A 55,007-nucleotide genomic window follows, 5' to 3' on the forward strand; every position below is an offset into this window, starting at 1 on the left:
CGGCGGGCGGCCCGGGGAAACGGACCCCGAGCAATCCGGGCACCGCGCCCCGGGCCGACCCAACTGGCGGCACACCAGGCGTGGCGACAAGTACGTCACCGTGATCATCGACCTCACCCCGGTCCGCGATGGCGCCGGCCCAGCAAGGCTGCTGGACATGGTCGAGGGCCGGTCGAAGGCGGCGTTCAAGACCTGGCTCGCCGACCGCGACGACGTCTTCCGTGACGCGGTCGAGGTGGTCGCGATGGACGGCCTCACCGGGTTCAAGACCGCCGCTGCAGAGGAGATCCCGGACGCGGTCACGGTGGTGGATCCCTTCCACGTCGTGCGCGTGGCCGGTGACGCCCTCGACAGGTGCCGGCGCCGGGTCCAACTCGCGATCCACGGGCACCGTGGGTTCAGGGACGACCCGCTCTACAAGTCGCGGCGCACGCTGCACACCGGCGCGGACCTGCTCACCGACAAGCAGAGCGAGAGGCTACGCGCGCTGTTCGTTGATGACGCTCACGTCGAGGTCGAGGCGACCTGGGGTGTCTACCAGCGCATGATAGCCGCCTATCGCCACGAGGACCGGCAACGTGGCCGCGAGCTCATGGAGAAGCTGATCACCGACCTCAGCGCCGGCGTCCCCAAGGTGCTCACCGAGCTCACCACCCTGGGCCGGACCCTGAAGAAGCGAGCCGCTGACGTGCTCGCCTACTTCGAACGACCCGGCACCAGCAACGGGCCGACCGAGGCGCTCAACGGACGGCTCGAACACCTGCGCGGCTCCGCACTCGGGTTCCGCAACCTGACCAACTACATCGCCCGAAGCCTGCTCGAGACCGGCGGCTTCAGACCCCAACTCCTAAACCGCCGATTGGGATGAGCCACTATCCAGGCCGTCATATCTTCCTTTACAGCAGTTCGGCACCAGGCGGGCAAGCCGCCTGGTGCCGAAGGTGCGATCTGGAGCTGATTGTCAGCAGACCGACGAGGTGTACTGACCGCTCTGCGAGCCACCGATATACGACGGGGTACACAGGCCCGTCGAGCTGGAGTTGCAGAAACGGCCGTCCCAACAAAGCAATCAGCCGTTGGCGTTTCAGAAGCCCAGGCAACAACCGAGCGCGGGGCGACTTACTGTTCGTTGAACCACGCAATGGTGTCGCGGAGTCCGTCGTCCAGAGGGACCGGAGCCACTGCCGGGAAGAGCGCCCTCAGGACCGAGCCATCGGCCTGGGAGTGGGGCACATCGCCGACGCGTGGGGCCTTAAGCACCGTGGTCGCCCGCTGACCGGTAAGGGCCTCAAGCCGATGCACGAGTTCACGAACGGAGGTATTGGTCCCGAAGGCCAGATTGACGGGCTCCGGATGGCTGATCCGGCGCTCTGCCGCCTCGAGGAGCACCCGGCATACAGAGCCCACATAAGTGAAGTCGCGCGATTGTGTGCCGTCGCCGTTCACGGGCAAGTTCTCGCCGCGCAAGAGTGCGTCGATGAAGATCGGAATGACGGCGGCATAGGCGTGCCCCGCCCGCTGCAAGGGCCCGAAAACGTTGAACAGGCGGAACGCGAGGGTGTCCATGCCATATGACTGCTGGTAGGCCAGGGTGTACTGCTCGGCCGCGAGCTTGCTGACGGCATACGGACTCATGGGGCGCACCCACGCACGTTCGTCCTTGGGCAGCGCGGGATTCATGCCATAAACCGAGCTCGAGGAGGTGACGACGACATGCCCGACACCCTGCGCTCGGGCGGCTTCAAGGACCCGCAGGCTGCCTGTCGCGTTGACCTCATGGGTCGATTCCGGGGTCGCGATGCTGCGCGGGACGCTGCCGAGCGCACCCAAATGCAGAATTGAGTCGACGCCATGAGCGGCGCCGTGCATTGCGTCTCGGTCCATGACGCTCGAGTGCACGAACTGGACATCCAGACCCGCGAGGTTGTCCGCATACCCCGTGCTCAGGTCGTCAATGACGCGCACGGCATGTCCGGCGGCGAGGGCGTGGCGAACGAGATTCGCGCCGATGAAGCCGGCACCGCCGGTGATAAGGATCTTCATGCCTGCTCTTGCCTCGAAGCGTCCAGGGCCGGCCACGCGGCGAGCCGCAGACCAGAATGGAGCATGGGCAGGGAAGATCGCATCTAGTCGACCCAAAGTTGCCGAAAAGTACGACCGTCACGCGGTAGGAGCGCCGGCGCTAGGCCTCGATGACCGTCGGGATGATCATCGGGCGGCGGCGGATCTTGCGGCCCACCCAACTCCCGACCTGGCGACGGATGATCTGCTGCAGTTCGTAGACATCTCGCACGCCATTGGCGGTCGCGTCCGAGAGCGCTCGCTCCAGACCCGGGCGGATGTCCTCGAAGATTTCGGCGTCCTCGACGAAGCCGCGAGCGGAGATTTCGGGGCCGCCGATCACCTTGCCGCTGACCGAGTCGATGACCACAACGATGGAAATGAAGCCTTCGTCACGCAGAATCCGGCGGTCCTTGAGCAGCGCCTCGTCGGCCCCGCCCACGGAGGAGCCATCGACATACACATAGCCGCATTCGACGGCGCCAGCGATCTGGATCCGGCCGTCCACCAGGTCGACGGCGACGCCATCCTCGATGACCGCAACGCGGTCGCGGGCGACGCCGGTGGCGATGGCGAGTTCGGCATTCGCCACGAGATGGCGCCATTCGCCGTGCACGGGCAGCACATTGCTGGGCCGGACGATGTTGTAGGCGTAGAGCAACTCGCCCGCGGCGGCGTGCCCGGAGACGTGGACGCGCGCATTGCCCTTGTGCACGACATCGGCGCCGAGCCGCATCAGGCCATTGATGACGCGGTAGACGGCATTCTCGTTGCCGGGAATGAGCGAGGATGCCAGCAGAACGGTGTCGCCCTGGCCGATGTCAATGGCGTGATCGCGGTTGGCCATCCGGGACAGCGCCGCCATCGGCTCGCCCTGGCTGCCGGTGCAGATGAGCACGACCTTCTCGTCCGGCAGGTCACCGAGCTTCTTGAAGTCGACGAGGATGCCATCCGGCACGTGGAGGTAGCCGAGGTCAGCGGCGATCCCCATATTGCGGACCATGGACCGGCCGACCATCGCCACCTTGCGGCCCGCCTTGTGCGCGGCGTCGAGGACCTGCTGGACCCGGTGCACATGGGAGGAGAAGCAGGCGACGATGATCCGGCGCTGTGCGTGCCGAAAGACCTTGTCGATGGCCGGGGAAATCTCGCGCTCGGGCGTGACGAAACCGGGCACTTCGGCATTCGTGGAGTCGGTGATGAAGAGGTCGACGCCCTCCTCCCCCAGGCCCGCGAAGGCGCGCAGGTCGGTGAGGCGGCCGTCCAGCGGAAGTTGGTCCATCTTGAAGTCGCCGGTATGCAGCAGCGTCCCGCCGGCGGTGTGCACCGCCACGGCGAGGGCATCCGGGATGGAGTGGTTGACCGCGACGAACTCGCAGTCAAAGACGCCGAGCCGCTCGCGGGAGCCTTCACTGACGGCCAAGGTGTATGGCGTGATCCGGTGCTCTTTGAGCTTGGCTTCGATCAGGGCCAGGGTCAGGTTGGAGCCGATGAGCGGGATGTCGTGCTTGAGGCGCAGCAAATAGGGCACGCCGCCGATGTGGTCCTCGTGGCCGTGGGTGAGCACGATGGCCTGGATGTCGTCGAGGCGGTCGGCGATGGCCGTGAAGTCCGGCAGGATCAGGTCGATGCCGGGGTGGTGCTCGTCGGGGAAGAGGACACCGCAGTCGATGACGAGCAGCTGACCGGCATGCTCGATGACCGTCATATTGCGGCCGATTTCGCCGAGGCCCCCGAGGGGCAGGACGCGGACGGCGCCCTCGGCGAGCGGACCGGGCGGGGCGAGGTCGGGATGCGGGTGGATCATGCGAGATCGGTCTGCGCCAGCGCCGCCCGCAGTTTCTCCAGATCGGCCGGCGGGCCCTCGACATAGGGCAACCGGACCGTCGCGTGCTCGATGATGCCGAGCTCCTTCAGTGCGGCCTTGGCCATGATGCCGCCTTGGCTGGTGTTCATGAGGGCCTCGACGAGGGGGATCAGGGCCAGGTGGATGCGGCGGGCGGTGGGCAGGTCGCCCGCGTCCACGGCGGCGAGCATCTCGGCATACCGGCGGCCGGCGACATGCCCGACGACGGAGACGACGCCGGTGGCCCCCTGGGCGAGGTGGGCGAGGTTGACCTCGTCGGCGCCGGAGAACCACAGCAGATCGGTCGCGGCCATCACCTGCGAGGCGGCCCACAGGTCGCCCTTGGCGTCCTTGACACCGACGATCTGCGGGTGTTCGGCGAGCGCGATCAGGGTCTCGGTCGTGAAAGGTATGCCGGTGCGGCCGGGGATGTCATAGAGCAGTACCGGCAGGTCGGTCGCGTCCGCGACGGCGCGGCAGTGTGCGAGAACGCCGGCCTGCGTCGGCTTGTTGTAGTACGGCGAGACGAGCAGCAGCCCGTCCGCCCCGGCTGCGGCCGCGAGTTTGGCCATCTCCACCGCGTGGCGGGTGTCATTGCTGCCGACGCCGGCGACGACGGCGGCGCGGTCTGCGGCGGCCGCGCACACCCACTCGACCATCTCGATGGACTCCGAGGAGGTCAGCGTCGCCGACTCTCCCGTCGTGCCATTGACGACGATCCCGTCGTGCCCGGTGCCGATCAGGTGCTCGACGACCGCCTTTGCGCCCGCGGGATCGAGCTCACCGTCGGGTGTCATCGGGGTGACCATCGCCGTCATGAGACGGCCGAACGGAGAAGTCCTCATAGCTCCCAGGGTATCGAGGCTCTGCCCACCTCTACTCCGCGCGCCCCGGCGAGCCCTGACATGCCACGGCTTAGGCTCCGGGCATGCGGCAATACCTCGATCTGATGCAGCGCGTGCTCGATGAGGGTGTGGAGCGCTCCGATCGCACCGGGACGGGCACGCTCGGGATCTTTGGGCACCAGATGCGGTTCAACCTGGCCGAGGGCTTCCCCGTGGTGACGACGAAGAAGCTGCACTTGCGCTCGATTTTCGGTGAGCTGCTGTGGTTCCTGCGCGGCGACACCAATGTGCGGTGGCTGCAAGAGCGCGGCATCACGATCTGGGACGAATGGGCCGATGCCAATGGCGATCTGGGCCCGGTCTATGGCTATCAGTGGCGCAGCTGGCCCACCCCGGATGGGCGGACCGTCGATCAGATCGCCGGGGTCATCGAGTCGATCCGGAGCAACCCGAACAGCCGGCGACATATCGTCTCGGCATGGAATGTGGCCGATGTGGACGATATGGCCCTGCCGCCCTGCCACACGATTTTCCAATTTCACGTGGCAGAAGGACGATTGTCCTGTCAGCTTTATCAACGCAGCGCGGATATCTTCCTTGGGGTCCCCTTTAATATCGCGTCGTATGCCTTGTTGACCCACCTCGTTGCCCAGCAAACCGGCCTGGAGGTCGGCGACTTCGTGCACACGCTCGGCGACGCCCACCTGTATCTGAACCATCTTGATCAGGCCCGTGAGCAATTGTCGCGCCAGCCCTATCCCCTCCCGCAGATTGACATCGCGCCTCGAGACTCCATCGACGCCTATGAGTTGACGGATATCGAGCTCGTCGGTTATCAATCCCACCCGAGCATCAAAGCCCCGATCGCTATATGACCCGCATCACCCTGATCGCGGCCGTTGCCGAGAATGGCGTCATCGGCAACCAGGGCGAGATTCCCTGGCGCGTGCCGGGCGAGATGGCCCACTTCAAGGCAACCACGCTGGGCCACACCCTGATCATGGGGCGCAAGACCTTCGAGTCGATCGGGCGCGTTCTCCCAGGCCGGCGGACCATCGTGCTGACCAGGGATCCCGAGTGGCACCACCTCGAGGTCGCTACCGCCCGCACCCTCCACGACGCCCTGCAGCTCGCCGGCGCGGTGGACGAGGTCTTCATCGCCGGTGGCGCCGAGATCTATGCCCAAGCCTTGCCCCTGGCCGATCGCATGATTCTCAGCGAGATCCCCGGCTCCCCAGCGGGGGACGCGTACTTCCCGACGTGGCCTGCTGAGCGGTGGCGCGAAACAGAGCGCGTTTATCACACGGGGTTCACTGAAGTGCGCTTCGTGGCGTCGGATATTTTGGACTGAGCGATTTAACGCACAGATCTCACCCTTTAGAGGTTATCTCCAGATATCTAGACTCCACCCCCTTGGGGGTATTCATGGCGGGGAACAATGCGTTAGCGGAAATTTCTGTGCAGCTAAAGTGGCTCTTCGACTTTCCGCGGGGCGGTTCGTGGTCATGCTGCGTCTCGTCGGGCTCGGGTGAGCGCGATGGTTGAGAGTATCCGGCGCTGGTAGTTCTCGAGGTTGCGGAAGCCGCAGGCGACGCGTTTGGTGTTCTTGATGATCCTGTTGAAGCCTTCGGTGCGGGCGTTGGTGACGTCCATCGTGAGTGCGACGTGGATGGCGGGCCACCAGGTCTCGATGGTGCTGGCCAGGCGGGTGGTCTCGGGCATGGCCGCGTCGGCGGCGTCTCGATAGAACTCGTACAGCCGGTGCCGAATCCGGTGCTCGTCGGTTTCGGCCAGGAGCAGTCGGAGGCGTTCCTTGACGCCCCAGGCGGCGCCGATCTCGTTCGTGGGGTCCTCAGCCGCGAACGTCGCCGTGAGCCGGGCACGCTGCTTGATGCTCAGGTGCTCGTACCCGGTGAGCAGTAGCTGCCGGTTGACCCACACCTTCTCCTTCGTGGTACCGCGCCGACCGTACCGCTCGCGGGTGACTCGCTGCCGGATCTCGGTGACCATCGTGTTGGCGAGGGCGACCAGGTGCCACTTGTCGACCGCGATCCGCGCGTGCGGTAGCGCCGCCCGGATCCCGGAGGCGTAGGGCGCGCTGGTGTCGATCACCACGACCTCGATCGCTTCACGGAACTCAGCGCTCTGCTCAGCGAGCCAGTCCCGCACGCACGCCCCGGACCGGCCCGGCGCCAACCCCAGCATCCTCCCCGGGCCGGTGGTGTCGGCGTCGACGAACGAGGTCAGCCAGGGGTCGGTGCGGCGCCAGCCGGCGTCGGCCAGGACCCACCGCACCGACCGTGCCCTGGTCTCATCGATCCCCAACACCCGAGTCGGCTCCGGAGTGGGCAGCCACCGCGCGGCCGCGGCGACCAGGGCCCGGTGAGCCGTCGGCCAGGACACTCCATGCGTGCGGGCGACTTCATCGACCGCCCGGTTCCCGGTGGCGATCTCGGTCGCGATGGCCTCCCGCAGCCGTCCGGTCAGCCGCGCCCGTGCGGGGATCGCCTCGGACTGCTGCGTGAACGACCGCGTGCCGCATAACGGTTCGGGGCACACCAAGCGCCGCTTGTGCCACCACAGCTGGACCACCTGCCCGCACGCGTCCAAGTCCTTGACCCGCACCGTGGGGCGATCTTTCACCCTGGAGGACAGGACTCCGCAGGACGGACACGGCGCTTCCCGGTCCCGACACTCGATCACGACCCTCAAGTCGCTCTCGCTGAGCCGTTCAAGACCGGTGACGACGAACTCGTCTTCCAGCCCGAACAGCACTGACGTACTGTCGATCATGCTCGTGGCCTCGTTGCTGCTGACGGAGTAGAGACCAACAGCATGACCCGGGGCCACGAGCCCTCTCAGATCAGGGCACCCCGCTCAAGGTCGGAGAGCCGCTAAAGTTGCATGGCATCCCTGACGCGTGGTTATCTAATCCGCGCACTTTACGGGCTCTTCACAATCGAGGGTGTCGCAAGCGGTAGCGCGTCGCTGACGGGTTGAGGGTCGAGGTCTCCCGATGATGGAAGTTCTCACACTGTCCATCTGGAAGACCTCGACATGCTCGACGCTACCTTCACGACCCCGGACCTGACCACCTTCACCGGCCTGGACACCCTTGGCTTGCAGGTCACCGGTCAGTTCCTCCAGCCCGACCGTGCGGTGCTCGCCTGCCGAGTCCTCGACCCGGACGACTGGTGTCACCGGTGCGGTTGTCACGGGCCCACGCGACACCGTCAGCCGGCGGCTGGCGCACGAACCGTTCGGTTGGCGACCCACCGTCTTGTTGATCACGCTCCGCCGCTACCGGTGCACCGAGTGCGGGCACGTGTGGCGACCACCCGACGCTTCTTCACGTAGCCACGGATGCCCTCAAGCCGCATCACCCGCGCGACGCGCTTGTGGTTCACGCGCTCACCGGCCGGTGTGCTGTCGTTGAGCTCTGCGGTGATCCGCGGCGCCCCTTGAGTGTTGTCGTCCTCATGGACGGCTCTGATCCGTTCAGCCAGTGCCGCGTCGGCCGCAGCCCTGGCCTCCCGGGACGGAGCCGCCTGTAGCCAGGCGTAGAACGATGAGCGCGTCACCTCGACGAGCTCGCACAGTCGCTTCACCTCGAAGGTGGTGGAGTTGTCAGCGACGAACTGGAAGCGACTCACCAGCGCGTCTCCCCGGCGAAATACTTGGCCGCCCGCTGGAGGATCTCCCGTTCGGTGCTCAGCTTGGTGGTCTCGACCTCAAGCTCGTTGAAACGGGCCTCGAGCCGGACGATCTTCTGCTCCGGCGTCTCATCCGGCGGCACCGAGCCGACGCTCTTCCTGGTCGTCTTCGACTGCAATGGACTGGAGGTCAGCGTTCCGTCGGCGGCGGTCTTCTTGTAGGCGGCGAAATCGTCACCACGAACAATGCCACCGCGGCCACCGTCTCCGTCACGTGCGCCCCCTCCACATCCGCTAATGCTCCGACCTACCGGCTCGCCTCCGACTTCAGCGGCACCACCGCACCCACCTGCGCCTCGGCGCCGGCGGGCACGGCATACTTCACGAGCGCCTCCGGCACGACCCTGGCGGCTGGCCCCACGGCGACCTTCACGTTCTATCTCTGGATGGAGGGTGAGTTCCGAACGGGCAGCTTCGGGCAATATGACGTCAACGACAACCTCATCGGTGCCGTGGTCACGGGATCCACCTGCTGCGCATACTCCTGCTGAGTATCGCCGCCAGCGATCTAGGCGACGAACCTTCGACATTCCGGCGTCTTGCCATTCCTTGATTAGGGTGGATCGGTGCCCATCACCTCATCCTTTAGCGGGTCCGTCGCGACCATCGTGATCGATCGCCAGGAGCGACGTAACGCCCTGAACACCGAGAGCCTCGATGAACTCGACGCGGCAGTCGGTGCGGCCGTTGCCGACGGGGCGCGCGCGGTGATCATCACCGGTGCGGGCGGGCACTTCTGCGCGGGGGCCGATCTCGTGGAGCTCGAGGATGTCGCGTTCACCCGGCACCTCGGCGATGTCCTCGTCCGTCTCGCCGAGCAACCGATCCTCACGGTCGCGGCGATCTCCGGGTCCTGCATGGGTTTGGGTATGCAGTTGGCGCTCGCCTGCGATGTGCGCGTCGTCGCCGATGACGCGAAGTTCGCCGTGCCCGTCGCAAAGCTGGGGTTGATGGTCGATCACTGGACGATCGATCGCCTCCGACGTTTCTGGGGTGAGGGGGCGGCCAGGTTGATGACGATGACGGCTGCCGTCCTGGACGCCGAGGATGCCTGGCGACTCGGCTTCACCCAGAAGCGGGGCGATCTGGCCGCCGCCCAGGCAATGGCGCATTCGGCTGTCCCGCTGGCGCCCCTGTCGCAGGCCGGGTCGAAGACGGGTTTCGCCGTGCACGACGGGCCGACGCTGGCGATCTATGAGGCAGCCTTCGCCCGCGCGTGGGCCAGTGATGACCTCCGCGAGGGTCGGGCCGCGTTCACCGAACGGCGTGCGCCGATCTTCGAGGGCCACTGATGTCGCACGACCACGAGGGCCACGCCGACCACGACCACACCGGCCACGACCACCCCCACGAAGGGGCCCTCGGGCCGCAGGCCGACGCGAGCGTTCGGGCGGCGCGCCCCAGCGACGCCCCCGCCATCGGGCAGGTGCAGGCGCAGGTCTTCATCGACACCTATGCCGACCGACTGCCGCCCGAGGTCTCGGCTGCTTTCGATCCGAATGCCTTCGCCAAGGGCTGGCGGGAGGCGCTGAGCGCGCCGCCGGCGGACGGCATACACCGGCTCTTTGTTGCCTTGGCGGGGGCGCAGGTGGTGGGGCTGGCGGCTTTCGGGCCGAGCCAGGACCCGGACACCGGACAGGCGACGGGCGAGATCACGCTGCTCGCCGTGCACCCACTCGGGCGCCGGCAGGGGCATGGCTCGCGCCTGCTGAACGCCTGCGTTGATCAGCTTCGCGAACTCGGCGCCGAGGAGGTCAGCGCCTGGCTGCCGGCCGACGCCGACGACACCCGCGCCTTCTTGATGGGTGCCGGTTTGGGCCCCGATGGTGCGTTCCGCGACCGGGTCGTCTCACCGGACGGCGCCACGCTTCGGGAGGTGCGTGTTCGTGCGAGCCTCGCCCCGTCAGACCTCGAGGCATGAGGAAGAGCCCCCGAAATGACGGTTGAGGCGGAACTCAGCGAGGGCCGCCGCAAAGAGGTTGTGCGGCAGGGGATTTCGGTCGGCGTGGCGACGGGCCTGTATGGGGTCAGCTTCGGCGCCTTATCGGTCGCGTCGGGCCTCACGGTGCTACAGACCCAAGCGCTGTCCCTGCTGATGTTCACCGGCGGATCGCAATTCGCCCTCGTCGGCATCCTCGGCGCGGGTGGCTCGGGGACCTCAGCCATCGCGACCGCTTCGCTGCTCGGCATCCGCAACGGGCTCTATGCCCTCCAGGTCTCCCAATTTCTTGGGGCCCGCGGCCCCAAGCGACTGCTCGCTGCGCACATCACGATCGATGAGTCGACGGCCGTCGGTATCGGCCAGCAGGAGCCGCGAGCGCAGCGAATCGGCTTCTGGGTCACCGGATTAGCCGTCCTGATCGGGTGGAACTTGATGACCTTCGTGGGAGCCCTCGCGGGCAACGCGCTGGGCGATCCGAAGACGTGGGGACTCGATGCCGCCGCGGCTGGCGCCTTCTGCGCCCTGCTCTGGCCACGCCTATCCACGGGCGACGGACGGGCAGCGGCGGTGCTCGCCGCGTTCATCGCGCTGCTGACCATCCCCCTCGTGCCGGCGGGAATCCCGGTCATCCTCGCCGCTATCGCGGCCGTGATCATCGGGTGGATCGCCCACGGACGACACGAGCGGGGCGAGCCGGGGCTTCAGGGATCGGACCCGACGCCATGAATACGTGGACCACGGTTCTCCTAGCGTGCCTGTTCGCCTTTCTGCTGAAGTTCTCCGGGTATGTCGTCCCGGCCCGCCTCCTCGAAGGACCCCGCGTCTCCCGGATCAGTGCCCTGCTGCCGGCGGCTCTGTTGTCGGGATTGATCGTCACCCAGACGTTCGCCGGGGATGCGGGCCGCATCGTCCTCGACGCCCGGCTTGCCGCCGTCGCGGTCGCGGGAATCTTGTTGTGGCGCAAGGCAAACTTCTTGGTTGTTGTCGGTGCCGCCGCTGCGACCGCGGCCCTGCTGCGGCTAGCCGGCTGGTCCTAAGCGGTCGGCTCCTGAGGCGAGCTGGCCTCACGGGCATTCGCCGTCGTGCACCGCGTCAACCAGGGCCGGCAACGCCCTCGCCGCCGTTTCCCGCCAGGACAGATCCGCCATGTCAGAGATATCGGTCGTCTGCGGGTTGATTTCGACGACGACGGCACCCTCCGACCGCGCGATGGCGGGCAGGCCGGCGGCTGGGTAGACGATGCCGCTTGTTCCCACGACAAGCACCAGATCGGCTTCGGACACTTTGGCCACTGCGTCGACCCAAGCGCGGTCCGGCAAGGTCTCCCCGAACCACACGACTCCAGGCCGAATTAGGCCAGCACAAGTTGCGCACCGTGGCGGTGCGAGGCGTTCGACGGGCTCGTCCGGGAGGACCGGGGTTTCGGCATGCGGCCGCTCGCACGCGCTGCAGCGGAAGGCTGAGATCGACCCGTGCAGGTGCACGACCGATCTAGTCCCGGCACGTTCGTGGAGGTTGTCGACATTCTGCGTCACGACGGCGAGGTCGGTCCGCTCACTCCAGCGCGCGATCGCGTCATGGCCAGCATTGGGCTGCACTTCTCCGACGCACTCGAAACGCCACACGTACCACGCCCATACCAACGCGGGATCCTCATCCCAGGCGGCTGCGGAGGCGAGATGTTGTGCCGAAAAGCGTTGCCATAAGCCGTTTTCCGGGTCTCGGAAGGTGGATAGCCCGCTCTCAGCGGACATGCCCGCGCCGGTCAGGACGACGACGCGACGAGCGCGCTGGGCAACCTGGACCAGCGCCCGCGGCACCTCCACGGTCTCGGTCATCCTCAGGTGAGCCCGAGATAGTGTTCGAGGCCGACCGTGAGTCCGGGGTGCTGCCCGACGGCCCGCACCCCGGCGACGACGCCCGGCATGAAGGACGAGCGATCGAAGCTGTCGTGGCGGATGGTGAGCATCTCGCCGGTCCCGCCGAAGAGCACTTCCTGATGCGCGACGAGCCCGCGCAGACGCACCGAGTGCACGGGTATGCCGTGCTCCCGCCCCCCACGCGCCCCGCCGGGGTCTTGTGTTGTGGCGTCGGGGACCGGCCCGAGGCCCGCCTCTTCGCGCGCGGCGCCGATCAGATCAGCGGTGCGTGCCGCGGTTCCCGACGGCGCATCCACCTTGTTGGGGTGGTGCAATTCGATGACCTCAACCGACTCGTAGAAGCGGGCCGCCTGCTGGGCGAAGGACATCATCAAGATGGCGCCGATCGCGAAGTTCGGGGCGATCAGAACTCCGGTATCCGGCTGTGCCGCAAGGCTTTCCCGCAAGAGCTCCAACTTGTCGGGGGTCCAACCGGTCGTCCCGACGACGACATCGACACCCTGCGCGATGCAGTGCTGGACGTTGGCGAGCGAAGCGCTCGGCACGGAGAACTCGACCACGACATCGGCGCCACCCAAATCGCCGAGCGCGTCCCCCATATCGAAGCGGCCAACCAACTCAAGGTCGGCAGCGTCGGTGACGGCCTGGCATACGGTCGCCCCCATCCGGCCGGCCGCCCCGATGACGGCCACTTTTAGGACTGTGCTCATGCGTCTCAGCCTATGGCGATTGGGCACAATCTCTTGATCTTGAAAGGATGGCCGGGCAGGACCCAACAGCCGATCCACCGGAGAATTCACATGACTATTCCGCCCAACAATCCTGACCCGCAAGGCAACCCGTTCGGCGCTCCCCCGCCGCCACCAGCAACGAATCCGTACCCGGCGCCAGGCGCGAGCTTCCCCCCGCCCGCAGCTGGCGGATCTGCGATCAACTCGCCCAGTGGCTTCTTCAGCGCCCTATTCGACTTCTCGTTCACGCGCTTCATCACCCCGATGATCATCAAGTTCGTCTACATCCTGGCGACCGTGGCGCTCGGCCTGGTGTACCTGTTCTTGGTGATCGCGGCCTTCAGCGACAGTGCCGCGAGCGGATTGTTCATGCTGATCATCGGACCGGTGCTGCTCCTGATCTACCTGGCCTTCATCCGCATGACGCTGGAGATCTATCTCGCCGTCGTGCGCATGAGTGAGGACATCCACCAGCGGCTGCCGCGCTGAGTGCTCCGCCATCCTGGCGTACGCGGCGTGATCGCGTGCGCCAGGATGGCCCGGATCAGTCCGGGTCGGCCCCTCTGCGGCGCGGGGAAATCCGGCGGCGCCCCAGCCGCACGCTCCCCTAGCCTGGCGCGATGAACACGTGGGAGCTGTATGACGATCCGCGCGCCTTCGCCGAATGCGCGCGCGACTTCCTGCGGGAGCATGCGTTGACGTGCACCGTGATCGCCTCGATGGTCGACCGCTTGGTCGCGGGCGAAGATCAACCGGTGCGGCGGCACGGCACGCCGTATTGGTTCGCCACCTTGGACACCCCCGGCCGTTCGGTCGCCGCCGTGGCCATGCGTTCCGGCGACTGGCCACCGATCATGACTGGGGTAGATGCGGCCGCTGCCCGCGAGCTCGCGCAGCGAATCACTGAGCGCGGCGAGCGACCCCAGGGCGCCAATGGCTCCCCCGAGGCCGCACGGGCCTTCTGCGAGCGGTTAGTTCAGGAGTGGGGTGGCCAGATCGAGACCAAGGTCAGCACGCGGCTCTTTCGATTGGATTCCCTGCGTCCGCCGCAGAACGTGCCGGGCCTCGCCCGGCCTGCTGAGCTGGCGGACGTCGACAGGCTGGTCGATTTCTTGGATGCCTTTCACGACGAGGCGGCTCCAGGTTCACCCCATGCCGACCTGTCGCCCGCGGACCGGCGACGGGAGGGCCAGCGGTTCATCCTGGACCGGATCGGCACGGGCGGGCAGTGGGTGTGGGAGGTCGAGGGCGAGGTCGTCTCGTGCGCGGCAACCCGCCGCCCGGCATATGGCTTCGCCCGCATCGGTCCGGTCTACACCCCGCCTACGCAGCGCGGGCGCGGGTATGCCGCCGGCGTCACCGCCGCGGTCTCGCAGGCCATCCTCGACCAGGATGCGACGCCCTGCCTGTTCACCGACCTCTCCAATCCGACAAGCAATGGTGTCTATCAGCGCATCGGCTTCGTGCCCGTCGAAGACACGGTGAATCTCCTTGTCGTGGAACAGGACTGATCGTGCAGGACTGGGCAGCAGTCTGGTCGGGAGCGGAATGGCGAGCCGAGGCCACGGCGTGGATCGAGGAGGAGTTGGGGCGGGCGGCATACCGCATCACGGGCGCGATCGAGCAGCCCCGAGTGCGGTTCTGGTCGACCCAACTCACGATCCCGACGGACCACGGCCGGGTGTGGTTCAAGACCAACAACCCGGGGCAGGCCTTCGAGGCCCGGCTCGTCGAGACGCTAGCTCGACTCGTTCCGGACCGGGTGGTCACCCCCATCGCGATCGAGCCGGACCGCGGGTGGCTGCTCAGCCCGGATCAAGGGGGAACGCTGCGGGAGAAGGACGGCGGGAGCCCCGCAGATTGGGAGCGGGTGCTGGGCGAGTACGGCGCTCTGCAGCGTGGCCTCGTGCCGCACGAGAGCGCGGTTCGCGCGAGCGGAGTGACGCCGCTCCCGGCGAGTGAGACCGCGGCATACCTCGAGCAGCGGCTGGATGACCTGGCGCACCTCGCACCGGGCGACCCGCGTGGGCTGAGCATCGAACAGCTGACAGCCGCGCGGCGAGCACTGCCGAAGCTGCGCCGGGCGTGCGAGGATTTGGATGCCGTGGGAATCCCGAATTCCCTGCAACACAACGACCTTCACGATAACAACGCGTTCCTCGGCCAGATTGACCGGCCCTTGCGCTTCTTCGATTTTGGCGACGCCCTGTGGGCGCCACCTCTGTCCGTCCTGCGGGTTCCTCTCGACGGTATGGCGCACACCCTGAGCTGCCCCGCCGACGATCCGCGCGTGCTGCGCGCCACCGACGCTTACCTGGACAACTGGAGCGACCTCGCGTCACCCACTGCCCTACGCGCCGCCGTTCCCGTGGCGCGCGTCGTGGCCGGTGTCCACCGGGCCCTGTCGTGGCGCCGCTTGCTCGACGAGGTGCCGATCGAGGCGGTCGAGCCCGACTGGCGCGACGCCGAGTCGTGGTGGCTGACGGAGTATGCCGGACCCGACTCCTCGCCTTAGCCAGACCCGGACTCCCGAGCGGAGCGGGGCTTGTGAGTGGGAGCGGGGCTCTAGCCCCGCTCGCGTTCACGAACCCCGCTCCGCTGGCGGGCGAGCCAGCCTGACGACACTCGCAGGGACAGGGGGAAGGCGGCGAGGTTGCGACCCGTCGGGCTAGTCGCTGGTCAGCCGCAGGGCGCGGGCGGGGCAGAAGTCGACGGCCCGTTTGGCGGCTCGCGCGTCCACCCTGCCGGCGCCTTGGATGGGATAGCCCCATTCGTCGAGCCGGATTGTCTCGGGAAGCAGCTGCGCGCAGATGCCGTGGCCGGAACAGCGGATGCGATCGATGCGGACCTCGGTTGTCGGCTCAGGCGACATGACGCTCCTTTTGGCGTGTTGGGCATCGGCCGGCAGCGTGGGCGGCCAGGTGCCCGGCGAGAACAGTGCGAGCTGAGGCGGTGAAGCGAGCGATGCCGTCGGGGAAGCGGCAGGCCCCCCGCCCGGTCAACAGTTCCAGCCGGCTTTCCAGCCGGTGGTCGGCCGCCAGCGAATCCGCGCCGGTCGCCAGGGCGTGCCAGTCGGATGCGATTGCCGGCAGCCCGAACATGCAGGGGCCGCACTGGCCAGCGCTTTCGCCGGCGGCATAGGTCAGCAGCCGATCGACCGCCCGCACGATGCACTCGTCCGGATCGTGAACAGTGATCACGCCGGGCCCGACGGTCCCGCCGTATGGCGCGAGATCCCCTGCGCTCCAATGTATTTCGCGGGCAGCAGCGATGGGCATCAGCACCCCACCGAGTCCACCGATGCCGACATACTCGGCTCCCTCGAGGCTCCCGCCGGCGCTGTCGAGAAGGTGCCGCATCGGGACGCCCGCTTCGGTCTCCACCACTGCGGGCTGCCCGACAGAACCGCTGATGGTGACCAGACGCGGTCCCGGCTCAGCGGTTGTCCCGAAGCCACGGAACCATTCGGCGCCGTGCTCGGCGATCTGGGCCACGCGCCATACGGTCTCCGCGTTGAGGACTACCGTCGCGGGAATTGGCCGATCGCTTCCATCACGGCCGCCGCCGCGGACGAACGGAACGGACTTGGTCATGGGACGGGCGAGACCGCCACGGGCCAGCGAGATGAGCGCCGATTCCTCCGATGACACATAGCGATTCGGGACGCCAAGGACATCAAGGCCGGCCGCGCAGAGCAGATCGAAAGTCCGGGTGCCGCGCTTGGCCGCGAAGCGCGCCGGCCGGCCACCAGTCACGAGACGGGCACCCTCCAGCAGCTGCGGCAGATGGTTCGCCACCACCCAGCCGTCCTTGGCCGCGCCGATCTCGCCGTCACAGGCGTTGACGATCACGGCGGCAGCGGACTCCTGGGCGGCTCGCACCTTGATCCCGGTCGCGAAGGCCGCTCCGCCGCGGCCCGTGAGGCCGGCGTCCTCCAGCAGGTCGGCGAGGCTCATGACCACTCCCCTTGCAGGGCGGTGAGGCGGGCGTCGCGATCGGCATGGCGCGTGCTGACACGCCAGGCGAGAGCTGCCGCGCCGATGGCCCCGCAGGCGATGGTGATCGCCGCAAGAATTGGCTCGACCGAGGTCGCGAGCATCAGCCCGTGCACCAGGGCGAGCGGCCACATGGCATAGGCGCCCCAGTGCACGCGTCGCCACAGCCGCTCTGGAATCCGTTGCCGCAGAACAGAGGTCGCGGTGACGGCAAGGAGCAGGTCGAAGGCAAGAGTGCCCAGCCCGACCCAGGCGGTGGAGTATGCCGAGGTGAAGGGAACCAGCGCCGAGATCCAGTCGATCGAGACATAGGTCTCCGCGATGGCCGTCGTGATGTGGGTGACGAGGAAGGCCAGCATTCCCAGCGACAACCACCGATGCAGGCCCATGAGAACGGTTGCACGCTGGCCCGTTGGTCGCCGGCGACCGGAGGTGATGACGCCCAAAACCAGGACAGCCGTCAGCAGCGCGATCGAGGTGATGCCCGTTGCGCGGGAGAGATACCACAGCAGTTCGTTGCTCATTGGTCGGCCTCCGGCCATCCTGGGGTCGTCGTCACAGACCCGTCGAGTGCATCCAGCCGCGCTGGTATGCCGTTGCGGCGCAACCATTCCGGCGCTTGGTCACCGAGGATGATGGCCGCTGTTGAGGCCGCGTTGGCTTCAAGCCCGCTGGCTGCCGCGCAGGTGACCTGGGCCCATGGCGATGTGGCGGTGCGGCCGGCGCGGGGGTCGACGATGTGATGCCGCCGCTCGCCGCCAACCCCGGTCGCCCAGGTGCGCTTCTGCGTCGACGAGGTGGCAAACGCCTGTCCAGTCCCTGTGACGACCTGAAGAATCGAGCCATTCGCGGCCTCGATGCCGATCCGCCATCCGTTGTCGGGCAACTCGCCGCTGGTGGCGATATCTCCGCCGAGGTTGACCAAGAAGCCGCCAGGAAGTCGGTCCGCCAAGCGCTGCGCGATGCGGTCCGCCGCCTCGGCCTTGGCGCTGGCCCCGAGGTCGATCAAACACCCTTTCGGGACAGACAGACGACGCGTGGCCGGATCGAGGTCGATGTGCCGCCACCCGGGGACGACCGCATCAGCACCGGGGTCGGTCAGGGCCGGACGACGTTGCACGAGAAGCAGATCCGCGTCATACCCACTTGCCATGACGGCCGCGCCCACCGTCGGGTCGACGAGGCCGTCGGTCAGGCGGGCGGCACGCAGTGACTCCCCGAGATAGTGCGACAGAGTCGCGGAAGCGAAAATCCACGCGGGGCCATGGGCAGCGCGGGTGGCCAGCAGGCTGATCTCCGAATCGGGTCGGAAGCGGCTGACGGCCCCATCGAGGAGGTCCAATTCCTCGCGCGCTATGGCTGTGGCTTCGATGAGGCAGGAGGGGTTGGTGACGTGGATCCGGTGGGTGGTGCCGATCGCCGGAAACCGGGCCGAGGTTGGCCCGCCGATGGTGACTGGGCGAGGCAGCGCGATGGCGGTCATGTGCGACTCACGATCCCGAGGTCGAGCTCTGGTGCCCGCCGTTGTTTGAGTTGACGGACGCGACCGAACCGAAGGCCGAACCGCTATTGCTGCTCGAGGAGTTGCTATCTGAGGAGTTGGCGCTGGATGACCCCGCATTGGATGAGCCCGTGACACCAGTGGTCGTTCCGGTTGTGGTGGCCACGGTCGAGCTCGCCTGGGCATCGGCCAGGTGCACGACCACGCTGCCCGTCGCGAGGGTCGCTGCGGCGATGGTGGCCACGGTCAGTGCGCGGGCTTTGGCGATGGCGGCGGGGGTCTTCATGGCGTTCTCCTGATCTGAGGCAAGTCGTCCAACACCACGACTGTGCTCGCCGTCTCTATGGGGTTCCTGTGCGCCGTCGATGAGCTATCTGACGATTTGATGCTGAGGCTCGCCCGCTGGCTGGCGCATCACGCCGGACCTTTTCGCTCACCCCGGTACCCGCTACTTTGCGCGGCATGAGTTCCCCCGTCGGACGCTGCTGTCCGTGCTCGTCAGCGTCCTTGTGCTACTCCTCGCCGTGCCTGCCGGGGCCGCGCCGACGACCTGGGTCCGCTCTCCAAATTCGACGGCGGCTGGTCAGAGCGCGGCGCTGAAGGCGCAGTGCCCGGCTCCCGCCATGCGTGCCCGATTCGTCTTCGCCGGGAGCTGGGTCGCAGCCAAAACCGGTCCGATGGGCCGGGCGTATCCCGCTCTCCCGTCCCTGTCGGTGCGGCGGGTGAGCACCGGGCTGCCCGGCCCGTACCCCTGCGCCCGGGCAATGCGTCTGTGCTGAGCCGCCTCGCGCGCTCGCCCCTCCCGAGCGGAGCTCGCGTTCACAAACCCCGCTCGGCTCGCGGGGTGGCCGGCCACCCGGCATACCCCTGAACAATGGTGAAGGGTGGCACCGAAAATCGGTGCCACCCTTCACGATTCAACGCTGCACGATTCGACGCTCAGCGCCCACGGATCACTCCGCGTCGCGGCGCTCCTCACCGTGGCTGCGGCGACGGCGGTTGCGGCCACCATCACGACGCTCGCGGGGACGATCCGGAGCGGCCGGCGCAGCCGACTCGTCGGAGGCCTCATCAGCCGCAGCCGCGTCCGCACCTTCGGCGGGCGCCTCGGCACCCTCCGGGAGGACGGCGGCCAGCGAGAGCTTGCCGCGCGGGTCGATCTCCTTCAGCTCCACCTGGACCTTCTGGCCGATCGAGAGGACATCCTCGACCGCGTCAATCCGCTTGCCACCGACCAGCTTTCGGACCTCGCTGATGTGCAGCAAGCCGTCCTTGCCGGGCAGCAGGGAAACGAACGCACCGAAGGTGGTCGTCTTGACGACGGTGCCGAGGAAGCGCTCGCCGACCTCGGGCATCTGCGGATTGGCGATCGCATTGACCATCGCGCGCGCCGCCTCGGCCGACGGACCATCGGTCGCGCCGATGTAGACGGTGCCGTCGTCCTCGATGGAGATATCGGCGCCGGTCTCGTCCTGGATCTGTTTGATCATCTTGCCCTTCGGGCCGATGACCTCGCCGATCTTGTCGACCGGGACCTGGACGGAGATGACGCGCGGGGCATAGGGCGACATCTCATCGGGAGCGTCGATCGCCTCGTTCATCACATCGAGGATGTACAGACGAGCATCGCGGGCCTGGGTCAGCGCGCCAGCCAGCACGTCGGCGGGGATGCCGTCGAGCTTGGTGTCGAGCTGGATGGCCGTAACGAACTCGCGGGTCCCGGCGACCTTGAAGTCCATGTCACCGAAGGCGTCCTCGGCTCCGAGGATGTCGGTCAGGGCGGCATACGACATGGTCCCGTCGACCTCCGCGGAGATCAGACCCATCGCGATGCCGGCAACCGGAGCGCGCAGCGGGACACCGGCGTTGAGAAGCGAGAGGGTCGAGGCGCAGACCGAGCCCATCGACGTCGAGCCATTGGAGCCGAGAGCTTCGGACACCTGACGGATCGCGTAGGGGAACTCCTCGCGGGTCGGCAGCACCGGCATCAGGGCGCGCTCCGCGAGGGCGCCGTGGCCGATCTCGCGACGCTTCGGCGAACCGACGCGGCCGGTCTCACCGGTGCTATAGGGCGGGAAGTTGTAGTTGTGCATGTAACGCTTGCGCGTCACCGGCGAGAGGGTGTCGAGCTGCTGCTCCATGCGAAGCATGTTCAGCGTGGTGACGCCCATGATCTGGGTCTCGCCGCGCTCGAAGAGCGCTGAGCCGTGCACGCGCGGCAGCACCTCGACCTCGGCGGACAGGGCGCGAATGTCCGCGAGACCCCGACCGTCGATGCGGACCTTGTCACGCAGGATGCGCTCGCGCACGAGCTTCTTCTGCACGGAGCGATATGCCGCGGAAACTTCCTTTTGGCGGCCCGCGAACTCCTTCGCTGTGCCCTCGCCGGTGAAGACGTCGGCGTCGCCGACGAGCACGAGGTGGATCTCGCTCTTCAGCTCGTTGAGGGCGTCCTCGCGCTCCTGCTTGCCGGCGATGGACAGGATCTGGGCCAGGCGGCCGTCCTTGGTCGCAGCGGCCTCAACTGCGGCATACACATCGTCTTGGTAGTCGAGGAAGAGGGGGAACTCCTCGACCGGCTTGGCGGCCGCGGCCGCGAGCTGCGCCTGGGCCTCGCACAGGGTGCGGATGAAGGACTTGGAGGCGTCGAGACCCTGGGCCACGATCTCCTCGGTGGGGGCGGTCTTGCCCTCGTTCTTGACGAGGTTCCAGGTGGCGTCGGTGGCCTCGGCCTCGACCATCATGATCGCGACGTCATCGCCCACGACGCGGCCGGCGACGACCATGTCGAAGGTGCTGCGCTCGCTGTCGCTGAAGTTCGGGAAGGCAACCCACTGGCCGTCGATGAGCGAGACGCGCACGCCACCGATCGGGCCGGAGAAGGGCAGACCGGAGATCTGCGTGGCAGCCGAGGCGGCGTTGATCGCGACGACGTCGTACTGGTGGTCCGGGTTGAGGCTGAGCACCGTGATGACGACCTGGACCTCATTGCGCAGGCCCTTGACGAAGGACGGGCGCAGCGGGCGGTCGATCAGGCGGCAGGTCAGGATCGCCTCGGTGGACGGACGGCCTTCGCGGCGGAAGAAGCTGCCGGGGATCTTGCCGAGGGCGTACATCCGCTCCTCGACATCGACCGTCAGCGGGAAGAAGTCGAACTGGTCCTTCGGCGTGCCACTCGCGGTGGTCGTGGCCAGGAGCATGGTCTCGCCGTCGAGATAGGCGGCGACCGATCCGCCGGCCTGCTTGGCCAGACGGCCCGTCTCGAACCGGACGGTGCGGGTGCCGAAGCGGCCATTGTCGATGACGGCTTCAGCGAACTGGATTTCTGGACCCTCCATGGGCCCTCACTTTCTCTCTTCAGTTCCGGTGCATCGTCGTTGTGCACCGGTGTCTTTCGTTAGGTGCAGCGCCCACCGCGACAGGCGGCGGATGCTGCGGTATGCCGTGCGCTCACGGCATACGAGAAGGGGCGGCCCAGTCGGGCCGCCCCTTCTCACTTCTCAACGGCGCAGGCCGAGTCGCTTGATCAGCGAACGGTAGCGCTCGACGTCGACGCTCTCGAGGTAGCGCAGCAAGCGGCGGCGCTGACCGACGAGAAGCAACAGACCACGACGGGAGTGGTGGTCGTGCTTGTGCGCGCGAGCGTGTTCGGTGAGGTCCTTGATGCGCTGCGTGAGCATCGCGATCTGAACCTCGGGGGACCCGGTGTCGCCCTCGCTCGTGCCGTATTCGGCGATGATGCTCTTCTTGACGTCTGCACTCAGGGGCATGGACGACTCCTTTGGTATGTCGTTGCGCGGCGCGCCCGGGCTGGTTCACCGGGGCTCTCTGGATCCGCGGCCGATTGAACGGCAACCTCTCAAGGTTACCAGCGGGCCAACCGCCCACCTAATCGACGGTCAGCTCCGGCGGGCGCGCAACAGGTCCCGACACGGCCGCTCGACGGCGACGTGCAGCAGCCAGGCGGCGACGAACAGGCCGAATCCCGGAGCAAGCCAGTCCCCATCCGGCCGGTGACCAGGGACATCACGAGGTCGATATGCAAGGTCGCGATGTGGACCGGCCAGACACGGGCGATTCGGTTCTGCCAGAACGCCATTGCGCCGTGCCAAGACCAGCTGCTGAGGCGGTCCGCATAGTTGTAGGCGAGGACGAATCCGCTGAGGGGGAAAAACAAGTCGACGCCGAGATAGCCCGCCTGCCACACCGGATCGGCGATGGCCAACCACGGCGCGAGGGACTCGAAGCTGCCGCGGAAGTGGAAGAGCACGATCCAGATCGCCGCGAGCGCCCGCACGCCGGTCAGGGCGGGCAGGTCCGGGGTCGGGCGGCGGTGGTCGTGGACATCAGCGGCAGCCTAAGGGGCGGCATACCCATCGAGTTCGGTCGGAGATGGCATGGGTGGGATTACTCAATCTCGTGGTCGACGTATCACCGGCGGGTAGTCGCGCTCTAGTTCATCAGCGAACCGTTCGCCGCCGGGAGGAGCAGGGAGCCTCCTGGAACCCACACTGCACCAAGGAGATTCACCATGCCTGCACGTCGTCTTTTGGTCAGCACCGTGACCGCCACCGCTGCTCTGGCGAGCATCGCGGCGGGTGCCTCGACCGCCTCGGCGGGGTCCGCTGACCGCACCGGCCCGGTCACCCACAAGGTGTCCGCCGCCGAACACGCCGCCACCGCACGCCTCGACATCGCCTCGATCGTGAAGTCCGCCAAGCCGATGCCGATGCCGACCGCCAAGGGCGGCGCGCCCTCGCAGTCCAGTCTCGAGCGCGGTGCCGAGTTCAAGGTCGGGCCGGTCGCCCCTCAGAGTTCCGCCACCTCCAAGATCGTCAACGGCGTCGCCGACTCGTATGCGGGCAGCCTCTGGCCGCTCGGCCGCAATGCCAACCCGAACCGTCAGGTCGGAAAGTACTACTTCCAGACCCCCGGCGGCTGGAGCTGGTGCACCGCGACGGTCGTCACCGCCGCCAACAAGTCCACCCTCATCACGGCCGGCCACTGCGTGGTCAACCCGTCGACGAAGGGCTGGTACACCAACTCCTTCTTCCAACCGGGCTACCAATACGGCGCCTCGACCATGGGCACCTGGTACGGACGGCAGATGTGGACCACCTCGGGCTATTACTACAACGCTGCGTATGCCGATGACATGGCCGCTGTCGCGCTGTCGACCAACGCCAAGGGCGCGATCCAGAACACCACGGGATCGCAGGGCATCTGGTTCAACGGTCCCGCCGGCGGACTCATGCGGACCGCACTCGGCTATCCGAAGACGGACTCTCGCTGGCCCGGCTACACGGCCAATGGCGAGGACGCCCGCTACTGCCAGTGGACCAACACCTACTACAGCAGCGGCACATGGGCCGGCCAGGAATACCTGCCGTGCTACATGACCGGTGGCGCAAGCGGTGGCCCGCACCTGTCCTGGGTCAACTCGTCCTGGATGGGCTATGTCAACTCCGTCAACAGCAACAAGGGTGGCATCGGCTCCTCGTGGCGCCACGTGATGTTCGGTCCGTACTTCGGCAACGCGGAGGCGGCGGTCTACAACGCCGCCCAGGGCGCCTGAGACACCCCACGAGGTTTCCTCGCTCACAAGCGCCCACGCAGAGCGTGGGACCCAACTTCGGTACTTCGCGGGGAGGCGGTACGGACACCCACCCGGGACTTTCGCAACAAGTCATAGCAGCACCTGTCCCGCACCGGGCCGAGCCTGACCTCCCCGGGGGACGGAAGCCCTCACCCCCCGCAGCCATCCCAGTGGCCGCGGGGGGTGAGCCGCGTCCGGGGGCATCCCATTTCTCTCCGGATGCCGGAAAGTTGAGGTTCGGATGACTTTCTAGGGCACCCGAACCTCAAGCTTTCGGCATCCGGAGAGAAACAGGCGTCGGTGCCCCGCCCCCGTACCGCGTGGCGTTTCGGTCTGCGGGTCGTGGTGTCGCACAATCCCCTCTTGTGAGCACTGACATCTGGCCGCTGGTCCGGGTCGAGCGCGAGGCGCTGATCCGCGACCTGAAGACCTTGCCCGCCGCGGAAGCGTGGGACACCCCGTCCCTCTGCGCCGGCTGGACGGTGCGCGATGTCGTCGCCCACATGGCCTCGACGGCCGCGATGACGCCGCCGAAGTTTCTCGCCGGCTTCCTCGGCTCGGGCTTCAACTTCGACAAATTCGTCACGAAGGGCATCGCCGCCGAGCGTGGCGCGTCGGCGCAGGACACGCTCGACCGATTCGAGTCGCTGGTCTCCTCCACATCCTCCCCGCCCGGGCCGAAGGTGAGCTGGCTGGGTGAGACGGTGATCCACGCCGAGGACATCCGCTTCCCGCTGGGGCTTGAGCACGACTACGACCCGGCTGCCGTCCGTGCGGTCGCGGACTTCTACAAGGGGTCCAACACCCTGATCGGGGCCAAGAACCGGATTCGGGGGCTCCAGCTCAAAGCCACCGACACCGACTGGTCGACCGGCTCGGGCGAGCTTGTCGAGGGCACCTTGCTCGGGCTGCTGATGGCCATGACTGGCCGAAAGCCCTACGTGGACAAGCTCACTGGCCCTGGCGTCGAGGTGCTGCGATCGCGCTGAGGTCAGCTGGCGAGGGCGACCACGCGCAGGAAGGTGACCGCGTCGGGGCCGTCATTGCGGTAGGTGTATGCCCGATCGCTGAGCAATCGCGCTGCCTCCCCCGCGCGCACCTGCTGGGCCGCGCCCTCGGTTACGATCGTCAGCGTGCCCTTGAGCACCGTGAAAAGTTCCTGGGAACCGCTGGGATCCGGACGTCCGGCGTAGCTGTCCCCCGGGGCGAGCCGCCAGCGCCACAAATCCGCATCGCGTTGCCCGCTGGTCGCGACCAGGAGGTATGCCGTGCTCCCCGCCTCGCTGGACCACACCAGTTGGTGCCCCTCGGGAGCGATCACCTGCAGCGGGTCGACATCGCCGGCGGGTTCGAGAAGCACGGTGAAATCCGTGCCCAGCGCCCGGGCGAGACCGGTCACCGTGACCAGGCTGGGATTGGCTTGACCGTGTTCGATCTGGGTCAGCAGCCGACGGCTGATGCCAGCCCGGTCGGCGAGCTGCTGGACGGTCTTACCCGTGCTCTTGCGCCGGTCGCGAATGCGCCCGCCGACGAGAGCCAGGAAGTCGTGATCCAGGCGACCACCGGCTGGGGCGTCGCCCGGGGAGGGGGCGCTCGTCATACGGCGAAGAGCTGATCCATGTCGGCAAAAGCCTTGAACTCCATGGCATTTCCCGACGGGTCGAGGAAGAACATCGTCCACTGCTCCCCCGGCTCGCCCGGGAATCGGACATAGGGCTTGATGACGAAATCGGTGCCGCGCTCGGTCATCCGGTCGGCGAGTTGCCGGAAGCGCTCCACGCTGAGGACGAGACCGAAGTGTGGGACCGGAACCTGGTGTCCGTCGACGAAATTGTGGCCTGCGACGGGAGCTGTGTAGTCGTCGACCATGTGCGTGACGACCTGGTGACCCTCGACATTCCAGTCGGTCCAGCGCTCGTCGGACCGGCCGCGGCCGAAGCCCATGACCTCTCCATAAAACTCGCGCGCCGAGTCGATGTCGTCGACGGGGATGGCCAGGTGGAACGGGGGAAGCGTTGTCTGAGTGCTCATAGTGAGCATTATTCTGCGCATCTGGTGCCGACGTCAAGTTGCGTGGGTGGGCGCCGCTCAGGCGCGCCCCCTCCCGTTGCTGGCACGACGGCGCAGGGCGAGGACAGCGACGGCGGCGACAGCTGCCAGTCCGGTCAGGAGGAGGGCGGACTCGGCATACGACAGGGACGCCTTGTCACCGACCTCGGGCGCGGCCGCCGCATCGGCACCGGGCAGTGGTGCGCGGCCATCGGGGAGCAGACCGGAGGCCTCCGCCACATTGGCAACCTGATCGCACGCCGCGATCGTGAGCCCACCGTTCGCGTCGAGCCGGGCAAAGAGCGTCGGGGCACTGCCGACCGGCAGTGGATAGCCGCAGGAACCGCTCTCCGCCGCGGTCGTCACCTGGGTTGTGGCGTGCACCTCGCCCTTGTAGACCTTGCTCACGGCCAAAGTCAGGATGACTGGCCGATCGGAGCGAACGGTCTTCGCGTGGCCCTGCGGGTCCGTCGCCTCCGTCACCGTGCCCTCAAAGATCGCGTCGACCGAATCGATCAACTCCCCGGCCGATGGCGTGGCGCACGAGCAGGCGCAAGCCGTGGAGGCGGGCAGCCCCACGGTTGCGAGCAGCGTGAGTCCCAGGATCGCTAGAAGCCTGGCCAGGCCGGCGAAGAGCCGCGCGCGCATGAGGTTAGGACGCTGCGGGGCGCGGAGGCGTTCCGGGCTGCGCCTCACGCCATGCTGACCACCGGATCGGCACGCGGCGCAGGATGGCGAGTACGGCATAAAGCACTCCGGTCTCGTAGGTGACCGGATCGTGCAGGAGTGCCGTCGCTACGGCGAGGTCCATGCCCTCAGCCGGCGATAAAGCGGTTGATCATCGTGGCGAGGGCGACCGGGGTCTCGAACATCGGGTAGTGCCCGGCGTTTCCCATGACCTCGACATTCGCGTTGGGGAAGTTGGGTACGTAGGTCTGGCTCACGGTGGCCACCCCCAGCGCCGGGTCGTGTTCGCCGGGTATGACGAGCATCGGCGTCTCGTTGCCCGTGATCTCGTCGAGGAAGTCGGCATTGGCCCAAGCCTCGACCGCGCCGCGGAATCCGTCGACCGTGGAGTGGGCACGCGACCAGTCGACGATCGACTGGACGAACTGCGGCGCCAGCCGATTGCCGGTCGTGAAGTCCACTATGCCGAAGCGGCGCCCGTCGTCGTCCGGCGCCCCGAAGAAGAGATCCTTCCCTGCGTCGTCGAGCGGTGTCGGCGAGGCACCGACGGGCGTCACGGCGATGAGCCTGTCGACGCGATCAGGTGCCTTGGCGAGGACGCGCAGTACCTCCGCTCCGCCCATGGAGTGCCCGACGAGCGAAAAAGTCTGCGCCCCAAGCTCATCCGCGAGCGCGAGCAGGTCGTCGGCGACCTCATCGAGGGTGAAGTCCCCCGCTTCCGCCATGCGGGCGCCATAGCCGCGGTTGTCGGTGAAAACCCAGGTGGCGATGTCCGGGTCGAGATACTCCGGGAAGGTGCCCCAGCCGTCGGCGGAGCCGAACCAGCCGTGCAGGATGAAGACCGTCTTCGGGCCGTGGCCAACGGTGCGGTGGGGAATGGACATCTCGGGCTCCTTTGCCAGGGGTTTTCCGATTCGAGCCTAGTCACCAGACGACGAGGCTCAACGCACGGATCGGCCGCCGGGCACGAGTGGCTCGGTACGCCTTAGAAGGGGCTGTCGAGCGGTGACGGCCATTCGTGCCTGGGGATGAGGTCGGCGAGAACAGCGGCCTCCTGATCTCCGAGGATCACCCGGGTGCGGTGGAGGTTGTCGGCGTGCACCTGACTGATGAAGAGCCGGCATCGTCCGCACGGCGGCAGCACGTGCAGTCGTTCGGTGCTGGGGTCGCGCCACACCGCGACGATGCGGGCGATCCGCTGCTCGCCGGCGGTGACCATCGCTGCGATCGCCGCCGCCTCGGCGCAGAAGCCGGTGCCGCAGGGGGTGTCGATGCAGACCCCCGGAAAGTGCCGTCCGTCCGGCGTCTCGGCGATGGCCGCGCCATTGCCGAAGAGCCGGCCACTGATCTCGACGGGGTTGAGGTATGCCGCCGCCTCCCGAATCAGGTCGGCGTGCGTTGGCCCGGCCGCCGGGTCACTCGACATCGGCGCACCACTTCTCGGCAACGGTCGTCAGGACCGCCCGCGTGCGTGACGTGCCCACCCCGAGCGCGTTGAATTGCTTGGCGCGGAAGAGTTTTGCCGAGTGAATATCACCGTGGAGCAGGGCATGTGCGGCGCGTCCGTCCACAACGCACCGCTCACCCTCGACCTCGAGAGCGTGGACGGCGGTGGCCGCAGCGGCGCTCGGGGCATCCGCGTAGAGCGCGATGTAGTGATTCTTGACCGGGCCGTACTGATCAGCCAAAGCCGTCGCGCGAGCGACGATCTCGACGACTTCGGCTGGAGTGAAGACGACGGTCGGCACCTCGAAGCCGCGGTCTGCGGCATACGCCTGCTCCAGATCCCTGGCCACGGCGGCGACGGAGCGTCGTGCGGAGGTGAGGCGCACATTGCCGGTGTTGAGGTAGGTCTCGACGTCGGTCCCGCCCGCCGCCTCGGTGGCCTGCTTGACCGCATCCTTGGGGAACTTCCGCGTCGCGCCGAGATTGATCGCGCGCAAGAAGGCGATGTACGTGGGCACGTGGCGAAGGTTAGCCGACGGGCAAACCCGGCTCAGCTCGACAGCCCAGGACTCGACACATCCAAGCCGGCATCCATCGCAGTAGCGCACAGCTCGCGGTCATAAGCGATCAGCACCTCAGCGTTCACCCGCTGGGCCGTGACCAAGTCAATCGCGTCCGCGGATCGCAGCGATGAGGCGAGTCGAGCGGCCGTGTCGAGGTAGGCGATCATCGGTCGCCGCGGAGATCCTCGAGCAGTTCCTTGGTGGTCCACGGCTCGGAGTGAGCCAACCCCGAAAGGGATCGTGTGGGCGCCTTGGCCGGCACGGCCCCCCCGTCCGCAATCAGTTGCTGGAGGGCATCACGTCGAACAGGGGACAGAACCGCGACCACTTTGCCGGGTTCGTGATCGTGAAGCTCTCCCCCGCCTCGACGCGACGGAGTATCTCGCTGCTGCTATTGCGTAGCTCTCGATGCGCGATGGTGGTCACGGGCGACACCTCCGTAGCAAATGGAGCAGCGAGTCGGTCGAGCGCTCAGATCGAGAAGCGACCCAAGAAGCCGTCGAGGCGGGCGCGCAGGAGGGCGGCGGAAGCGGCGTCATACTCCAGGGGCAGACCCTCGTCGAAGAACAGGTGACCGTTGCCGGGGTAGGTGTAGTCCGAGACGTCCGCGCCGGCGCGAGCCGCCACCTGGATCATGCCGGCGACATCGCCGTCCATCCACGGATCGTCGATCGTATGGTGCAGCGCGAGCGGCACCCCGGTGCGCCAGATGGGCTCAGTCCAGCCCTCATACAGGCCGCCCCCGCCGACGAGGATCGCGCCGACTACCTCAGGCTTTTGCTGGGCATACTCCTGCGCCACGCCGGCGCCCATGGAGAAGCCGAGGACGATCCGGGGTCCGGTGATGCTGGCGTAGGCCGTGTCCGCCGCGGCCTGGATCTCCCCTCGGCGACCACGGGTGAAGGCGACCGCCTCGGCATACCCCTCCTCGCCGCCCTCGAAGGTGCGCCCCTCGAAGAGGTCCGGCGCGCTCACCTCATGACCGCTCGCCCGCAGGTCGTCGGCCAGTGACCGCACCGCCGGGCGCAGGCCGAGGGCGGAGTGCAGGATCAGAACATGTGCCATGGCGTCGAGTCTGCCAGCCGAGCAGCGGCTGAGCCGGTTAGCTCCCGTAGCTCGCGAAGAGCGCGAGGAAGCCGCAGGAAAGGCAGCGCTGACCGTTGATGTCCATCCGCTCCCGGCCGAAGCGCGCGGCGCCGCCGAAGATGCCTTTGTTCATCTCGCCCGGGATCCAGCGGGCGAAACCCTTGGCGGCCTGGCCGGTGTCCTCGATGAAGCCCGGCTCGAAGCCCGTCTCACCGCACCACGGGCATTGCGGCGTCCCGCGTCGGGCCGGCTGGGCACCGTCGGATCGCTCGGGCACGGGGATCTGCTGATAGCCGCTCATGCGGCACACGCTATGCCTCGTGCTCGGTCCGTCGCACCCCACCCACGGATCGTGAGTCCCCCATATAGTCGTGACTCGCGCGATTGGTCGTGACTCCCCCATCCGGTGGGGGGACCCACGACGAAACGGTCGACTCACGACCGTTTGTGCGAGTCAGGGCGTATGCCGCCCCAAACGCGCGCGCGGCCCGCCACCTGCGAGAGGTGGCGGGCCGCGGCATACGCGGGCGGGGTCGGGTCAGGAGACCAGCGAGCGCAGGACGTACTGCAGGATGCCGCCATTGCGGTAGTAGTCGGCCTCGCCGGGGGTGTCGATGCGCACGACCGCGTCGAACTCCGAGGTCGAGCCATCCTCCCGGGTCGCGACCACCTTGACGGTCTTGGGCGTGGCGCCCTCGTTGAGCGCTTCCACGCCGGTGACCGAGAAGGTCTCGGTGCCCGACAGGCCGAGCGACTCGGCGTTCTGGCCCTTGGGGTACTGCAGCGGCAGCACGCCCATACCGATGAGGTTGGAGCGGTGGATGCGCTCGTACGACTCCGCGATCACCGCGCGGACGCCGAGCAGCGCGGTGCCCTTGGCCGCCCAGTCCCGCGAGGATCCCGAGCCGTACTCCTTGCCCGCCAGGACCACGAGCGGGACGCCCGCCGCCTGGTATGCCGCCGACGCGTCATAGATCGTCGTCTGCGGCGCGCCGTCGGCGAGGAAGTTGCGGGTGAAGCCGCCCTCGACATCGGTCAGGAGTTGGTTGCGCAGGCGGATGTTCGCGAAGGTGCCGCGGATCATGACCTCGTGGTTGCCCCGGCGCGAGCCGTAGGAGTTGAAGTCGCGCTTGTCGATGCCGTGCTCGGTGAGGTAGACCCCCGCCGGCGAGTCGGCCTTGATGGACCCGGCCGGACTGATGTGGTCGGTGGTCACCGAGTCACCCAACTTCGCCAGCACACGGGCGCCGGCGATGTCGGCGACGGGAGCGGGCGTCATACCCATGCCCTCGAAATAGGGGGGCTTGCGGACGTAGGTCGAGTCGGACTCCCAGGCGAAGGTATCGCCCTCGGGCGTCTCCAGGCCCTGCCAGCGCTCGTCGCCGGCGAAGACGTCGGCATAGTCCTTCTCGAAGAGCTCGCGCGAGAGGGAGGCACCGATGGTGGCCTCGACGTCCTCGGGCGAGGGCCAGATGTCCTTGAGGAAGACGTCATTGCCCGCCTCGTCCTGGCCGAGCGGCTCGAGGTCGAAGTCGAAGTTCATCGTGCCGGCGAGCGCGTAGGCGATGACCAGCGGCGGGGACGCGAGGTAGTTCATCTTCACGTCGGGGTTGATGCGGCCCTCGAAGTTGCGGTTGCCCGAGAGCACCGCCGTGACGGCGAGGTCGCCCTTGTTGACGGCGGCCGAGACCTCCTCGGGCAGCGGGCCGGAATTGCCGATGCAGGTGGCGCAGCCATAGCCGACGAGGTTGAAGCCGAGCTTGTCGAGATAGGGCCACAAACCGGCGGCCTCGTAGTAGCCGGTGACGACCTTGGAGCCGGGCGCCATGGAGGTCTTGACCCACGGCTTGACGGTCAGGCCCTTCTCGGCGGCATTCTTGGCGAGCATGCCCGCGGCCATCATCACGCTCGGGTTGGAGGTGTTGGTGCACGAGGTGATCGAGGCGATCACGACGGCGCCATCCTTCAGGCCGTAAGCCCCGGTCGGTCCGGTGACCGCTTCCTCGCGCAGGTCGCCGTCGACGCCATAGTTCTTGACATCGAGCGCGAACTGAGACTTGGCGTCGGACAACACGATTCGGTCCTGCGGGCGCTTCGGGCCGGCGATGGACGGGACGACAGTGCCGAGGTCGAGTTCGAGCTTCTCGGAGAAGCGCGGCTCGGCCTGCGGGTCGAGCCACATGCCCTGTTCCTTGGCATAGGCCTCGACGAGGGCGATGGAGTCTTCGGAGCGGCCGGTGAGGCGCAGGTAGTCGAGGGTGATCTGGTCGATCGGGAAGATCGCGCAGGTCGAGCCGAACTCCGGGCTCATATTGCCGATGGTGGCGCGGTTGGCGAGCGGGAGGGCCGCGACGCCTTGGCCATAGAACTCGACGAACTTGCCGACGACGCCATGCTTGCGCAGCAGGTCGGTGATCGTCAGGACGACATCGGTGGCGGTGACGCCGGGGTTCATCTCGCCGGTCAGCTTGAAGCCGACGACGCGCGGGATGAGCATCGAGACGGGCTGTCCGAGCATGGCCGCCTCGGCCTCGATGCCGCCGACGCCCCAGCCGAGGACACCCAGACCGTTGACCATCGTGGTGTGACTGTCGGTGCCGACGCAGGTGTCGGGATAGGCGACGCCATCGCGGACCATCGTCACGCGGGCGAGCCGCTCGATGTTGACCTGGTGGACGATGCCGGTGCCCGGCGGGACGACCTTGAAGTCGTCGAAGGCGGTCTGGCCCCAGCGCAGGAACTTGTAGCGCTCGCCATTGCGCTGGTACTCGAATTCGACATTGCGGGCGAAGGCATCGGCGCGCCCGAAGACGTCGATCTGGACGGAGTGGTCGATGACCAGTTCGGCGGGGGCCAGCGGGTTGATCTTGGCCGGGTCGCCGCCGAGGTCGGCGACGGCCTCGCGCATCGTGGCGAGGTCGACGATGCAGGGTACGCCGGTGAAGTCTTGCATGATCACGCGCGCCGGCGTGAACTGGATCTCGGTGTCGGGCTCGGCGTTCTCGTCCCAGCCGCCGAGGGCGCGGATGTGGTCGGCGGTGATATTCGCGCCGTCCTCGGTGCGCAGGAGGTTCTCGAGCAGGACCTTCAGGCTGTAGGGCAGGCTCTCGTGTCCCTCGACGGTGTTGACGCGGAAGATCTGATAGCTCTGCTCACCGACCTTCAGCTCGCCCTGGGCTCCGAAGCTATTCGTGCTGGCCACCATTGGCTCCTTCCGACGCCACGCGTCTATCTGCCTAAAGTATCTTGACGTCAAGATATCTCAGATCGGGTCCTGCTGTCGATCTTCTCGCATCCCGCCAGCGGCTGGGGGCGGGGGGCAACTTCGAGTGGAAAAGTTGAGGTTCGAGTGCCCTAGAAAGTCGGTCGAACCTCAACTTTTCGGCATCCGGAGAGAAATGGGAGCCAGCAGCGCGACGCACTCGACGTGGTGGGTCATGGGGAAGGCGTCGAAGGCGCGCAGGGTGCGGACGGCATACCCCTCCTGCGCGAAGGTGGCCAGGTCGCGGGCGAGGGCGGCGGGGTCGCACGCGACATACGCGATGGCCCGGGGACGCAGCGCGGCGATGGCGCGCACGACGCCCGCGCCGGCGCCGGTGCGCGGCGGGTCGAGCAGCACGAGGTCGGCGCTCGTGGGTATGAGGGGGTGCCGCGTGGCGCCGCGCGGCCGGGAGCCGCGTCGCCGCGGGCCCTTTTGAGCTCGGGGAATCCCGAAGGCGTCGTCGACCCGCGCGGGGACGATCACGGCGTTGCCGTATGCCGCCAGGTTGGCTTCCGCGTGCCGGGTCGCCGTCTCGTCGGACTCGACCGCGATCACCTGGCCCGTCGGGCCGACGGCGGCCGCCAGGGCCCCGGCGAAGACCCCCACGCCGCTGTAAAGATCGAGTGCTCGCTCCCCCGGCTCCGGCGCCAGCCCCTCGAGAGCCGCGGCCACGAAAGTCGAGGCGGCCCCGGGGTGCACCTGCCAGAAGCCGCGCGCCGACACGGTGAACGCTCCGTCGATCCCGTCGACCGTCTCCACCACATCCGGCACTGGATTGGGCGCCGCGCCGCGCGGGATGGGCACGACCAACGGCTCGCCAACGCTCGGCGCGACGACATCAAAGGCCGCCAGGTCATCCGGGATGGTGTTCGGATCCCGTTGCAGGACACCGGTTCCCACCACTGCCTCGGACGCGATGAGGCAATCGTCGATCGGCACGATGTCGTGGGACCGGTGTTTGCGCATCCCGACCTCGCCGTCGTCGGAGACCGCGAACTCCGCGCGCGTCCGCCACCGCAAGCCCTCGATGTCCCCCGGCACCGGCTCCACCACGACCGGCCACTCCAACCCGGACAGGCGCTGCAATTGCTCGCGCACCACGGCTGCCTTGAGCTCGCGCTGGTGAGCCAGGTCGACGTGCTGGAAGTCGCAGCCGCCGCAGCGGGCGGCATACACACACGGTGCGGGCACCCGGCCCGGCGCGGCCGCCAGCACCTCGACCGCATCCGCGCGAACGAAACGCGCCCCGGACCCGACCTCGGTCACCTCCGCGACGACCCGCTCCCCCGGCAGGCTGTGACGCACGAAGAGCACCTGCCCGTCATGACGCGCCACGCAGAAGCCACCGTGCGCCACCGGGCCGATCTCGACCTCGACGCGGTCGCCGACGATCAGACTCATTCGCCCCTCCGCACATCACCGGGCGCCGGCCCGGACAACACCGGTTCCTGCCCGGCCGAAGACCGCAACTGCCACGGCACACTCGCGACCATGACCCCCGGCATGAAACGCAGCCGGGTCTTTAAGCGCAGAGCGCTTTGGTTGTGCAGGATCTGTTCCCACCACCGGCCGACGACATACTCCGGGACATAGACCACGACGACATCGCGCGGATTGTCGGAGCGCAGCGATTTGATGTGCTCGACGATGGGCCGAATGATCTCGCGATAAGGACTGTCCAACGCCGTCAGCGGGACGGGTATGCCGCGCGCATCCCAATCTCGTTGCAGGGCTGCGGTTTCGGCCGGGTCGACGTCGACCGTGATGGCTTCGAGGCGGTTGGGGCGGGTGGCGCGGGCATACGACAGCGCGCGCAGCGCCGGCTTGTGCAGCTTGGAGATGAGCACGATCGCGTGCACGCGCGAGGGCAGCCGGTTGTGGTCGGCCTCCGCCTCGCTGACTGCGAGTTCGGCACTGACCCGCTCATAGTGGTTGTGGATCTTCGTCATCACCCAATAGAGGAAGGCCATGGCGGCCACGGCATAGCCGGCGCCGTGGATGAACTTCGTGATCAGCACCACGACCAGGACCATCCCGCAGATGACGCCGCCGATGGCATTGATGATGCGCGAGCGGCGCATGCGCGCCCGAGCCGAGGCGTTCCGCTCGGTGCGCAGGTGGCGATTCCAGTGGCGCACCATCCCGATCTGGCTCAGAGTGAAGGAGACGAAGACGCCGACGATATAGAGCTGGATGAGACGGGTGACCTCGGCGTCATACGCGATGATCAGGACGCAGGCGGCGCCGGCGAGGATCAGGATGCCATTGGAGAAGGCGAGCCGGTCCCCGCGCGTATGCAGTTGCCGCGGCAGGTAGCCATCGCGGGCCAGGATCGAGCCGAGCACGGGGAAGCCGTTGAAGGCGGTGTTCGCGGCAAGGAAGAGAATCAGACCGGTCACCGCCGAAACGATGACGACGCCGGGGGTGAAACCGTCGAAAACGGCCTTGGAGACCTGTCCCATGACGGTGTCCTGGACGTAGTCCTCGCCCACGGGGACGCCATCGCGCAGCAATTGGGTGCTCGGATCTTCGGCGAAGTGCACGCCGGTCATCCGGGACAGAGCCACCATCGACAAGAGCATGGTGACCGCGATCGTGCCCATCATCAGCAGCGTCGTGGCGGCATTGCGGCTCTTCGGTTTCCGGAAGGCCGGCACCCCATTGCTGATCGCCTCGACACCGGTCAGCGCGGCACATCCTGAGGAGAAGGCCCGCAACAGCAGAAACGCGAGCGCCAGCGAGCCGAGGGACTCATAGCCCTCCTCGGGCACGACCGTCAGGCCGGCGCTCTCGGCATCCGGCAGCGTCCCCGTCGCCTGACGCACGAAGCCGGTGATCGCCATTCCGATGACCGCGAACATGAATAGATAGGTCGGGAGCGCGAAGGCCGCTCCGGACTCGCGGACGCCGCGCAGGTTCATGGCGGTCAGCAAGACCACGATGCCGACCGCGACCGCGGCCTCATGCCCGCGCACGAAGCTGAATGAACTCGCGGCATTCTGCACGCCCGAACTCACCGAGACGGCGACGGTCAAGACATAGTCGACAAGCAGGGCGCTCGCGACGGTCAGCCCGGCGCGCGGCCCAAGGTTGACGCTCGCGACCTCGTAATCGCCGCCGCCGGAGGGATAGGCGTGCACATTCTGGCGATAGCTCGCGACGACGACCGCCATAACGCCGACGACCGCGAGCGCGATCTGCCACGAGTGGGTCAGGGTGTATGCCCCGCCCGCCAACCCCAAGGTCAGCAGGATCTCGTCTGGCGCATAGGCGACCGAGGATAGTGCGTCGCTCGCGAAGACGGGGAGCGCGATCCGTTTGGGGAGCAGGGTCTCGTGCAGCTTGTCGCTGCGCATCGCCCGACCCACGATGATGCGCTTGAGCACGCGCCCGGTGGCCACGGGCGACCACTCTAATCCTCCCGGCCCGCTCGTATGCCGCCCGCTCACCCACGCCCCTCGCCACTACCCCTGCCCGCCGAGCGCCGTCGGCTGCGACAGTGCGACGGGGCGCCGGTGTAGCGTCGTGGCCGTGCACTTCGTGATCATGGGATGCGGGCGCGTGGGGTCATCGCTGGCGCGGGCACTGGAGCGGCGGGGGCATGATGTCGCCGTCGTCGACCAGGACGAGACGTCCTTCGCTCGGCTCGGGCCGACCTTCGAGGGCCGCACGGTCACCGGCATCGGCTTCGACCGCGACACGCTGCACGAGGCGGGCATCGAGAATGCCTACGCCTTCGCCGCCGTCTCCAGCGGCGACAACTCCAACATCCTCGCCGCGCGCGTGGCCCGGGAGACCTTCGGGGTCGAGCATGTCGTCGCCCGCATCTACGACCCCGGGCGGGCGGAGATTTACCAGCGCCTCGGCATACCCACCGTCGCGACCGTGAAGTGGACCTCGGATCAGATGCTGCGTCGGCTGCTGCCGGAGGGGCACCTGCCCGAATACACCGACCCGTCTGGGCGCATCGTCATCGCCGAGGTGGCCGTCTCGCCGACCTGGATTGGCAAGCCGCTGCGCGCTATCGAAGCGGCGACCGGATCGCGGGTGGCCTTCTTCACCCGCCTCGGCGAGGGCTCATTGCCGGACGCCGACACGATCCTGCAAGAGGGCGATCTGGTCCATCTCGCCATCGTGCGTGACAACCTCGCCGAGGTCGAACGCACCCTCGATTCCGCCCCCGCGGTCAGCGACTGAGAGGCCCCTGACATGCGCGTTGTCATCGCCGGAGCCGGATCTGTTGGCCGCTCCATCGCCAAAGAATTGCTCTACAACACCCACACGGTCCTCCTGATCGACAAGGCCGCCGACGAGCACGCGATCCGCCGCGTCCCGGACGCCAACTGGCTGGTCGCCGATGCCTGCGAGATCGACGCCCTCAACGAAGCCGGCCTCGCCGATTGCGATGTCGTCGTCGCCGCGACGGGCGACGACAAGGTCAATCTCGTCGTCTCGTTGCTGGCCAAGACCGAATTCGGCGTGCCGCGCACCGTGGCGCGCGTGAACAACCCGAAGAACGAGTGGATGTTCGACGAGGCCTGGGGGGTCGATGTGGCCGTCTCGACCCCGCGCCTGATGACGGCGCTCGTCGAGGAGGCCGTGACGGTCGGCGATCTGGTGCGCATCTTCGAGTTCCGCAAAGGCAATGCCACGATGGTCGAAATGACCCTCCCGGCGGATTCGCCCTATGTCGGCAGCCGCGTCGGCGATGTGGAATTCCCCGCAGACACCGTGCTCGTCGGCGTCATCCGCGATCAGATCCCGATCGCTCCGAGCAGCGATGACTCGCTCGAAGCCCACGATGAACTGCTCTTCCTGACCACTCCGGACTCCGAGGACGACCTGGAAAGCATGCTCAGCCCCGGCCAGCGCATCAAGCGCCCGCGCGAGCTCTAAGTCCTCACGAGGGGTTGGTATGCGGGGTGCTCCCCCGCATCAGCATCGCCCCCATGACGGCCAGCGCCCCGACCCATAGGGGCCAGCCGAGCAGCACCTTGGCGGTGCCGAGCGCGGCGACATTTCCGGCCAGATAGAGCGGGTACATGATCGCCACGCGCGCCGCGAACATCGCCGTCATGACGAGCGTCAGGCGCCCGCAGACCGCCACCAGGCTCGGGTCGCGACGCCAGCGCAGCGGGTCCTCCTTGGCACGCGGGTCGCCTGCGCCGACGAGGAAGCCGACCATCGGCCACTTGGCGAGGACCGAGAGCAGGGAGCCCGCGGCATACACCGCATTGGTGATGATCCCGGGCAGGAAGGCATCCTCGGCCCGCCCGCTGCGGGCGGCGAAGAAGGCAGCGATGGCGGTCGCGAAGGCGGCCGAGACGACATACTGCAGGGTCTGGCGCTGGACCACCCGGATCAGCCCGAGCACGACCACCATGACGGCCGAGGCCAAGATGCTGGTCCGCAGGTCCTGCGTGACCGTCCACGCAATGACGAAGGCGATCGTGGGGATGGCGGTCTCGACCGAGCCGCGCCAGCCCCCGACAGCGGCCGACAGGCGCTGCCGGATGACCTCCTCGACGGTGGCGGCATGTGCTTCGGCGGCCACCCGGGTCCGGTCGACGGATTCGGATTCGCTCATCGGGTCCTCACGGCTGCGCGGTGATCCCGGGCCGGGGCCGCAGTTCGTATGACGGATTGAAGATCGTCGGGACACCCTCGCGCAGGCAGACCCGGCCGGTAGCGCGAAGGTACGCGCCCGGCTCGATGCCGCGGATCTGCCGACGACCGAGCCAGACCAGCACGAGCGTCTGGCTGCCGTCGAAGATCTCCACGACGAGGGCAGGGACGCTGCTGCGCGGGCGCAGGGTGACGGCGCGCACCGCACCGGTCACGGTGGCAATCTCGCGGTCGGCGAGTTCACCGATGGAGCGGGCCCCGCTGGATCGGACCTGCTCGAGCAATTCGTCGGCGTCGCGCTGGCTTTCTGAGCGGGTGAGGCGATCGGTCAGGCGCCGCAGCACGCCGGGCATTGCTCAGCGCACCTCGGTGATCTCGGGGCCGCGCTCGAAGGGGTTGAGGTCTGGGCGCGTGTAGCGCTCGTCGGTGCCGTCAGCGTCGCTGTCCCCGGGCTCCGGCTCGGCCTGCTCTTCGACGACCGGCGCGGCGGGTGGCAGGGTCAGGGGCAGCATCTCGCGCGGCGCCATCGGCGACTGGCCGCGGTGCACGACGAACTGCCGCACCCCGGCGATCAACTGCTCTGCGGCCTCGTCGTCAACGGCGGCCTGACCGGAGAGGACGGCGCGCAGGAACCAGCGCGGCCCGTCCACGCCGACGAAGCGGGCCGGGGCGAAGACCGTGCGGCCATCTGGACCTTGTTGCGGCATACGGACATTCAGCTGCTTGCCCAGCGGTCCGTCGACCTCCTCGACGGTGCCGCCGCCGGTCTCGATCGCCTTGCTCAGCTCCTGGCGAATCTCGCGCCACACCCCACCGGAGCGGGGGGCGGCAAAGGCCTGAATCTGCGCGGCCGAGGGGCCGATGATCAGCTGAATAGCGGAGACGGTCTCGGATGCCTGGTCGACTTCGAGGCGCAGCTCGGCTCCGCCGATCGAGCCGATCCACACCGAGCCAAGGTCGATGCGCTCACCCGGGCCGTCGACTTCGGAGGCATCGAAGGGACCGGCCGTGCGGTCGACCGGCGCGTCGCCGTCGACGTCCAACTCCTGGTCGGCGGCGGTGGCCTCCGGCTCGGCGGTCGTGTCGGTCGGGTCGGTCTCCGGGACGTCGGGCTCTGCGGCGCGGCGGCGGAAGATGCTCACATCGGGTCCTTCGGCGAAATCGGGTCGGGTTGGGCCGGGGCGGTGAAGCCGCCGGTCGATCCGTGTCCAGTTTCGCCCCGCGAGGACTCCGGAAGCGAATCGGTGGGCTCGAACACGGCATACCCCACCTGCTGGAGGAGCAGTTGGGCGACCCGGTCGCCCGCGCGCAGCGTCACGGGGGTGCTCTGGTCGGTGTTGAGGAGGTTGAGAAGGATCTCACCGCGGTAGCCCGCGTCGATGGTTCCGGGGGTGTTGACGAGGGTCACGCCATATTTCGTCGCGAGCCCGGAGCGCGGGTGAACCAGGCCGACCCAGCCGTCCGGGATGGCGAGGGCGATCCCGGTGCGCACCAGCGCACGCTGGCCGGGGGCCAGGGTGACCTCCTCGATCGTGGTGAGGTCGGCGCCGGCGTCGCCGGGCAGGGCGTATGCCGGCAGCGTCGCCGCCTCATGCAGGCACCGGACGAGCACCCGGGGCCGGGTGCTGTCCGAGCCGTCGTGCCGCGCGCTCGCGTCAGGCCGCGCACTCATTGCAGACCATGACCCCGCCCTTGTCGGAGGCGAGTTGGCTGCGGTGGTGGACGAGGAAGCAGCGCGAGCAGGTGAATTCGTCCGCCTGGCGCGGGATGACCCGCACGGACAGTTCCTCACCCGAGAGGTCGGCGCCGGGCAGTTCGAAGCCCTCCGCCTGCTCGGTTTCGTCGACATCGACACTGGAGGTGGTCTTGTCGACGCGTCGGGACTTCAGTTCCTCAATCGAGTCTTCATTGAGTTCGTCATCGGTCTTGCGTGGTGCGTCGTAGTCGGTTGCCATGCGCTTTCACTTCCGTTTCGTCCGTGCTCGGAAGCCCCTGTCGTTGACCCCTGTTCCCAGGTGGGGCAACGACCGGATCTCCGCTCTGTGGCCATCGTCGATTTGATCCCGCGACGGCGCATTGTGCCGCACTAACGTGGGAATGTCACGCAATAATTCCCGGGAGCGCTCACCGGGCGGACGTCACACGTCTGCGGAGGCGGCTTCGTGGTCGTGGTCGACGCGGCGGAGGAGGTCTCGCAGGGGCCCGAAAGCGGCCCCGCCGGCGATCGTCCAGGCGACATCCGGCGCCCCGCCGGAGAGATTGCTCACCTCTCCCCCGGCCTCGGTAACCAGCAACCAGCCGGCGGCCAGATCCCAGGGGTTGAACCCGCTTTCATAGAACGCGTCCAGCGTCCCGTCGGCGACATGGCACAGGTCCAGCGCGGCGCTGCCGAACCGTCGGATGTCCCGCACGTTCGGGATCACGTCGACGAGCAGGCGCGCCTGGGCGGCGCGGGTGGGGGCGGCATACCCGAAGCCGGTGCCGACGAGCGAGAGGGCGAGGTCGACCTGGACCGACGCGCGCAGGCGGGTCGCGGCACCCCGGCCGCGTTGCCGGTGGCTGCCGCCACCGCGGCGGGCCCAAAAGCGTTCGCCGGACACGGGATTGACGACGGCGCCGGCGAGGGGGCGCCACGCCCCGGGCGTGCGTGGGTCGCCCTCGACGGCCGCGATGGAGACGGCGAAGGCGGGGATGTCGTAGACGTAATTGACCGTCCCATCGATCGGGTCCACGACCCAGGTGATGCCGCTGGTCCCCTCGCCCTCACCCTGCTCCTCGCCGTAGAAGCCGTCCTGCGGACGGGCGCGACGCACCAGATCCGCGATGAGCTCTTGGCTGCGGCGGTCCATCTCGGTGACGACATCGGTGCGGCTGGATTTCGTCGCCGAGACCGTCGCCGCCGAGCGATCGCGAATCAGCAGGGCCGCCTCAGTGGCGGCGTGCAGGGCGAGGGCCTCGAGTTCCCCGAGCAGCGCGGGCGTGATGTCAGGCGACATGGCCAGCTTCCGTCGCGCAGGCGGCGGGCCGGGCCGGGCGCTGGCTGCGGCAGCAATCCGGCGGGCATTCGGCGGGCGGCAGGCCGGCGAGCAGCGGCGCGTCCTCGCCGCGAGCGCTCGCGGCGCGGGCCAGGGCGAGGTCGACCAGCCCCGCGACATACTCCGGATCGATGCCGACGGTGGCCGCCCGCACCAGGCGGATCCCGAGCTCGCGGGCGCGGTCGGCGGCCTCGGTGTCGAGGTCATAGGCGACCTCCATGTGGTCGGAGACGAAGCCGATCGGGGCGAGCACCACGGTGTCCACCCCGGCCGCGGCGAGCTCATCGAGGCGGTCCAGGATGTCGGGCTCGAGCCACGGGACCTGCGGTGGGCCGGAGCGGGAGCACCAGGCCAGGTCGGGGGCGACATCCCGGCCGGTATGCCGTGCAGTCGCCTCGGCGAGCTCGCTGGCCAGGGCGTTCAGGGCCCGGGAGTAGGCATGGCCGCCGGCGCTCGCCGGGCCGGCGGCGGCGTCCGCGACGGTGGGTATGGAGTGCGCCACGCTGACCAGCGCGAGCCGGGCCGCGTCAGGCTGGGGGTGGTCCGCGAGCGCCGCGTCGACCGCGGTGAGAACCAACCGGGTGACGGCCGCGCGGAAAGCCGGCAGGTCCGCATACGGCGGGACCTTGGCGAGGGTGACCGGGGTTCCGGCGGCCTCGAGGGCGGTGGCGGCGAGGCCGAGGTCCTCGCGGTACTGGCGGCAGGAGGAGTAGGACTGGAAGGGGCTGGTCAGGAGCACGAGGACAGGGCCGGGGGCGAGGTCGGCGAGGACATCGGCGACATAGGGCTCGCTATTGCGATTGGCCAGCCGGACGAGGATTGGGCAGCCGCGGGCGGCGAACTCGTGGGCCAGCGCGTCGACGAGGGCCCGGTTCTGGGCGTTGATCGGGCTGACGCCACCGAAATGGTGGTAGTGCTCGGCGACCTCGGCGAGGCGTTCGTCGGGCACCCCGCGGCCGGCGGTCACGCGACGCAGGAAGGGCATGACCTCCTCGGGCGCCTCCGGGCCGCCGAAGGAGAGCAGGACGACACTCGTGAAGGGCTGCAGCACGTGCCCAACCTACCCGTCGGTCGCGGCGCCGCCCGGCACGGTTGCCGGGTCTGCGGGCTTGGCCCGACTACTCTCGACTCGATCTGCGAGACCACGCACCCAGCGTCTTGCGCCGTGGCGGCGCGAGGCCCGCGCAAGAGGCACGAAGTATGCAGGAGTTGCGGCTCGTCGGCGTCCACGAGGACGGCCGGCATCTGTTGCTGTCCGCAGCCGACGGCACCCGCTTCAAGGTGGCCCTGAACGACGACCTGCGCGTCGCGTCCCGCGGCCGCCGCTCTGGGGTGGGCGCGGGTATGCCGGCGCCCTCCAGTGCGCGTGAGGTGCAGGCTCTGGTGCGTTCCGGGCTGTCGGTCGAGGAGGTGGCGGAGCGCGCTGGGTGGCCGATCTCCAAGGTGACGGTCTTCGCCGCGCCGGTGCTGGCCGAGCGTGGGCATGTGGCCGGCCGGGCGGCGGCCGTGCGGCTGCGGTCCGAGGACGGGGAGGCCGAGCGGCTGTCGACGCGCGTCGAGCGACGGCTCGCGGGGCGCGGCGTCGACCCGGACGAGGTGGATTGGGATGCGGCGCGCGATGACGCGGGGGTCTGGCACGTGCACATCGAGTTCGTCGCGGGGGGCCGCGAACGCCGGGCCGTATGGCGCTTCGACACCGCCACCGAGCACGTCAACGCGATGGACGATGAGGCGCGCTGGCTTTCGGAGGACGACGACCACGGGGCCCGGGTGCAACCGCACCGGTTCGGTGGCGAGCAGGTCTTCGATGTCGAGAAGACGGGTGGGGTCGTGGGTGAGGACGACCAGCTCCTGATCGTGCCCGCGCCGCCCGCACCACGAGGAGACCCGACGGATGCCCTGATGACCGCGATCCGCGAACACAGCCACGCCGGCGAGCGCGGTGGCCGGCGCCGAAGCCGCTCGGCGCGCGCCAAGGTGGCGCCGGTGAAGGCGGTGCCGGTGAAGGCGATGGCTGCGTCGTCCGAGGCGGAGCCCGTTCAGGCGGTGCCGACCGAGGCAGTCACGGTCGAGGCGGCGCCTGTCCCGGCCGCGTCCGCCGAGGGTGCGGAGGCGGTCGAGGCGGTTAACGCGGCGGAGACGGTCGATACTGCGGTGCCCGAGGCGGCGACGACAGGTGTGGCGTCATCCGAGGCGGACACGTCCGAGGCATCGCCGGGCGAGCCGGCACCGGCCGAGGTAGCCGAAGCCGAGACAACGCCTGCCGACGTGACGGGCGGTGCGGACGTGAGTGAAAGCGACAGGCCCGTCGCGGCGGAGGCCGAGCCACGACTCGTGGGCGCCGACGAATTGCCCTTCGAGGACTTCGATTCCGACGCCGACGAGCTCGACGCCACCGCGTCGGCGACGCCTCCGCGCGCAGATGGTCCGGACCTAGCGGCGGCCCCTTCAGAGCCGGTCTTGGAGACCCGCGCGTCGCGCCGTGCGGCGGCCGAAGCCGCGGGGGTTGTCCCCGAGGAGGGCGTCGACTTCCCGGACAGCGACGAGATCCCGCCGCCTGCGCGAGGCATCCATCCGAACGATCGGTTGCCCGACGAGCCGCTGGCGGACGAGGAGGAGGACGACGGCATACCGCCAGCACGGACCGAGGCCGAGGCCGAAAGCGCAACCAGCGAGGCGGAGCCGAGCCAGGCGCAGGCCCCGGAAGAATCGCCCGCGGCGAACCTCGAGGTCGCGGCCGACGCCCCCACGCCGGACGCCCCGAAATCCGGACCGGCCGCGAGCAAGCGCAAGGGCCGGGTCGGCGTGCCGAGTTGGAATGACGTGATGTTCGGGCCGCCGCGCGGCGCCACCGAAAAGGACTGAGAGCCTAGCTCCCCCATTCGGTCATAACTCGTGCGTTTCGTCGTGACTCCTACCGCCGGATGGGGGAGTCACGACGAAAAGGAGGGCTTACGACCAAACGTAGGAGTTAGATCGCCGCACTGCACCACAACGGCCAGGCGGGTCAGAGCTGCGGAAGGGCGCAGGCGTCGAGTTCGAGCGGGAGCACATCGGCGGACAAGGCCGCAGCGTGGGCCGCCTTGGAGTTCATACGGCGCATGTAGTGCCGTCGGCAGAGGACTTCATACTCCACCAGGCCGGGCGCCCCACCCTCGGTATCGCCGACGACCACTTGCTCGCCCTCGACCACCATCGCGCCATCGACGATTCGGGCGTTGTGGGTCGCGCGGCGTCCGCACCAGCAGAGGGCCTCGACCTGCAAGACCTGCACCCGGTCGGCCAGTTCGATCAGCCGCTGCGAGCCGGGGAAGAGCTGGGTCCGGAAGTCGGCCGTGATGCCGAAGGCGAAGACGTCGATGTCGAGTTCGTCGACCACCCGGGCGAGTTGCTCGATCTGCGCGGGCGCATAGAACTGCGCCTCATCACAAATCACGAAGTCGACCCGCCGGCCCCCGGTCAGTGCCGTGACGACGACATCCCACAGGTCGAGGCCTTCGTCGACTTCGACGGCATCGGTCGCCAGGCCGAGGCGGGAGGACAAGACGGCGGTGCCGGCCCGGTCCAGACGGGTGAAGATCAGCCCGGCGCGGCCACGGGCTCGGTGGTTGTGATCCATCTGCAGGGCGAGCGTCGACTTCCCACAGTCCATGGTTCCGGAGAAGAAGACGAGTTCAGCCACGACGGCATACCTTAGATCGCCGCGGCGGGCTGATGCAGCAGCGGCACGGCGATCTCGTCGCGCGTGACCGATCCGTGCATCGCGAGCAGGCGCAGCAGGATCGGCTTGGAGGTCCGCGAATCCTCGATCGCGCCAAGCTGCCCCATCGCCACGACGACATCGCCGATCCGCTCGACATTGCGCGGCGCGACGGGTCCGAACCAGCCCTCGTCGATCGCCTGCTCGCGGGTCAGGACCAGCGCCGAGTCGGCCAGCCGGGCCCGCCAGGTCTGCTCGACGGCGTCGGCTGCGCCGGGTAGGCAGTAGACGTGCGGGGCGCGCGGCTCGTTGGTGATGGCCCGGACGCCGGCAGCCAATTCGGGGTCCGTCGCTAGGTCTAGCCGGTCGGTGAAGGGCACATCGACCATCCCGTGGTCGGCGGTGATGGTCAAGGAGGTATGCCGTGGCAGCTGCTCCGCGAGCCGGCGCAGCGCCGCGTCGGCCTCCTCGAGCCGCGCCACCCATTCCGGAGAGGCGAGCCCCTTCACATGCCCGGTCGAGTCGATATCTCCCCAGTAGAGATAGACGATTCCCTGCCGCATCGGCGTGACCGCCCGAATGGCCGCCTGGACTCCCGCCGACAGCGACGACGCCCCGACAAAGCGGCCGCCGCGTTGCGCGGCCACCGTCAGCCCGGACCCGTCGAAGCGCGGCAGCCCGATGCGCACGACCTCCATTCCGCGCTGTGCCAGCTGCTCGAAAATCGTCGATTCCGGTTGCCAGGCAACGGGATCCGGCCCGTCCTCCCACGACAGGTGATCGAAGATCCGCCCGTCACCGGGACGCACCGATTGATAGCCGAGGAGCCCGTGTATGCCGGGGGGCAGCCCCGTGCCCAGCGAGGCGAGCGAGGTCGCCGTGGTGGCGGGGAATCCGCATACCAGTTCGGGAGAGTCCCGCAGGAGGGATCGCAGATATGGCGCGTGGCCGGCCCGTCGACGCAGCAGTTCGAGGCCGAGACCGTCGAGAAGGACGACGACGGCGCTGCGGGCCGGGGGCAGGGTCAGGTCGCCCGCGCGGGCCGGGCCCAGCGGCATACCCAGGGACTCGGCGACTGCGGGCAGCACATTGGGGAGGCTGGCGTGCTCGTAGCTCGGCGGGTGCAGCCCGGGCGGGCGGGCGCCGGTCATCGGCCGATGCGCGCCGACAAGGCGGCGGCAAACTCCTTGGCTTGAGCCAGCGAACGGCTGCCATCGGCTTCGGCGGAGATCCGCAGGACGAGGTCGTCGGAGGCGACCGTGCCTTCGAAGCCGTGCTCGGCATCGCACGACGGGTCTCCGCACGAGGCGGGCATCAGGTCGATCCGGCTGACGGTCCCCCAACCCAATGTGAGGGTGACTTCGCGGCCGAGGGAGCCGGCGACGTAATTGCGCGGGTCGGGCACGACGTGGGTGAGCATGATGCCGCGCACGAAGGTCAGCGGGATGGTTTCGCTCGTGGCCGTGGCGACGTCCTCGTGCCCGTGCGGGTCATCGGTGTGGTCGTCGGCGTGCACGATGATCAGCCGGGATTCGGTGAGCACCAGGACGGTCACATGCCGGCGGATCGTGTCGTGGTCGAAGGTGGTCTCCTGCGAGACCAGGTGCGAGATGACCGGGGCATCGTGGAGCGCCTCGGACACGACATCGCCCACGAGCGCCGGGTAATAGCCCGCCCGCTCGATCGCCGCACGAAGCGCCTCCGGGATGGCGGGGCGCATGGGGGCGTTGGAACGTGAAGCCATGACCGCCATTCTGCCCGACCTACCTGGTCGCCCTGCCAGCTGCGATCATGCCTAGCCCGGCCCCGACGCAGCTTCACCCGGGAACCTTGCGCTTCACCCCGCCTAGAAAGTCGGGTGAAGCGCATGCTTCCGGCATCCGGAACACCCAACGAAGTTCGCCCACGCAGTGCGTGGGACCCACGCTCGTCCCGCCCACGCAGAGCGTGGGACCCAGCTCCGATACTTCGCGGGGACCCCGTCCGCGACTTTCGCAGATGGTTCTAGGTCAGGGCGCGGCGGCGGATGTCTTTGCGTTTGGCGGGTGGGGCGAGTTCGATCTCGGCGCCGAGCACGTCCACGCCACCTGGGTGGGCGACGACCGGATTGAGGATGATCGAGGCGATCTCGGGCAGGTCGTCGCACATCATCGAGACGCGGGCGATGACATCGGCGAGGGCAGCGCGGTGCACCGGGGGCGCGCCCTTGTAGCCCTGCAGCAGCGGCGCCGCCTTGATCGAGTCGATGAGTTCTTGGACATCGACATCATTGAGCGGCGGGATGGCATAGCCGATATCGCGCAGCAAATCCCGTGACGGCCCCGCGACCGCGAAGGTCACGACCGGGCCGAAGAGCGGATCCTCGGTGCCCGTGACGACGGTCGAAACGCCCGAGTGCGCCATCCGCTGAACGGCGAATTCCGCGAGGTCGTATGCCGCGAGCCGGTCCACCAAGGAGTCGTAGGCCTCGCGCACTGCCGTCGCATTCCCGAGATCGACGCGCACGCCTTGCAGCGTCGACTGTCCGCGCACGATCGGCGAGAGGGACTTCACGACGACGGGATAGCCGAGGCGATCCGCCGCGGCGACCGCTTCGTCGGCCGTGCGGACGATGACCCGCGACCAGAGATCGATGCCATAGGTGGCAAGCGGGCGTTGGGCGTCTTCGTGGCTGAGGTGCTCTCCGCCGGGATGTTCCGCGAGCTCGGCGTCGATGACCGAGTGCGCCCCCGCCCGGTCAATACCGCTGCGGGACAAGGGTTCTCCCTTGTCCTTTCGTCGCCATTCCGCATAGCGCGTCGCCGCCGCCAGCGCCCGGACGGCGTCCTCGGGCGTCATATAGAGCGGCAAATCGCGCGTGGGTTCGGGGATCTGGTCTCCATCGGAGACCTCGGAGAGCCGGTGCTCACCAAGCGGCCGGGCCGCGACACCGCGGGCGCCGATCATCGTCGCGACGACGGTCTTGTCCGAGCCGTCCGCCAACTCGTGGATCATGGCGATCGCCTCGGCCTCCGAACGCCGAAGCGGCGGCGTGAAGCAAATGATCACGGAGTCGGCATCCTTGTCGGAGAAGGCTTTTCGCAGCTTCTTGGCGAAGCGATCGAGCGGCGCCTCGGCATCCACGCTCGTCGGACCGTGCGTGATGATCAGGCCGTGACTCTCGGCGACCTGCGCCGTCAGCGCCGACAACTGCACCGAGTTGCCGACAATCGCGACCCGCCGACCCGCCGGCTCGGGCTGGTGAATGAGCACCTGCGCGACATCGAACATCTGGTGGATATCGTCGACGTGCACGACACCGGCCTGGGCGAGCATCGCGGTGAAGGCCACCGGGTCGACTTGCGCCTGACGGACCCGATGTCCTGGCGGCACACCATATTTCGAGGCTCCCGCCTTGATGACGATGACCGGTTTGGACATCGCCAGGCGGCGCGCGATCCGCGAGAACTTGCGCGGATTGCCCATCGATTCCAGATAGAGCCCGACCGCGCGGGTGCGCTCGTCGTCGAGCCAGTACTGCATGAGGTCATTGCCCGAGACGTCGAGCCGGTTGCCCGCGGACGCAAAGGTCGAGATTCCGAGGGAGCGACGGGTCGCGGAGTCGAGGACCGCGACCCCGAGCGGGCCGCTCTGCGCGAACAGTCCGAGATGCCCCGCCGGCACCATGCGCGGCGCCAGGGAGGCATTCATCCGGACATCGTCGGCGGTATTGATCAGGCCGAAGGAGGTCGGTCCGACGATCCGCATACCGCTATCTCGAGCCAGGCGCAGCATGCGCTTCTCGAGCTTCTGACCGTCCTTGCCCGACTCCGCGAAGCCCGCCGAGAGGATCACCAGGCCGTGCACCCCGGCGGCGGCGCAATCCTCGACGACATCGAGCGCGTACTCCGGCCGCATCGCCAGGACGGCGACATCGACCTGCGCGGGGATCGCACTGACCGTGGGATGACTGGGGATGCCGAGGACGTCTTGGACGGCCGGGTTCACGGCATACAACTGCCCGGTGAAACCGCCATCGCGCAGGTGCCGCAACACTTCTCGGCCCACCGAGCCGGGAGTGCGCCCGGCGCCGACGACCGCGATGACCTTCGGCGCGACCAACGCGGAGATGCTGACCGATTCCGCGCGGTGCTCGCGCGCGAGCCGCACCGATTCCGACTTCTCGGTCGGCTCAATGTCGAAGTGCACCTGGACGATGCCGTCCTCGACGCGGCGAGCCACGACATATCCCGCATCGGCGAAGACCCGCAGCATCTTCTGGTTCTGCGGGAGCACCTCCGCCTCAAAACTGGTCAGCCCCATATCGCGCGCGATATCGGCCAGATGCTCCAGCAGCACCGAGCCGATGCCGCGGCCCTGGAAGTCGTCGCTGATATTGAACGCGACCTCGGCCGAGTGGGCGTCGATGCGGTCATACCGCCCGATGCCGATGACCTCGCCGCGGTGGGTGACGACCAAGGCAACCCGGTCGCGATAGTCGACATTGGTGAATCGATGCAGGTCACGGGAAGACAACTCGCGCAAGGGGGCGAAGAAGCGCAGGTAGATCGACTCGTCGGACTGCCGGGAATGGAAGCGCTGCAGGGCCTCCTGATCGGAGGGCAGGATCGCTCGGACGTGCCCGACCGAGCCGTCTCGGAGCACGACATCGGCTTCCCATTCGGTGGGATAGCCCGGCGGGAGCGCCTCGACCTCGTCCATGCCTCCAATATTCCAGACCCGCCCCGTCCGGCCCAGCACCGCCCCGGCTTGGCAGACTCAGGCCGTGGATCTCGCCCGCCTGGTCCGCGGCCGCCGGATGACGCGCCGCTTCCGCCCCGACACCGTCGTGCCGGACGACATCGTGCTCGACCTGCTTGACCTGGCCGGCCGCGCGCCGAGCGCCGGCTTCTCCCAGGGCTGGGAGTATGTCGTGCTCCGCGCCCCGCACGAACGGGAGCTTTTCTGGGCGGCAGCAACGCCCCCAGCCGCTGCGGCCACCGGCGATGACTGGCTGGCCGGGGTCCGCGCCGCCCCCGTCCTGGTCCTGGCGTATGCGGACGAGCCGGCCTATCGCGCCCGCTACGCCGAGCCGGACAAGGCCCGGCCGGGCGCCGACCCGTCCGATCAGGACTGGCCGGTCCCCTATTGGCTGACGGACACCGCGATGGGCGTCATGCTGCTCCTCCTGGGCGCCCGCGAGGCCGGCCTTGATGCGCTCTTCTTCGGCGTCCCGGGGTCCCAACACGGGGCCGTGAGCAAGGCGCTCGGCGTCCCCGACGGCCTGGCGCTGGTCGGCGTGATTGCCCTCGGGCACGAGGAACAGCGCGTCGGCGGCTCGGCCCGCACCCGGCCGCGGCGCACCGTCGAGCAGTTCACTCATTGGGGTGCTTTCGGCGCGCCCCGCGCCTGACCCTGGCGGCCGGTCGGCGAGAATGCCAGGCAGACCGGCCCCGTCGCGAGCCTGCCCGGTCGGCGCCCGAGCAGGGCGTCGCGGGCGGCATACGGGGCATCCGCGGAGCACGAGAGGCGAAGGACCCACATGGCCACCGATGACGGCAGCCCCCAGGACCCGGGCAACGACGGCCGCATCGTCGACATCGATGTCAGTGAGGAGATGCGCAATGCCTTCCTGGAGTATTCCGTCTCCGTCATTCACTCGCGCGCCCTGCCGGACGCTCGCGACGGCCTGAAGCCGGTCCAGCGCCGCATCCTGTTTTCGATGCACGAGCTCGGGCTGCGGCCCGACCGCGGGCATGTGAAGTCCAGCCGGGTCGTCGGCGAGGTCATGGGCAAGTACCACCCGCACGGCGACCAGGCGATTTATGACGCCCTGGTCCGGATGGCGCAGCCCTTCTCGATGCGCCTGCCCCTGGTCGACGGGCACGGGAACTTCGGCTCCCTCGACGCCGGGCCGGCCGCCTCCCGCTATACCGAGGCGCGCCTCGCGCCTGCCGCCTTGCTCATGGTGACCGGACTCGATGAGGAAACCGTCGATGAGGTCCCCAACTACGACGACCAGCTGATGCAGCCGGAGGTGCTGCCCGCGGCATACCCCAACCTGCTGGTCAATGGCACGACGGGCATCGCCGTGGGCATGGCGACCTCCATGCCCCCGCACAACCTCATCGAGGTCATCTCGGCGGCCCGTCACCTCATCGCGCACCCGTCCTGCAGCCTCGATGACCTGATGCGTTTTGTCCCCGGTCCGGATCTGCCCGAGGGCGGGCGGATCGTCGGGCTCGACGGGATCCGCGAGGCCTATCTGACCGGCCGCGGCACCTTCCGCACCCGCGCCACGGCCAAGATCGAGAAGCTGACTCCCCGCAAGATGGGCATCGTCGTCACCGAACTGCCTTATCTCGTCGGGCCGGAAAAGGTCACGGCCAAGATCAAGGAACTCGTCCAGGCCAAGCGCCTCAGCGGCATCAGCGACCTCAAAGACCTCACCGACCTCAAGAACGGCCTGCGGCTGGTCATCGAGATCAAGAATGGCTTCAACCCCGAGGCGGTGCTCGAGCAGCTCTACAAGCTGACGCCACTCGAGGATTCGTTCGGCATCAATAATGTTGCGCTCGTCGGCGGCCAACCGCGCACGCTCGGGCTCAAGGAACTGCTCGAGGTCTTCGTCGACTTCCGCATCTCCGTGGTGCGGCGGCGCACCGAATACCGCCTCGGCAAGCGCCGCGACCGGCTGCATCTCGTCGAGGGCCTGCTGATCGCCATCGTCGATATCGACGAAGTCATCGCCCTGATTCGCTCCTCCGACGACACGGCGATGGCGCGCCAGCGATTGATGCAGGTCTTCGATCTCAGCGAGAAGCAGGCCGATTACATCCTCGAACTGCAGTTGCGGCGCCTGACCAAGTTTTCCCGGATCGAATTGGAGGGCGAGCGCGACGAGCTGCGCGCGCAGATCGAGGAGTTGGAAAAGCTGCTCGGCGAGGACGATGCGCCGCTGCGCAAGCTGGTCTCGGCCGAGCTCGCCGAGGTCGCGAAGTCCCATGGCACCCCCCGGCGCACCGTGCTCTTGGAGTCGGCGGGCACGCCCGCGACGGCCGCCCCACTGGAGGTTGCGGACGACCCGTGTTGGGTGCTGCTGTCGGCGTCCGGGCTCCTGGCGCGCACCGCGAGCGCCGATCCGGTTCCCGCGGAGGGTGGGCGCAGCAAGCATGACGCGATCGTCGGCGCGGTCCGCACGAGCGCCCGCGGCCAGTTCGGCATCGTCACCTCAGCCGGCCGGATGGTGCGCGTCTCCGCCCTCGACCTGCCCACCCTCGTCCCGACGAGCGGCGCCCCGAGCCTGGCTGGTGGCACCCCGGCCAAGATGTATGTCGATCTGGCCCGCGGCGAGCGCATCCTCACCCTCGCCGGGGTCACCCCCGACTCCCCCACGCTCGCGCTCGGCACCGCCCAGGGCGTCGTCAAGCGCGTGACCCCGGACTATCCGCTCGGCCGCAGCGAGTGGGAGGTCATCTCGCTCAAGCCCGGCGACCGAGTCGTCGGGGCGGGGCCGGTGGGCTCCGAGGGCGACGATCTGGTCTTCATCACCGCGGACGCGCAATTGCTGCGTTTCCCCGCCTCCGCCGTGCGCCCGCAGGGTCGCGCCGCAGGGGGTATGGCGGGCATCCGGTTGGCCGCGAAGGACAGCGTCATCTTCTTCGGGGTTCTTGATCCGGTCGGGGAAGCCGTCGTCGTCACCTCCTCGGGGGCGGCCGATGCCCTGCCCGGCACCCAGGCCGGAACCCTCAAGGTCACGCCCTATGCGGAGTACCCCGCCAAGGGCCGCGGCACCGGGGGTGTCCGGGCGCATCGCTTCCTCAAGGGTGAGGACCTGCTCATACTTGCGTGGGCGGGCAACACCCCGGCCCGGGCCAGCGCGGCCAATGGCGCAGCCATCGAGTTGCCGGAGGCGACGGGGAAGCGCGATGGTTCGGGCCTGCCGGCCACGGCGATCATCGCGGCCGTGGCGAGTCCGGTGCGCACCGGCGCCCTTGCGGGCGAGCGCGGGTCGGCCGACACTGGCGGTGATCCCGATGCCGACGGGAGCCGCGCCGAGGAGGATCCCGGAACGTCATGACCACCATCGCCGATGTCGCCAAACGCGCCGGGGTGTCGGTCGCGACCGTGTCGCGCACCTTGCACCACAGCGCCAAGGTGGATCCGCGCACCCGCGAGCGGGTCCTCCAGGCGGCATCGGAGCTGGAGTATGTCGCATCCCCCACCGCCACCTCGCTCGCCTCGGGTCGCACGCGAGTCATCGCCGTCGTCGCCCCGATGATGAGCCGGTGGTTTTTCGCCTCCATCCTCACAGCGATCGAGCAGTCGCTGCGAGAAGACGACTATCACGCGCTGCTCATGGTGCTCGAGGACCAGCCGACCGAGGGGCACTCACGGCTGGCGCCGGAGATGTTCGCCAAGCGTGTCGATGGGATCGTCTGGCTCAATGTTCCGCTGAGCTCGCAGGAGGAGGATTTGATGCGGCGGCTTGCGTTGCCGATGGTGTGCGTGGGGGCGCCGATCGGTGAGACACCGACCGTGATGATCGATGACCGGCGGGCCGCCCGCGCCGGGGTGGAGCATCTGTTGGCGCTGGGCCACCGACGGATCGCCTTCGTCGGCACCGCCGTGGAGTCGATCGCCCACATGAGCACGCCCGCGGCGCGCGGTGACGCTTTCCGCGAGGCACTGATCGAGGCTGGTCTTCCGGTGCGGGAGGACTGGGTGCTCGACACCGACTGGACCGCCGATGCTGCGGCCGCCATGGTCGAGCCGATCCTGCGCGGCCCGGACCGACCCACGGCGGTGCTGGCCGCTTCCGACGAGATGGCGATCGGGGTGGTGGGCGCCGCCCGGCGGCTGGGACTGCGCATACCCGAGGATCTCTCCCTGGTCGGCATCGATGACCACACCTTTGCCGCGGCACTCGGTCTGACCACGGTGCGCCAGGATGTGCCGGCTCAAGGCCGGGCCGCGACCAGCCTGTTGCTCTCCGCAATCGAGCAGGGCGCCGACCACCCGCCGGCGACCCGCATCGAGTTGGGCACCGAGTTGATCGTGCGTGACACGAGCGCCCCGCCATCATCCTGATCCCAGCGCACGCCGAGATCACAGCGGCCGGGGCGGTCAGCATGCTGATGACCGCCCCGGCTGATGCTGTTGTTGTCTAGTTGGTCGTGTCCATGTCGATGTCGAGATCCTCGGGGTCGCGCAGGAAGGTGCGCTTGCCGTAGACACCGCGATTGACCGCCCAGGTCACTGCCCACAGGATGATGCCCAGGGCGAGGAGGTAGCCGGCGATCTTGTACTGCTCCTGCTGGGCTTCGCTGCGCGCCCACGGGCCCGCGAGGAAGGCGCAGGTGATCGCGCCGATGATGGGCAGGATCGACGGGGCGACAAAGTGTTTATGCCCGACCTTGTCCTTGCGCAGGAACAGCAGCGCGATATTCACCATCGTGAAGACAC

At 68.3% G+C, this 55,007-nt stretch carries 59 protein-coding genes and 2 pseudogenes (1 of these 61 running past the window's edge); 19 read left to right on the top strand and 42 right to left on the bottom strand.

What is annotated here, in order from left to right; genetic code table 11:
• Window positions 1-868: ISL3 family transposase (locus ABD225_RS06970; RefSeq protein ID WP_344082874.1), on the top strand; the 868-nt coding region annotated here is incomplete at its 5' end.
• A 251-nt stretch (window positions 869-1,119) separates the two neighbouring features.
• Here the strand turns inward: ABD225_RS06970 and ABD225_RS06975 are convergent.
• From ABD225_RS06975 to dapA, 3 genes are all read right to left on the bottom strand, one after another.
• Window positions 1,120-2,043 carry an NAD-dependent epimerase/dehydratase family protein gene (locus ABD225_RS06975; protein WP_344082876.1) on the bottom strand — a complete coding sequence of 308 codons (924 nt, stop codon included), beginning with the start codon at window positions 2,041-2,043 and terminating at the stop codon, window positions 1,120-1,122.
• A 139-nt stretch (window positions 2,044-2,182) separates the two neighbouring features.
• Window positions 2,183-3,868 (bottom strand): ribonuclease J, encoded by a 1,686-nt coding sequence (locus tag ABD225_RS06980; protein WP_344082878.1) that lies wholly within the window; start codon window positions 3,866-3,868, stop codon window positions 2,183-2,185.
• Entirely contained in the window at window positions 3,865-4,752 is an 888-nt protein-coding gene (gene dapA / locus ABD225_RS06985) for a 4-hydroxy-tetrahydrodipicolinate synthase (protein WP_344082880.1), read from the bottom strand. The genes ABD225_RS06980 and dapA overlap by 4 nt, the downstream gene beginning before the upstream one ends.
• An 83-nt stretch (window positions 4,753-4,835) precedes the next feature.
• Between dapA and ABD225_RS06990 the strand changes: the two genes are divergently transcribed.
• Both ABD225_RS06990 and ABD225_RS06995 read left to right on the top strand, forming a co-directional pair.
• Window positions 4,836-5,627: a thymidylate synthase gene (locus ABD225_RS06990; RefSeq protein WP_344082882.1), complete on the top strand. Its 792-nt coding sequence runs from the start codon at window positions 4,836-4,838 to the stop codon at window positions 5,625-5,627.
• A complete protein-coding gene (locus ABD225_RS06995; RefSeq protein ID WP_344082884.1) occupies window positions 5,624-6,103 on the top strand; it encodes a dihydrofolate reductase in 480 nt (159 codons plus the stop codon). Before ABD225_RS06990 ends, ABD225_RS06995 begins: the two co-directional genes overlap by 4 nt.
• A gap of 152 nt (window positions 6,104-6,255) precedes the next feature.
• Here ABD225_RS06995 and ABD225_RS07000 read toward each other — a convergent pair whose 3' ends face one another.
• On the bottom strand, window positions 6,256-7,545 hold the full coding sequence (locus tag ABD225_RS07000; RefSeq protein WP_344082886.1) for an ISL3 family transposase: 1,290 nt from the start codon (window positions 7,543-7,545) through the stop codon (window positions 6,256-6,258).
• Window positions 7,546-7,809: 264 nt separating this feature from the next.
• Between ABD225_RS07000 and ABD225_RS07005 the strand changes: the two are divergent.
• A pseudogene (locus ABD225_RS07005) lies at window positions 7,810-8,086 on the top strand (ISL3 family transposase); the annotation flags it as partial.
• On the opposite strand, the pseudogene ABD225_RS07010 reads toward ABD225_RS07005, so the two are convergent.
• Together ABD225_RS07010 and ABD225_RS07015 are read right to left on the bottom strand one after the other, a co-directional pair.
• Window positions 8,079-8,626, bottom strand: a pseudogene (locus tag ABD225_RS07010) (IS3 family transposase); the annotation flags it as partial. The pseudogenes ABD225_RS07005 and ABD225_RS07010 sit on opposite strands and share 8 nt — an antisense overlap.
• An 86-nt stretch (window positions 8,627-8,712) precedes the next feature.
• Window positions 8,713-8,838 (bottom strand): hypothetical protein, encoded by a 126-nt coding sequence (locus tag ABD225_RS07015; protein WP_344083081.1) that lies wholly within the window; start codon window positions 8,836-8,838, stop codon window positions 8,713-8,715.
• 193 nt (window positions 8,839-9,031) lie between these two features.
• Between ABD225_RS07015 and ABD225_RS07020 the strand changes: the two genes are divergently transcribed.
• The 4 genes from ABD225_RS07020 to ABD225_RS07035 are packed head-to-tail and all read left to right on the top strand — an operon-like array spanning window position 9,032 to window position 11,444.
• Window positions 9,032-9,757 (top strand): enoyl-CoA hydratase-related protein, encoded by a 726-nt coding sequence (locus ABD225_RS07020; RefSeq protein ID WP_344082888.1) that lies wholly within the window; start codon window positions 9,032-9,034, stop codon window positions 9,755-9,757.
• Window positions 9,757-10,386 carry a GNAT family N-acetyltransferase gene (locus ABD225_RS07025; RefSeq protein WP_344082890.1) on the top strand — a complete coding sequence of 210 codons (630 nt, stop codon included), beginning with the start codon at window positions 9,757-9,759 and terminating at the stop codon, window positions 10,384-10,386. Before ABD225_RS07020 ends, ABD225_RS07025 begins: the two co-directional genes overlap by 1 nt.
• Before the next feature lie 15 nt (window positions 10,387-10,401).
• Window positions 10,402-11,133 carry an AzlC family ABC transporter permease gene (locus tag ABD225_RS07030; RefSeq protein WP_344082892.1) on the top strand — a complete coding sequence of 244 codons (732 nt, stop codon included), beginning with the start codon at window positions 10,402-10,404 and terminating at the stop codon, window positions 11,131-11,133.
• On the top strand, window positions 11,130-11,444 hold the full coding sequence (locus ABD225_RS07035; RefSeq protein WP_344082894.1) for an AzlD domain-containing protein: 315 nt from the start codon (window positions 11,130-11,132) through the stop codon (window positions 11,442-11,444). Before ABD225_RS07030 ends, ABD225_RS07035 begins: the two co-directional genes overlap by 4 nt.
• A 27-nt stretch (window positions 11,445-11,471) precedes the next feature.
• Here ABD225_RS07035 and ABD225_RS07040 read toward each other — a convergent pair whose 3' ends face one another.
• Entirely contained in the window at window positions 11,472-12,245 is a 774-nt protein-coding gene (locus tag ABD225_RS07040; RefSeq protein WP_344082896.1) for an SIR2 family NAD-dependent protein deacylase, read from the bottom strand.
• A gap of 2 nt (window positions 12,246-12,247) precedes the next feature.
• A complete protein-coding gene (gene dapB, locus ABD225_RS07045) occupies window positions 12,248-12,997 on the bottom strand; it encodes a 4-hydroxy-tetrahydrodipicolinate reductase (protein WP_344082898.1) in 750 nt (249 codons plus the stop codon).
• Between the two features lie 90 nt (window positions 12,998-13,087).
• Here dapB and ABD225_RS07050 point away from each other — a divergent pair, with 90 nt between their 5' ends.
• The 3 genes from ABD225_RS07050 to ABD225_RS07060 all read left to right on the top strand — a co-directional run bounded on the left by ABD225_RS07050 (window position 13,088) and on the right by ABD225_RS07060 (window position 15,533).
• Window positions 13,088-13,507 (top strand): DUF4282 domain-containing protein, encoded by a 420-nt coding sequence (locus tag ABD225_RS07050; protein ID WP_344082900.1) that lies wholly within the window; start codon window positions 13,088-13,090, stop codon window positions 13,505-13,507.
• A gap of 131 nt (window positions 13,508-13,638) precedes the next feature.
• Complete coding sequence (locus tag ABD225_RS07055) at window positions 13,639-14,529, top strand: GNAT family N-acetyltransferase (protein ID WP_344082902.1); 891 nt, start codon at window positions 13,639-13,641, stop codon at window positions 14,527-14,529.
• 2 nt (window positions 14,530-14,531) lie between these two features.
• Window positions 14,532-15,533, top strand: coding sequence for a phosphotransferase (locus ABD225_RS07060; protein ID WP_344082904.1), 1,002 nt, complete (start codon window positions 14,532-14,534; stop codon window positions 15,531-15,533).
• Between the two features lie 153 nt (window positions 15,534-15,686).
• On the opposite strand, the gene ABD225_RS07065 is transcribed toward ABD225_RS07060, so the two are convergent.
• The 8 genes from ABD225_RS07065 to ABD225_RS07100 form a co-directional block, all read right to left on the bottom strand.
• Window positions 15,687-15,890, bottom strand: a complete 204-nt coding sequence (locus ABD225_RS07065; RefSeq protein WP_344082906.1) for a ferredoxin — start codon at window positions 15,888-15,890, stop codon at window positions 15,687-15,689.
• A complete protein-coding gene (locus ABD225_RS07070) occupies window positions 15,880-16,974 on the bottom strand; it encodes an NADH-ubiquinone oxidoreductase-F iron-sulfur binding region domain-containing protein (RefSeq protein WP_344082908.1) in 1,095 nt (364 codons plus the stop codon). The genes ABD225_RS07065 and ABD225_RS07070 overlap by 11 nt, the downstream gene beginning before the upstream one ends.
• The gene (locus ABD225_RS07075; RefSeq protein ID WP_344082910.1) at window positions 16,971-17,537 is read right to left on the bottom strand and encodes a ferric reductase-like transmembrane domain-containing protein; all 567 of its coding nucleotides are present in this window, start codon (window positions 17,535-17,537) and stop codon (window positions 16,971-16,973) included. The genes ABD225_RS07070 and ABD225_RS07075 overlap by 4 nt, the downstream gene beginning before the upstream one ends.
• Entirely contained in the window at window positions 17,534-18,496 is a 963-nt protein-coding gene (locus ABD225_RS07080) for an FAD:protein FMN transferase (protein WP_344082912.1), read from the bottom strand. Before ABD225_RS07080 ends, ABD225_RS07075 begins: the two co-directional genes overlap by 4 nt.
• A 7-nt stretch (window positions 18,497-18,503) precedes the next feature.
• Window positions 18,504-18,800, bottom strand: a complete 297-nt coding sequence (locus tag ABD225_RS07085) for a hypothetical protein (RefSeq protein WP_344082914.1) — start codon at window positions 18,798-18,800, stop codon at window positions 18,504-18,506.
• Between the two features lie 667 nt (window positions 18,801-19,467).
• Window positions 19,468-21,852 (bottom strand): polyribonucleotide nucleotidyltransferase, encoded by a 2,385-nt coding sequence (locus ABD225_RS07090; RefSeq protein ID WP_344082916.1) that lies wholly within the window; start codon window positions 21,850-21,852, stop codon window positions 19,468-19,470.
• Between the two features lie 162 nt (window positions 21,853-22,014).
• Entirely contained in the window at window positions 22,015-22,284 is a 270-nt protein-coding gene (gene rpsO / locus ABD225_RS07095; RefSeq protein WP_344082918.1) for a 30S ribosomal protein S15, read from the bottom strand.
• A 95-nt stretch (window positions 22,285-22,379) separates the two neighbouring features.
• Complete coding sequence (locus ABD225_RS07100) at window positions 22,380-22,811, bottom strand: acyltransferase family protein (protein ID WP_344082920.1); 432 nt, start codon at window positions 22,809-22,811, stop codon at window positions 22,380-22,382.
• A 234-nt stretch (window positions 22,812-23,045) separates the two neighbouring features.
• Between ABD225_RS07100 and ABD225_RS07105 the strand changes: the two genes are divergently transcribed.
• Both ABD225_RS07105 and ABD225_RS07110 read left to right on the top strand, forming a co-directional pair.
• On the top strand, window positions 23,046-24,089 hold the full coding sequence (locus ABD225_RS07105) for a trypsin-like serine peptidase (protein WP_344082922.1): 1,044 nt from the start codon (window positions 23,046-23,048) through the stop codon (window positions 24,087-24,089).
• A gap of 386 nt (window positions 24,090-24,475) precedes the next feature.
• Window positions 24,476-25,099, top strand: a complete 624-nt coding sequence (locus ABD225_RS07110) for a maleylpyruvate isomerase family mycothiol-dependent enzyme (RefSeq protein WP_344082924.1) — start codon at window positions 24,476-24,478, stop codon at window positions 25,097-25,099.
• 2 nt (window positions 25,100-25,101) lie between these two features.
• On the opposite strand, the gene ABD225_RS07115 is transcribed toward ABD225_RS07110, so the two are convergent.
• The 14 genes from ABD225_RS07115 to ABD225_RS07180 form a co-directional block, all read right to left on the bottom strand.
• Window positions 25,102-25,710, bottom strand: a complete 609-nt coding sequence (locus ABD225_RS07115; RefSeq protein ID WP_344082926.1) for a helix-turn-helix domain-containing protein — start codon at window positions 25,708-25,710, stop codon at window positions 25,102-25,104.
• The gene (locus tag ABD225_RS07120; RefSeq protein ID WP_344082928.1) at window positions 25,707-26,141 is read right to left on the bottom strand and encodes a VOC family protein; all 435 of its coding nucleotides are present in this window, start codon (window positions 26,139-26,141) and stop codon (window positions 25,707-25,709) included. Before ABD225_RS07120 ends, ABD225_RS07115 begins: the two co-directional genes overlap by 4 nt.
• A gap of 57 nt (window positions 26,142-26,198) precedes the next feature.
• Complete coding sequence (locus tag ABD225_RS07125) at window positions 26,199-26,807, bottom strand: hypothetical protein (protein WP_344082930.1); 609 nt, start codon at window positions 26,805-26,807, stop codon at window positions 26,199-26,201.
• Between the two features lie 4 nt (window positions 26,808-26,811).
• A complete protein-coding gene (locus ABD225_RS07130) occupies window positions 26,812-26,970 on the bottom strand; it encodes a hypothetical protein (RefSeq protein WP_344082932.1) in 159 nt (52 codons plus the stop codon).
• 4 nt (window positions 26,971-26,974) lie between these two features.
• The gene (locus ABD225_RS07135) at window positions 26,975-27,730 is read right to left on the bottom strand and encodes an alpha/beta fold hydrolase (RefSeq protein WP_344082934.1); all 756 of its coding nucleotides are present in this window, start codon (window positions 27,728-27,730) and stop codon (window positions 26,975-26,977) included.
• A gap of 101 nt (window positions 27,731-27,831) precedes the next feature.
• Entirely contained in the window at window positions 27,832-28,272 is a 441-nt protein-coding gene (locus ABD225_RS07140; RefSeq protein WP_344082936.1) for a cytidine deaminase, read from the bottom strand.
• Complete coding sequence (locus ABD225_RS07145) at window positions 28,262-28,810, bottom strand: DUF1697 domain-containing protein (RefSeq protein ID WP_344082938.1); 549 nt, start codon at window positions 28,808-28,810, stop codon at window positions 28,262-28,264. The genes ABD225_RS07140 and ABD225_RS07145 overlap by 11 nt, the downstream gene beginning before the upstream one ends.
• 32 nt (window positions 28,811-28,842) lie before the next feature.
• Window positions 28,843-29,022, bottom strand: coding sequence for a PIN domain-containing protein (locus tag ABD225_RS07150; RefSeq protein ID WP_344082940.1), 180 nt, complete (start codon window positions 29,020-29,022; stop codon window positions 28,843-28,845).
• A gap of 112 nt (window positions 29,023-29,134) precedes the next feature.
• A complete protein-coding gene (locus tag ABD225_RS07155) occupies window positions 29,135-29,281 on the bottom strand; it encodes a type II toxin-antitoxin system Phd/YefM family antitoxin (protein ID WP_344082942.1) in 147 nt (48 codons plus the stop codon).
• 45 nt (window positions 29,282-29,326) lie between these two features.
• Entirely contained in the window at window positions 29,327-29,920 is a 594-nt protein-coding gene (locus tag ABD225_RS07160; RefSeq protein ID WP_344082944.1) for a dienelactone hydrolase family protein, read from the bottom strand.
• A 37-nt stretch (window positions 29,921-29,957) separates the two neighbouring features.
• On the bottom strand, window positions 29,958-30,242 hold the full coding sequence (locus ABD225_RS07165; RefSeq protein ID WP_344082946.1) for a hypothetical protein: 285 nt from the start codon (window positions 30,240-30,242) through the stop codon (window positions 29,958-29,960).
• Between the two features lie 237 nt (window positions 30,243-30,479).
• On the bottom strand, window positions 30,480-33,146 hold the full coding sequence (gene acnA, locus ABD225_RS07170; protein ID WP_344082948.1) for an aconitate hydratase AcnA: 2,667 nt from the start codon (window positions 33,144-33,146) through the stop codon (window positions 30,480-30,482).
• Between the two features lie 168 nt (window positions 33,147-33,314).
• Window positions 33,315-34,604, bottom strand: a complete 1,290-nt coding sequence (locus ABD225_RS07175; protein ID WP_344082950.1) for a class I SAM-dependent RNA methyltransferase — start codon at window positions 34,602-34,604, stop codon at window positions 33,315-33,317.
• Window positions 34,601-36,559 carry an APC family permease gene (locus tag ABD225_RS07180; RefSeq protein ID WP_344083067.1) on the bottom strand — a complete coding sequence of 653 codons (1,959 nt, stop codon included), beginning with the start codon at window positions 36,557-36,559 and terminating at the stop codon, window positions 34,601-34,603. The genes ABD225_RS07175 and ABD225_RS07180 overlap by 4 nt, the downstream gene beginning before the upstream one ends.
• A 175-nt stretch (window positions 36,560-36,734) precedes the next feature.
• On the opposite strand from ABD225_RS07180, the gene ABD225_RS07185 reads away from it, so the two are divergent.
• Together ABD225_RS07185 and ABD225_RS07190 are read left to right on the top strand one after the other, a co-directional pair.
• On the top strand, window positions 36,735-37,400 hold the full coding sequence (locus ABD225_RS07185) for a potassium channel family protein (protein WP_344082952.1): 666 nt from the start codon (window positions 36,735-36,737) through the stop codon (window positions 37,398-37,400).
• Between the two features lie 12 nt (window positions 37,401-37,412).
• A complete protein-coding gene (locus ABD225_RS07190) occupies window positions 37,413-38,099 on the top strand; it encodes a potassium channel family protein (protein WP_344082954.1) in 687 nt (228 codons plus the stop codon).
• A 4-nt stretch (window positions 38,100-38,103) separates the two neighbouring features.
• On the opposite strand, the gene ABD225_RS07195 is transcribed toward ABD225_RS07190, so the two are convergent.
• From ABD225_RS07195 to ABD225_RS07225, 7 genes are all read right to left on the bottom strand, one after another.
• Window positions 38,104-38,790: a DUF3159 domain-containing protein gene (locus ABD225_RS07195; protein ID WP_344082956.1), complete on the bottom strand. Its 687-nt coding sequence runs from the start codon at window positions 38,788-38,790 to the stop codon at window positions 38,104-38,106.
• Between the two features lie 7 nt (window positions 38,791-38,797).
• On the bottom strand, window positions 38,798-39,181 hold the full coding sequence (locus ABD225_RS07200; protein WP_425564358.1) for an OB-fold nucleic acid binding domain-containing protein: 384 nt from the start codon (window positions 39,179-39,181) through the stop codon (window positions 38,798-38,800).
• Between the two features lie 3 nt (window positions 39,182-39,184).
• On the bottom strand, window positions 39,185-39,970 hold the full coding sequence (locus tag ABD225_RS07205) for a DUF3710 domain-containing protein (protein WP_344082958.1): 786 nt from the start codon (window positions 39,968-39,970) through the stop codon (window positions 39,185-39,187).
• Window positions 39,967-40,500 carry a dUTP diphosphatase gene (dut, locus tag ABD225_RS07210; protein ID WP_344082960.1) on the bottom strand — a complete coding sequence of 178 codons (534 nt, stop codon included), beginning with the start codon at window positions 40,498-40,500 and terminating at the stop codon, window positions 39,967-39,969. The genes ABD225_RS07205 and dut overlap by 4 nt, the downstream gene beginning before the upstream one ends.
• The gene (locus ABD225_RS07215) at window positions 40,484-40,783 is read right to left on the bottom strand and encodes a DUF4193 domain-containing protein (RefSeq protein ID WP_344082962.1); all 300 of its coding nucleotides are present in this window, start codon (window positions 40,781-40,783) and stop codon (window positions 40,484-40,486) included. The genes dut and ABD225_RS07215 overlap by 17 nt, the downstream gene beginning before the upstream one ends.
• 183 nt (window positions 40,784-40,966) lie before the next feature.
• On the bottom strand, window positions 40,967-41,824 hold the full coding sequence (locus ABD225_RS07220) for an inositol monophosphatase family protein (RefSeq protein WP_344082964.1): 858 nt from the start codon (window positions 41,822-41,824) through the stop codon (window positions 40,967-40,969).
• Window positions 41,814-42,914, bottom strand: coding sequence for a ferrochelatase (locus ABD225_RS07225; RefSeq protein ID WP_344082966.1), 1,101 nt, complete (start codon window positions 42,912-42,914; stop codon window positions 41,814-41,816). The genes ABD225_RS07220 and ABD225_RS07225 overlap by 11 nt, the downstream gene beginning before the upstream one ends.
• A gap of 149 nt (window positions 42,915-43,063) precedes the next feature.
• Between ABD225_RS07225 and sepH the strand changes: the two genes are divergently transcribed.
• Entirely contained in the window at window positions 43,064-44,728 is a 1,665-nt protein-coding gene (sepH, locus tag ABD225_RS07230) for a septation protein SepH (RefSeq protein WP_344082967.1), read from the top strand.
• 142 nt (window positions 44,729-44,870) lie between these two features.
• Here the strand turns inward: sepH and ABD225_RS07235 are convergent, their stop codons facing one another.
• The 4 genes from ABD225_RS07235 to ABD225_RS07250 all read right to left on the bottom strand — a co-directional run bounded on the left by ABD225_RS07235 (window position 44,871) and on the right by ABD225_RS07250 (window position 50,264).
• Entirely contained in the window at window positions 44,871-45,545 is a 675-nt protein-coding gene (locus ABD225_RS07235; RefSeq protein WP_344082969.1) for a thymidine kinase, read from the bottom strand.
• 11 nt (window positions 45,546-45,556) lie between these two features.
• Entirely contained in the window at window positions 45,557-46,714 is a 1,158-nt protein-coding gene (locus ABD225_RS07240) for an alkaline phosphatase family protein (protein ID WP_344082971.1), read from the bottom strand.
• Complete coding sequence (locus ABD225_RS07245; protein ID WP_344082973.1) at window positions 46,711-47,307, bottom strand: DUF5998 family protein; 597 nt, start codon at window positions 47,305-47,307, stop codon at window positions 46,711-46,713. Before ABD225_RS07245 ends, ABD225_RS07240 begins: the two co-directional genes overlap by 4 nt.
• 260 nt (window positions 47,308-47,567) lie before the next feature.
• Window positions 47,568-50,264 carry a bifunctional acetate--CoA ligase family protein/GNAT family N-acetyltransferase gene (locus ABD225_RS07250; RefSeq protein WP_344082975.1) on the bottom strand — a complete coding sequence of 899 codons (2,697 nt, stop codon included), beginning with the start codon at window positions 50,262-50,264 and terminating at the stop codon, window positions 47,568-47,570.
• Window positions 50,265-50,328: 64 nt separating this feature from the next.
• On the opposite strand from ABD225_RS07250, the gene ABD225_RS07255 reads away from it, so the two are divergent.
• The 3 genes from ABD225_RS07255 (at window position 50,329) to ABD225_RS07265 (ending at window position 54,632) form a co-directional block, all read left to right on the top strand.
• Entirely contained in the window at window positions 50,329-50,955 is a 627-nt protein-coding gene (locus ABD225_RS07255) for a nitroreductase family protein (RefSeq protein WP_344082977.1), read from the top strand.
• A gap of 129 nt (window positions 50,956-51,084) precedes the next feature.
• Window positions 51,085-53,622 carry a DNA gyrase/topoisomerase IV subunit A gene (locus ABD225_RS07260; RefSeq protein WP_344082979.1) on the top strand — a complete coding sequence of 846 codons (2,538 nt, stop codon included), beginning with the start codon at window positions 51,085-51,087 and terminating at the stop codon, window positions 53,620-53,622.
• Window positions 53,619-54,632, top strand: a complete 1,014-nt coding sequence (locus tag ABD225_RS07265) for a LacI family DNA-binding transcriptional regulator (protein WP_344082981.1) — start codon at window positions 53,619-53,621, stop codon at window positions 54,630-54,632. Before ABD225_RS07260 ends, ABD225_RS07265 begins: the two co-directional genes overlap by 4 nt.
• A 76-nt stretch (window positions 54,633-54,708) precedes the next feature.
• Here the strand turns inward: ABD225_RS07265 and ABD225_RS07270 are convergent, their stop codons facing one another.
• Window positions 54,709-55,007 carry the 3' end of an APC family permease gene (locus tag ABD225_RS07270; protein WP_344082983.1) on the bottom strand. The gene runs 1,174 nt beyond the window's last position, so 299 of the gene's 1,473 nt are visible here — the last part of the coding sequence; its start codon lies off the right edge, out of view; its stop codon occupies window positions 54,709-54,711.

Origin of the sequence: Nostocoides veronense, from assembly GCF_039531185.1 — a bacterium.
In the GTDB taxonomy this organism is placed as follows: domain Bacteria; phylum Actinomycetota; class Actinomycetes; order Actinomycetales; family Dermatophilaceae; genus Nostocoides_A; species Nostocoides_A veronense.

Coding starts and splice junctions, on each gene's coding strand:
- ABD225_RS06975 (WP_344082876.1), bottom strand. CDS start 2,043: ATGAAGATCCTTATCACCGGCGGTGCCGGCTTCATCGGCGCGAATCTC.
- ABD225_RS06980 (WP_344082878.1), bottom strand. CDS start 3,868: ATGATCCACCCGCATCCCGACCTCGCCCCGCCCGGTCCGCTCGCCGAG.
- dapA (WP_344082880.1), bottom strand. CDS start 4,752: ATGAGGACTTCTCCGTTCGGCCGTCTCATGACGGCGATGGTCACCCCG.
- ABD225_RS06990 (WP_344082882.1), top strand. CDS start 4,836: ATGCGGCAATACCTCGATCTGATGCAGCGCGTGCTCGATGAGGGTGTG.
- ABD225_RS06995 (WP_344082884.1), top strand. CDS start 5,624: ATGACCCGCATCACCCTGATCGCGGCCGTTGCCGAGAATGGCGTCATC.
- ABD225_RS07000 (WP_344082886.1), bottom strand. CDS start 7,545: ATGATCGACAGTACGTCAGTGCTGTTCGGGCTGGAAGACGAGTTCGTC.
- ABD225_RS07025 (WP_344082890.1), top strand. CDS start 9,757: ATGTCGCACGACCACGAGGGCCACGCCGACCACGACCACACCGGCCAC.
- ABD225_RS07030 (WP_344082892.1), top strand. CDS start 10,402: ATGACGGTTGAGGCGGAACTCAGCGAGGGCCGCCGCAAAGAGGTTGTG.
- ABD225_RS07035 (WP_344082894.1), top strand. CDS start 11,130: ATGAATACGTGGACCACGGTTCTCCTAGCGTGCCTGTTCGCCTTTCTG.
- ABD225_RS07040 (WP_344082896.1), bottom strand. CDS start 12,245: ATGACCGAGACCGTGGAGGTGCCGCGGGCGCTGGTCCAGGTTGCCCAG.
- dapB (WP_344082898.1), bottom strand. CDS start 12,997: ATGAGCACAGTCCTAAAAGTGGCCGTCATCGGGGCGGCCGGCCGGATG.
- ABD225_RS07050 (WP_344082900.1), top strand. CDS start 13,088: ATGACTATTCCGCCCAACAATCCTGACCCGCAAGGCAACCCGTTCGGC.
- ABD225_RS07055 (WP_344082902.1), top strand. CDS start 13,639: ATGAACACGTGGGAGCTGTATGACGATCCGCGCGCCTTCGCCGAATGC.
- ABD225_RS07065 (WP_344082906.1), bottom strand. CDS start 15,890: ATGTCGCCTGAGCCGACAACCGAGGTCCGCATCGATCGCATCCGCTGT.
- ABD225_RS07070 (WP_344082908.1), bottom strand. CDS start 16,974: ATGAGCCTCGCCGACCTGCTGGAGGACGCCGGCCTCACGGGCCGCGGC.
- ABD225_RS07075 (WP_344082910.1), bottom strand. CDS start 17,537: ATGAGCAACGAACTGCTGTGGTATCTCTCCCGCGCAACGGGCATCACC.
- ABD225_RS07080 (WP_344082912.1), bottom strand. CDS start 18,496: ATGACCGCCATCGCGCTGCCTCGCCCAGTCACCATCGGCGGGCCAACC.
- ABD225_RS07085 (WP_344082914.1), bottom strand. CDS start 18,800: ATGAAGACCCCCGCCGCCATCGCCAAAGCCCGCGCACTGACCGTGGCC.
- ABD225_RS07090 (WP_344082916.1), bottom strand. CDS start 21,852: ATGGAGGGTCCAGAAATCCAGTTCGCTGAAGCCGTCATCGACAATGGC.
- rpsO (WP_344082918.1), bottom strand. CDS start 22,284: ATGCCCCTGAGTGCAGACGTCAAGAAGAGCATCATCGCCGAATACGGC.
- ABD225_RS07105 (WP_344082922.1), top strand. CDS start 23,046: ATGCCTGCACGTCGTCTTTTGGTCAGCACCGTGACCGCCACCGCTGCT.
- ABD225_RS07115 (WP_344082926.1), bottom strand. CDS start 25,710: ATGACGAGCGCCCCCTCCCCGGGCGACGCCCCAGCCGGTGGTCGCCTG.
- ABD225_RS07120 (WP_344082928.1), bottom strand. CDS start 26,141: ATGAGCACTCAGACAACGCTTCCCCCGTTCCACCTGGCCATCCCCGTC.
- ABD225_RS07125 (WP_344082930.1), bottom strand. CDS start 26,807: ATGCGCGCGCGGCTCTTCGCCGGCCTGGCCAGGCTTCTAGCGATCCTG.
- ABD225_RS07130 (WP_344082932.1), bottom strand. CDS start 26,970: ATGGACCTCGCCGTAGCGACGGCACTCCTGCACGATCCGGTCACCTAC.
- ABD225_RS07135 (WP_344082934.1), bottom strand. CDS start 27,730: ATGTCCATTCCCCACCGCACCGTTGGCCACGGCCCGAAGACGGTCTTC.
- ABD225_RS07140 (WP_344082936.1), bottom strand. CDS start 28,272: ATGTCGAGTGACCCGGCGGCCGGGCCAACGCACGCCGACCTGATTCGG.
- ABD225_RS07150 (WP_344082940.1), bottom strand. CDS start 29,022: ATGATCGCCTACCTCGACACGGCCGCTCGACTCGCCTCATCGCTGCGA.
- ABD225_RS07160 (WP_344082944.1), bottom strand. CDS start 29,920: ATGGCACATGTTCTGATCCTGCACTCCGCCCTCGGCCTGCGCCCGGCG.
- ABD225_RS07165 (WP_344082946.1), bottom strand. CDS start 30,242: ATGAGCGGCTATCAGCAGATCCCCGTGCCCGAGCGATCCGACGGTGCC.
- acnA (WP_344082948.1), bottom strand. CDS start 33,146: ATGGTGGCCAGCACGAATAGCTTCGGAGCCCAGGGCGAGCTGAAGGTC.
- ABD225_RS07175 (WP_344082950.1), bottom strand. CDS start 34,604: ATGAGTCTGATCGTCGGCGACCGCGTCGAGGTCGAGATCGGCCCGGTG.
- ABD225_RS07180 (WP_344083067.1), bottom strand. CDS start 36,559: ATGCGCAGCGACAAGCTGCACGAGACCCTGCTCCCCAAACGGATCGCG.
- ABD225_RS07190 (WP_344082954.1), top strand. CDS start 37,413: ATGCGCGTTGTCATCGCCGGAGCCGGATCTGTTGGCCGCTCCATCGCC.
- ABD225_RS07195 (WP_344082956.1), bottom strand. CDS start 38,790: ATGAGCGAATCCGAATCCGTCGACCGGACCCGGGTGGCCGCCGAAGCA.
- ABD225_RS07200 (WP_425564358.1), bottom strand. CDS start 39,181: ATGCCCGGCGTGCTGCGGCGCCTGACCGATCGCCTCACCCGCTCAGAA.
- dut (WP_344082960.1), bottom strand. CDS start 40,500: ATGAGTGCGCGGCCTGACGCGAGCGCGCGGCACGACGGCTCGGACAGC.
- ABD225_RS07215 (WP_344082962.1), bottom strand. CDS start 40,783: ATGGCAACCGACTACGACGCACCACGCAAGACCGATGACGAACTCAAT.
- ABD225_RS07220 (WP_344082964.1), bottom strand. CDS start 41,824: ATGTCGCCTGACATCACGCCCGCGCTGCTCGGGGAACTCGAGGCCCTC.
- sepH (WP_344082967.1), top strand. CDS start 43,064: ATGCAGGAGTTGCGGCTCGTCGGCGTCCACGAGGACGGCCGGCATCTG.
- ABD225_RS07240 (WP_344082971.1), bottom strand. CDS start 46,714: ATGACCGGCGCCCGCCCGCCCGGGCTGCACCCGCCGAGCTACGAGCAC.
- ABD225_RS07245 (WP_344082973.1), bottom strand. CDS start 47,307: ATGGCTTCACGTTCCAACGCCCCCATGCGCCCCGCCATCCCGGAGGCG.
- ABD225_RS07250 (WP_344082975.1), bottom strand. CDS start 50,264: ATGGACGAGGTCGAGGCGCTCCCGCCGGGCTATCCCACCGAATGGGAA.
- ABD225_RS07260 (WP_344082979.1), top strand. CDS start 51,085: ATGGCCACCGATGACGGCAGCCCCCAGGACCCGGGCAACGACGGCCGC.
- ABD225_RS07265 (WP_344082981.1), top strand. CDS start 53,619: ATGACCACCATCGCCGATGTCGCCAAACGCGCCGGGGTGTCGGTCGCG.